Source organism: Enterobacter sp. 01-M-03-SI-ECC (assembly GCF_047530215.1).
Classification (GTDB): domain Bacteria; phylum Pseudomonadota; class Gammaproteobacteria; order Enterobacterales; family Enterobacteriaceae; genus Enterobacter; species Enterobacter chengduensis.
The window spans coordinates 1-56,629 of record NZ_JBLKDA010000020.1 but is presented as its reverse complement, the minus strand read 5'-3'; the positions used below and the strand labels follow the sequence as shown (position 1 = coordinate 56,629).

Genomic DNA, 56,629 nt, shown 5'->3' with positions numbered 1-56,629 from the left:
GTGTTCGTCCAGACAACGGCATGCTGAGCGTAGGTGTTTCCTACCGCTTCGGCCAGCAGGAAGATGCAGCACCAGTTGTTGCTCCAGCGCCGGCTCCAGCTCCAGAAGTACAGACCAAGCACTTCACTCTGAAGTCTGACGTTCTGTTCAACTTCAACAAAGCGACTCTGAAACCAGAAGGCCAGCAGGCACTGGATCAGCTGTACACCCAGCTGAGCAACCTGGATCCTAAAGACGGTTCCGTAGTGGTTCTGGGCTTCACCGACCGTATCGGTTCTGACGCTTACAACCAGAAACTGTCTGAGAAACGTGCTCAGTCTGTTGTTGATTACCTGATCTCTAAAGGTATCCCAGCTAACAAGATCTCCCCACGTGGTATGGGCGAATCTAACCCAGTTACTGGCAACACCTGTGACAACGTGAAAGCTCGCGCTGCACTGATCGACTGCCTGGCTCCAGATCGTCGCGTAGAGATCGAAGTTAAAGGCATCAAAGACGTTGTAACTCAGCCAGCGGCATAAGTTATCGTCTTAAAAAAAACCCCGCCATGCGGGGTTTTTTATTGTCTGAAGAAAAGCAAAAATCTACTTTTTACCCAACAGCGCCTGAAGGTCGTTCTTCAGCGTCGACATCTGGCTGGCGTACTTCTCTTTATGCTCGGCGTCTTCAATCAACTGCACGATGGTTTCCGACAGCGTTTTACCTCGTCGTTGGGCAAGCCCGGCCAGACGCTGCCAGACTACGAACTCCAGGTCGATTGATTTTTTGCGCGTGTGCTGATGCTCCGCATTAAAATGCCGTTTGCGTCGCGCGCGGATAGTTTGCTTCATCCGGTTTAGCAGCGCAGGATTGATGTGTTTCTCAATCCAGCCGTTAACCTGTACCGGTTCATTTTCGAGGGTCAGCAAAATATCCACGGCTTCTTGCGCAGCGCTGGCTTCGACGTAGCAGGTGATCAGCTCCCCTTCACGGTGCTTTTTGACCAGGTACTTCCATTTCCAGCCGCTTTCGAGATTTTCCAGTTGTTGATATTTCATTGCGATCTCAGTGTTACCACGTAACTCTGTTCAGAATATCAGTTTTTTAGCAATCTGCTGAAAAGAAATCATATCCTGTGAGTGAATGCAGCCAATCGGCCAGCCGAAATACCCAATCCCGCTTGGGTACACCCCCTCGCTTACGGTATACTCCACGCTTTTACATCTGACTAAAAAACATCAACTTTGACCATTACGAAACTTGCATGGCGTGACCTTGTTCCGGATACCGAAAGTTATCAGGAACTGTTTGCACAGCCAGATCTCGCAAAAGAACACGAATTCATCCTTAGCGATACGCAGCCACGTTTGCATTATGCGCTGGAGCAGGTGTTAAGCCCTTGGGCAACTGCGCCATTCATGCTGCTCAAGGCTCCGGAAGAAGCGGAATACCTTACGCTGCTTGGAGATGCCGTACGCCAGCTGAAGCCGGAAGCGAATGCCGTTTTTGGCGGCCAGTATCGTATCGCGGGACATGATGTCACATTCGAACCGGCGGCGCAGGCCGATGGCGGCTTTGCCGCTAAGGGTGAAGTGATTACCGCTAACTGGGTCGAGGCTGAACAGCTTTTTGGTTGTCTGCGCCAGTTTAACGGTGAACTTTCGCTGCAGCCGGGGCTGGTACACCGCGCAAATGGCGGTGTTCTCATCATATCTCTCCGCACCCTGCTCTCGCAGCCGCTGTTGTGGATGCGTCTGAAAACTATCGTTACTCAACAGCGTTTCGACTGGGTCGGCTACGACGAATCTCGTCCTCTGCCTGTCTCCGTTCCGTCTATGCCGCTGTCGCTGACCGTCGTGCTGACGGGCGACCGCGAATCGCTGGCAGACTTCCAGGAAATGGAACCTGAACTGGCTGAGCAGGCGGTATATAGCGAATACGAAGATAACATCCAGATCGCCGATGCCGACGATATGACGCAGTGGTGCCAGTGGGTGATGGCCGTTGCAGAACGTTTTGCCCTGCCAACGCCTGCGGCTGACGCGTGGCCAGGCTTAATCCGTGAAGCGGTACGCTACACCGGTGATCAGGAAACGCTGCCGCTTTGCCCGCTCTGGATCGGCAAACAGCTGCGTGAAGTGGGTGTGATTAGCGGTAACGGTGCGTTCACCGGAGAGCAGCTCACCCAGATGCTGGCGCAGCGCGAATGGCGAGAAGGCTATCTTGCCGACCGTATGCAGGATGAAATTCTGCTGGAACAAATTCTGGTGGAAACCGAAGGCGAACGCGTCGGGCAGATCAACGCCCTGTCGGTCATTGAATTTCCTGGCCATCCGCGCGCATTCGGGGAACCGTCCCGAATCAGCTGCGTGGTGCATATTGGCGACGGCGAGTTCACCGATATCGAACGAAAAGCCGAGCTGGGCGGCAACATTCACGCGAAGGGCATGATGATCATGCAGGCGTTTTTAATGTCAGAGCTACAGCTCGAGCAGCAGATCCCCTTCTCCGCCTCGCTGACGTTTGAGCAGTCCTACAGCGAAGTGGATGGCGATAGCGCCTCTATGGCGGAGCTGTGCGCCTTGATCAGCGCCCTGGCGGAAGTGCCCATCAACCAGAATATTGCGATCACCGGTTCGGTGGACCAGTTTGGTCGTGCGCAGCCAGTGGGTGGCCTCAACGAAAAAATTGAAGGCTTCTTCGCTATCTGCCAGCAGCGCGGTTTAAACGGCAAACAGGGTGTGATTATTCCCGCGCCCAACGCACGCCATTTGAGCCTCAGCCAGGATATTCTGGATGCCGTTGAGCAAGAGCAGTTCGCTATCTGGGCCATCGAGGGGATTGAGGATGCACTACCCTTACTGACAAACCTGGTATGGGATGGCGAAGGGCAAACCACCCTGATGCAGACTATCCAGGAGCGCATTGCTCAGGCGACGCAGCAGGACGCTCGCCACCGTTATCCATGGCCGTTACGCTGGCTGGGCTGGTTTGGTTCGAACTGATCGGACTTGTTCAGCGTACACGTGTTAGCTATCCTGCGTCCTTCACTAAAATAAGGCTTACTGAGAACATGGTAGATAAACGCGAATCCTATACAAAAGAAGATCTTCTTGCCTCTGGTCGCGGTGAACTGTTTGGCGCGAAAGGCCCACAGTTACCGGCCCCGAACATGCTGATGATGGACCGTGTCGTGAAAATGACCGAAACCGGCGGCAACTTCGATAAGGGTTACGTAGAAGCAGAGCTCGATATCAATCCGGACCTGTGGTTCTTCGGTTGCCACTTTATCGGCGATCCGGTCATGCCTGGCTGTCTGGGCCTGGATGCCATGTGGCAGCTGGTTGGCTTCTATCTGGGCTGGCTGGGCGGCGAAGGTAAAGGCCGCGCGCTGGGCGTGGGCGAAGTAAAATTCACCGGTCAGGTTCTGCCTACAGCGAAGAAAGTGACCTACCGTATTCACTTCAAGCGCATCGTTAACCGCCGCCTGATTATGGGTCTGGCAGATGGCGAAGTGCTGGTCGACGGTCGTCTGATCTACAGCGCAAGCGACCTGAAAGTGGGTCTGTTCCAGGACACGTCCGCGTTCTGATTGTGCTTTAGGCACCCCCATAAAGGCGAAACCTCCGCATTGCGGAGGTTTCTTTTTTGAAAGAGACGTTATCAGGCTATGAGTGCCCTGTCGCCGATGGCTTCTCGCCAGCCTCCAAGCCATTGTGACCTTTGATTTATCGTCTGATAAGGACACATTTCTTTAGAACGTCCAGCGATGCCGGCCTGATAACCACGTTGATGAGCCCGTTCCAGGCGATCTCGTTTCTGTCTCTTCATGCCTCGTTTCCCTCATTCTTTTGTCTGGTGGAAAGAAAACAGTGTCTGCACTCGATGCACAGGCACAGATAACGAATACCCCGAATTAGTCGCAGCGTCAATGTTCAAAATTCATACGGGTGTCATATTTGTGAGCTAGCTGGAAGTTCATTTGTACAAAAATTGTGACGTGGCACAAGTAACGATCTGAAGTGAAAACGAAAAAAAAACCGCAATCAGCGACAGGCCAACTGCGGTTTTTGATGATGAATTTTACTTATGGCATCCGGGAAATTTCTCTCGCGATGCTGGCCGACTCCTGGGCCCAGCCCTGAGCCAGCACTTTCACCATTTCGTCATAGCCATCTTTTTGCTGCTTCAGCTCCAGATGGAAAGGACGCTTAATCAGCTGCCCCTGATGGTTCAGCAACCACTCCCCACCGATCACCACCGCACCGTCATAGCGGCCATGGAAGGCCGAGACCGTGACGTTCAGCGTATCCTGGTCGTTACCCAACGGCTGTGACGCGACAACCCAGCCCGGAAGCTGGCTGCCCAGGTTGGCCACCAGCGTGTTGCGCAGCTGCTGATCCAGCGGGCTGGCCCACAGGTTGTTGGTCGCAATCACGTATTTAACGTCGCTGGTCTGATAAACCACACCGTTTCCTGCCAGATAATCCGGCACTGCAACCTGCTCAACCCACAGCTGACGGTTTCCCTGCGAAGCGGTACTCTGGGTACCAGCCTGTGCCATCAGCGGTAGCTGATAGTAGCTTTTTGTTTCACTCCCTGAGCTACAGGCCGTGAGTACCATTGCTCCTACAATCGCTAGCCATTTTTTCATTGTTTCGCCCTCTTCGGCTCAGGATCCTTTTTATCTTTCGCTTCGAACACCAGCGCATTGCTCTTCTCGTTGAGCGTTTTCAGCACCGGCTGCAGTTCACGTAAGACCTGATCAAGACGCTGCATGTCTGCCACCATCTTGTTATAGGCCGCTGAGCCCGGCTGGAAGCCCTGCATACTGCGGTTCAGCTCGCGCAGCGTTTTCTGCATGTCCTGCGGCAGCTGCTGCATACTCTGGCTCGCGGTGATCTTATTGATGTTATCCAGCGTGGTTTGCAGACGACGCATCGTTGCCTGGCTTTCGCTCAGCGAGTTCGTCGCCGCTTCGATCATCGGATTCAGTGGCAGATTGTTAATCTTATCCAGGGTCTCCATCAGACGCTGCTGGATCTGCGCCAGACCGCTGCTCACCGTTGGGATGATCTTGTAACCACCGAATTCACGAATACCGGTAATCGGCGGCGCTTTCGGGTAGAAGTCCATATCCACATACAGGGCACCGGTTACCAGGTTGCCGGTTTTCAGCGACCCGCGCAGGCCGCGCTCCATCAGTTGACTGATATGGGTGGCAATATCCTGGCTCTCACCAATCTGATTAAGCAGACGTTCCGGCTCGATGCGAATCAGCACCGGAATGCGGTAATCATCATCCAGCATCTGGCTCAGGCCCGGGACAAAGAAGGGAACTTGTCCAACCGTACCCAGACGAATACCGCGAAACTCCACCGGTGCGCCCGGCTGCAGGCCGCGAACGGAGTCCTTAAAGAACATCAGGAAGTCAACGTGATCGGTATAGAGCGCGTCCTGAATGCTTCGCTGATCGTCAAAGAGACGGAAAGCGGTATTCTCTGCGACCGGCTGCCCCAAATCCAGGCCTTCCGGCACGTCAAAACTCACGCCGCCGCCAAACAGCGTGGTCAGCGAGCCCATCTCAACGCGCATGCCTGCCGACGTCAGATCCACCGCGATCCCGCTGTCTTTCCAGAAACGGACGTTGCTGGTGACCAGCCGATCGTTAGGCGCATTGATGAAGAGCTGATAGCTGATCGCGCGCTTCTGCGGATCGAACGTGCTTTTCTCAACGGACCCGACGCGATAGCCGCGGAACAGGACCGGGTCGCCCGCCGTAAGCTGGCCCGCTTTTTTACTGTCGAGGATGACGCGGATGCCCTTGGCATCCGGCGGCGCAAGCGGCGGTGAATCCAGAAGCTGGTATTTGGCAGGCTGGTTACCCTTGGCGCCCGGCTGCAGCTCAATGTAGGCACCCGAAAGCAGCGTCCCTAAGCCGCTGATGCCCTCACGCCCCACCTGCGGCTTAACAACCCAGAAAACGGAATCGCCGTGCAGCAGTTTTTCCATGCCGGCATTAAGGCGCGCCTTAATCTCCACATGGGTTAAATCGTCGGTCAGGGTTGCGCTTTCCACCACGCCCACATCCACGCTACGGCTTTTGATGGTCGTTTTACCGCCCTCAATTCCCTCGGCATTGGTGGTGATCAGCGTGACTTCCGGTCCCTGATGGCTGTAATGATAAAACAGGATCCAGGCACCGATCAGCGCAGTCACGATGGGAAAAATCCACACCGGCGACCAGTTTTTGACCTTCTGCACTTTCGCCTCTCCACTCTTATTTTCCATGCTCTTACTCTTCCTCATGGCTTGATTCAGGCTCACGATCCCACGATAAACGAGGGTCGAAGGTCATGGCCGCAAACATGGTCATAATTACCACCAGTGCAAACATTAAAGCCCCCATCGCGGGATAAATACTCATCAAACCGCCCATCCGCACCAGCGCAGAGAGAACGGCGATGACAAACACGTCAATCATCGACCAGCGTCCGACAAATTCGACCACTTCATAAATCAGGTGCATACGTTCGCTGTCGCGTTTCCCATGCCCCTTCGCATCCCAGCAGAGCCAGGCGATGGCGATCATTTTTAAGGTGGGCACCATAATACTGGCGATAAAAATGACCCCGGCGACCGGATAAGAACCTTCGCCCCACAGCAGAATGACCCCGGCCAGGATCGTCGAGGGCATTTTGTCCCCGAGCAAATCGGTAATCATGATCGGCAGAATATTGGCAGGCAGATAGAGCATGATGGACGTGACCAGCAGCGCCATCGTCCACTGCAGGCTATTTTTACGGCGTACGTGACCTTTGGTTTCACAGCGCGGACACACGTCGAGATCGGCGGGCAGCACGGCGGTGCAGCATGGGCAAGAACGCAGCCCCTGACGAATGCCGGGCACGCCGACCTTCACCGTCTGCGCAAGCGTCGGTGCCGGGGCGATATCATCCCATGCCCAGCGCCTGTCCACGCACTGAAATGCGCGCAGCTGCAGAACGCAGTACAGGCACCACGGAATAAAGCTGCTGCCGATGCCCACATCGCCGTAGGCCATCAGCTTCACGAAGCTGACCAGAATGCCCGCCAGAAAAATCTCGGCCATGCCCCAGCTTTTGAGCTGGAACAGGATACGCGCGAGCCAGATTTTCAGTGATGTCGACATCCTGACGCGGTTCACCAGCAAAAGGATGACGATCAGGCACAAGGCCGGGACTATCTGGACAAACAGGAGAAAAAAGGTGCCGAGGCTGGCGTAATCTTCCGAGAACATCACGCCCGGGATCTCCAGCAGATCCACCTGGCTGGTCATTCCCCCCACCTTCATATAGATGAAGGGGAAGAGATTGGAGAGCAGCAGCATGAACAGTGCCGCCAGAGCGTAGGCAGTGGGACGCTGCCTTGGCGCGTCCCACTCGGTTGTCAACGTCGTCCCGCAACGTGGACACAGGGCTTTATGTCCGTGACCAAGCTCTGGCAACGCCACGAGCATATCGCATTGCGAGCATAAAATATGCCGGTCGGCATGGTGCTGGTCACACATATGTTATCCCTGTTTATGCGCCGTTTTTCAGAGACTCAAGGTACTCCCAGCGCTCAAAGGCCTCTTCCAGGGCTTTTTCAGCCGCGGAGAGTTCAGCCAGTACTTTCTGAGTATAGTCATGCGATTGGGTAAAGAATGACGCATCAGCAACCTGCGATTGCAGATCCTCAAGCGCAGCCTCCAGCTCTTCAAGACGCTGGGGTAGCCCCTCCAGTTCGCGCTGCAGGTTATAACTTAGTTTAGCCGAGGTTTTCTTGACAGTTTCTGCTTTTGCGACAGCAGGTTCCGGTCCATTTTTGGATTTCGCCTGTTTTATCGCCAGCGACTGGGCCTGCTGCCCTTTTGCATCATGATAACCGCCAACGTACTGGCCGATTCGCCCTTCACCCTCGAAGATCCAGCATTCGGTCACGGTGTTGTCCACGAACTGACGATCGTGGCTGACCAGCATCACGGTACCCTGATAACCGTCAATCAGCTCTTCGAGCAGTTCCAGCGTTTCGACATCCAGGTCGTTCGTTGGTTCATCGAGGATCAGCAGGTTGCTTGGCTTCAGGAACAGGCGCGCCAGCAGAAGACGGTTTCGCTCCCCCCCCGACAGCGCACGCACCGGCGTCATGGCGCGTTTCGGATGGAACAGGAAGTCCTGCAGGTAGCCCAGCACGTGACGCGGCTTGCCGTTCACCATCACTTCCTGCTTGCCTTCGGCGAGGTTATCCATCACCGTCCGGTCGGGATCCAGCTCCGCGCGGTGCTGGTCGAAGTAGGCCACTTCCAGCTTGGTCCCGCAGTGAATGCGGCCGCTGTCTGCCTGCAGCTGGCCGAGCATCAGCTTCAGCAACGTGGTTTTACCGCAGCCGTTCGGGCCAATCAGGGCTATTTTGTCGCCGCGCTGAACCTGCGCGGAGAAGTCCTTCACCAGCACTTTACCGTCAACCTGATAGTTAACGTTCTCCATTTCGAAGACAATCTTGCCGGAGCGGGACGCCTCTTCCACCTGCATTTTGGCGCTGCCCATCACTTCACGGCGTTCGCTGCGCTCGCGGCGCATCGCCTTCAGGGCACGCACGCGGCCTTCGTTACGGGTACGGCGGGCTTTAATGCCCTGGCGGATCCAGACCTCTTCCTGCGCCAGCTTGCGGTCAAACTCGGCATTTTGCAGCTCTTCCACGCGCAGGTTTTCTTCTTTTTCGAGCAGATAGGTATCGTAATCGCCGGGATAGGTCACCAGCTTGCCGCGATCGAGGTCGACAATGCGCGTCGCCATATTGCGAATAAACGAACGGTCGTGCGAGATAAAGATGATGGTGCCGCTGAAGGTTTTCAGGAACCCTTCCAGCCAGTCGATCGCTTCAATATCCAGGTGGTTAGTCGGTTCGTCCAGCAGCAGCACCTTCGGCCCGCTGACCAGCGCGCGGCCCAAGGCTGCTTTACGCAGCCAGCCGCCGGAGAGTGCCGACAGCTCCATATCGGGTTCCAGACCGAGCTGCGCCAGCACTTCATTAATGCGGTTTTCAAGCTGCCACAGGCCGTGATGATCGAGCATCTCCTGCACTTTCGCCAGCTCGTTGAGGTTTTTGTCGCTCGGATCGGTCATCACCAGATGCGAAATCTCGTGATAACGCTTCAGGTATTCGGCCTGCTCGGAGATCCCCTCCGCCACGAAATCGTACACGCTGCCGGTCACGTGACGCGGTGGATCCTGCTGCAGGCGGGAGACAATCAGATCCTGCTCGTAAACAATACGCCCGTCATCCAGGCCCTGCTCGCGGTTGAGGATTTTCATCAGCGTGGATTTACCCGCGCCGTTACGGCCCACCAGGCAGACGCGCTCGTTATCTTCGATATGCAGCTCTGCATTGTCGAGAAGCGGTGAGTCGCTGAAGGAGAGCCACGCGCCGTGCATACTAATTAAAGACATTTATTTTTCCTTTCAGACCGCGGTAATCAACCAGCAGTTATGGATTTGACGGTTACGCGCAAAGTCCTGAGACAGCGTTTTTTGGCTGATTTCTTGTGCTTTCAGTCCCAGGGCCGCTAAGCCGTTGTGATCCATACGGAAGCCGCGTTTGTTGTTCGAGAACATAATAATGCCGCCCTTGCGCAGCAGGCGCTTCAGGTCGGTCATCAGGCGCAGGTGATCGCGTTGAACGTCAAAGCTATCTTCCATACGCTTGGAGTTGGAGAAGGTCGGCGGATCGATAAAGATCAGGTCAAACTGCTCGTCGGTGTCGCGCAGCCAGCCCAGCACGTCGGCCTGCATCAGGCGGTGCTGACGCCCGGTTAACCCGTTCAGGCGCAGGTTGCGTTCCGCCCACTCCAGATAGGTACGCGACATATCCACCGTAGTGGTGCTGCGCGCCCCGCCCAGACCTGCATGCACGCTGGCGCTGCCGGTATAGGAGAAGAGGTTCAGGAAGTCTTTGCCCTTGCTCATCTGGCCCAGCATGCGGCGGGCGATACGGTGGTCGAGGAACAGGCCGGTATCGAGATAGTCGGTCAGGTTGACCCACAGGCGGGCGTTGTATTCGCCCACCTCGATAAAGTCGCCCTTCTCACCCATCTTCTGATACTGGTTTTTGCCTTTCTGACGCTCGCGGGTTTTCAGCACCAGCCTGTTTGGTGCAATACCCAGTACGGCGATGGTGGCGGCAATGACGTCCAGCATGCGCTGACGCGCTTTTTGCGCATCAATGGTTTTCGGCGGCGCATATTCCTGAATCACCACCCAGTCCGCGTAGCGGTCAACCGCCACGTTGTATTCCGGTAGATCGGCATCGTACAGGCGATAGCATTCAATGCCCTCCTGCTTCGCCCACTTCTCAAATTTCTTCAGATTTTTGCGCAGGCGGTTGGCGTAATCTTCCGCCACGCCGGACGGCTTGCTGTCGGCCGCCTTCTCCGCCAGATGGTAGTTTTTCTGCACGCAGTCCAGCGGGCCGTTTTTCGCCTTAAACTGGCGATCGGCGCGCAGCTGCAGGCAGCTCAGCAGTTCCGGCGAGGCGCTGAACAGAGACAGGTTCCAGCCGCCGAAGTGGTCCTTCATGTTGCGGCCCAGCAGGCTGTGCAGGGCGATCAGCGCCGGTTCGCTGTCGAGACGCTCGCCGTATGGCGGGTTGCTGATCACGGTACCGTACGGGCCTTTCGGCAGCGGGTTGGTCAGGTTCGCCACGTCCTTCACCTCGAAGGTGACCAGTTCGCCGATACCGGCGCGGCGGGCGTTGCTGCGCGCGCGCTCAATGACGCGCGGGTCGCTGTCCGAACCGTAGAAATGCGAGGTGTACTCCGCCAGGCCCTTACGCGCGCGGGTCTGCGCCTCGTCTTTGACCTCTTTCCAGAGGGCTTCATCGTGCTGCGCCCAGCCCTTAAAGCCCCAGTGGCCACGGTGCAGTCCTGGCGCACGGTCGGTGGCCAGCATCGCGGCTTCAATCAGCAGCGTACCGGAACCACACATCGGATCGAGCAGCGGCGTGCCCGGCTGCCAGCCGGAACGCATGACGATCGCGGCCGCCAGGGTCTCTTTGATTGGCGCCATCCCGGTGCGATCGCGGTAGCCGCGCAGGTGCAGGCCGGCGCCGCTCAGATCGAGAGAGATGCTTGCCGTGTCGCCGTTCAGCCAGACGTTGATACGCAGATCCGGGTTCTCACGATCGACGTTCGGACGTTCCTTATTTTTGCGCGTGAAGCAGTCCACGATGGCGTCTTTTACGCGCAGGGCACCGTACTGGCTGTTGCGGATCTCGTCGTTCACGCCGTTAAAGTGCACCGCAAAGGTAGCATTCGGGGTAAAGATCTCTGTCCAGTCGATCATCTGAACGCCGGTATAGAGATCCAGGTCACTGTAGACCCTGCACTCCTTCATCGGCAGCATGATGCGCGACGCCAGACGGCTCCACATCAGGCTCTGGTAAATAAGCCGCGTGTCGCCCTCAAAATGGACACCACCCTGAACCACCTGGCACTCTTGCGCGCCCAGGCTTTCCAGTTCAGTTTTTAACAGCTCTTCCAGCCCACGGGCCGTACTGGCAAACAGAGAATTCATATCGTCACTTTTACTCTTAGAAAATTGTCGCGCATTATAGCTAATATGGCGTGTATGTCATAAAGTTGAAGGCTTATTTTCATTTGTGGGAGTGTGCAGTGGCGACGTTATCCAGGCTTTTTATTCATCCGGTGAAATCCATGCGCGGCATCGGCGTCTCTCACGCGCTGGCCGACATGAGCGGATTCGCCTTCGATCGCATTTTTATGGTCACCGAGCCGGACGGCACGTTCATTACCGCACGCCAGTTCCCGCAGATGGTTCGCTTTACCCCTTCCCCGCTTCACGACGGTTTGCATTTGACCGCGCCGGACGGTTCCAGCGCGGTGATTCGCTTTGCTGATTTTGCGCCCGTCGACGCGCCAACGGAAGTGTGGGGTAACCATTTTACCGCACGCATCGCCCCGGATGAGATCAATCGCTGGCTGAGCGGCTTCTTCTCCCGCGACGTGCAGCTGCGCTGGGTGGGGCCTGAACTGACGCGGCGCGTGAAGCGTCATGACGCCGTTCCCCTCTCCTTCGCCGATGGCTTTCCGTTCCTGCTGACCAATGAAGCCTCGCTGCGTGATTTACAAGGCCGGTGCAAAGCCAGCGTTCAGATGGAACAGTTCCGTCCGAACCTGGTGGTGACGGGTGCCGACGCCTGGGAAGAAGACACCTGGAAAGTGATCCGCATTGGCAGCGTCATTTTTGACGTGGTGAAGCCCTGCAGTCGCTGCATTTTCACGACGGTGAGCCCTGAGAAAGGCCAGAAGCACCCTTCCGGCGAACCGCTGAAGACGCTGCAGTCGTTCCGCACCGCGCAGGATAACGGCGACGTCGATTTCGGCCAGAACCTCATCCCGCGCACCAGCGGCGCAATCCGCGTCGGTGATGAGGTCGAGATCCTTGCCCGTGGGCCTGCAAGAGCGTACGGCCCGGGCCAGGAGGAGGAGTTTGTTGACGTTGAGACAAACGTTGCCGCTGCGGTAGAGATTCACTGGCAGGGCACGGCAATCCGTGGCAACAATCAGCAGGTATTACTGGAGCAGCTGGAGCAGGCCGGTATTCGCGTACCCTATTCCTGTCGCGCGGGAATTTGCGGATGCTGCCGCATCAAGCTGGTAGAAGGTGAAGTGACTGCGCTGAAGAAATCTGCAGTGGGTGATGACGGGACCATTCTGTGCTGTAGCTGCGTCCCAAAAACGTCCGTACAGCTGGAAGCTTAAACCGCCTGTTCGAGGCTGAAGGAATCGACGCGCAGCTGTGGCTTCAGCCTGTCGTTCATGACTTTGATGGCATCACCAAGCTGCATCGTCCGCCCGGCAATCGTGACGCCGGGCTGCGCCAGCAGACAAAGCGCGGCATTTTCGCCCGGCTCAACCACTAACAGGCTCACCTCTTCGGCGGTATCGCTCAGATTGACGCTGGCCGCATCGCCCGTTGCCGGGGTCCAGCTCATACCATGCGCAAGAAAATGCCAGCTTTTTGGCATCTGCGGTTTCAGGAAACGAATGGCCACCAGCGCATTTAATACCAGCTCTGCGCGCTGCTCTTTTGAGAGCACCAGATCGCGGCATTTTTCTTCAAAGGAGAAATAAAGCGCAGCGTCATCAACGCAAAAGCCCGACGGGGAAAACGCGTCCGGGGTTAACATGCGGCGGGCAAAACGAGAACGAAACAACATGCCATTGGCTAAATCGAGCATCATTCGGTCATGCTCGTCGCAAAAATACCAGCGCCAGTTATCGTCAGGTTTAATTCGCATGTCTCTCTCCCGTCCCCGAAACGTCCTGTACTAAAAATGTCCTGTTTGCCGCCTCGTTTATAACACCATTAATAAAAGACTATAATGTTTAAATAAGCAACAGTGACGGAATATAAAACAACCAGGGCTGGAAATAAAGCCCTGGTTGTCTGATAAGGAGAAAAGATTAGATATGCGTAACGATTTCTTTAATCAGCGGCGGCCCTTTGAAAATAAAGCCGGAATAAATTTGCACCAGCGACGCTCCCGCCGCCATCTTCTCGCGCGCAGCAATCACGGAGTCGATACCGCCGACGCCAATAATCGGCAGGCGTCCTTTTAATTCCGCAGACAGGGCGCGAATAATTTCGGTGCTTTTTAACTGAACCGGACGTCCGCTTAACCCACCCGCTTCGTCACAGTTTTTCATTCCCTGCACGAGGGAACGATCGAGCGTGGTATTGGTCGCAATCACACCATCAATATTATGACGAACTAAACTGTCGGCAACCTGGATCAATTCTTCGGCAGAAAGATCCGGCGCGATCTTAACCGCCACCGGAACATATTTATGGTGGATCGCCTGGAGTTCGTTTTGCTTATTTTTAATGGCGCTCAGAAGATCGTCCAGCGCTTCGCCATATTGTAAGGAACGCAGCCCCGGGGTATTGGGAGAAGAAATATTCACCGCAATATAACCGGCATAGGCGTAGACTTTTTCCATACAAATCAGGTAGTCATCTTTACCCTGCTCGACAGGCGTGTCTTTATTTTTGCCGATATTGATGCCTAATATTCCGTCAAAATGGGCTTTTTTAACGTTCTCTACCAGGTGATCAACACCGAGGTTATTAAAGCCCATGCGGTTGATCAGCCCTTCGGCTTCAACCAGGCGGAAAAGGCGCGGCTTGTCATTTCCCGGCTGCGGGCGCGGGGTGACGGTGCCGATTTCAATAGAGCCGAAGCCCATCGCGCCCAGGGCGTCAATGCACTCGCCGTTTTTGTCCAGACCGGCCGCCAGACCCAGCGGATTTTTAAAGGTGAGCCCCATGCACTGCACGGGTTTTACCGGCACATGCTGGCGCACCAGCGCGGCCAGAGGCGTTCCGGTAATGCGACGTAACTGCTGGAATGTCAATTCATGAGCGCGCTCAGGGTCGAGCTGGAAAAGGGCTTTACGAACGAAGGGGTAGTACATGAACTCTCCTGGATTCCCGGTGTGCAAACCGGGAGGGGATTATGGGCGATCCGCGCGCGAAAGGGAATTGACCTGCGGCAAAAAAGCAGCGTAAAACGCAATCGTTTTCCTGCCCGTTTCATTCTTATGCACTTTTTCGCATTTAAATTGCAGATAAATCATTTAGTGGAATAACCGCGCGATGTCACACTCCTTCAAATTGTTATGAATGTTAGATAAAAGCAAACAATTGGTTATAAGGAGGAAGTATGCGCGTCATTACCCTGGCCGGAAGTCCACGATTCCCATCGCGCTCCAGCGCCCTGCTGGAATATGCCCGCGAAAAACTCAATGCCCTGGATGTGGAAGTGTGCCACTGGAACCTGCATAACTTCGAACCTGAAGATCTGCTCTATGCCCGTTTCGACAGCCCGGCGCTGAAAACGCTCATCGAGCAGCTTAACGGCGCTGACGGCTTGATTGTGGCGACGCCTATTTATAAAGCCTCTTTTTCCGGGGCGCTAAAAACGCTGCTCGATCTGCTTCCGGAACGCGCCCTGGACGGTAAAGTGGTGCTGCCGCTGGCAACGGGCGGTACGGTTGCCCATTTGCTGGCCGTAGATTACGCCCTCAAGCCGGTGCTGAACGCGCTGAAGGCGCAGGAGATCCTCCACGGCGTTTTCGCGGATGACTCCCAGGTCATCGACTATCAGCACAAACCCCACTTTACGCCCAACCTGCAAACCCGCCTCGATAACGCTCTGGAAACCTTCTGGCATGCCCTGCACCGTCGGGATATCCAGGCCCCGGCGTTTGGTCAGCCTCAAGGAGTCGCTCATGTTTAAAACGTTAACCCGCATCGGACTGGCTGGTCTGATGGCGCTGACCTCGCTGGCCCATGCCGCAGAAACGGCGCCGGAAAGTTTACGTATCGGCTATCAGAAAGGCAGCGTCAGCATGGTGCTGGCGAAAAGCCACCAGCTGCTGGAAAAACGCTACCCGAACACCAAATTCTCCTGGGTGGAGTTCCCGGCTGGCCCGCAGATGCTGGAGGCCCTGAACGTCGGCAGTATCGATATCGGCAGCACGGGCGATATTCCGCCGATATTCGCCCAGGCGGCGGGGGCGGACCTCGTCTATGTTGGCGTTGAGCCGCCCAAGCCGAAGGCCGAGGTGATTTTGGTGCCTGAAAACAGCGACATTAAAAGCGTCGCCGATCTTAAAGGTCATAAGGTGGCGTTTCAGAAGGGTTCCAGCTCGCACAACCTGCTCCTGCGCGCCCTGCAGGAGGCCGGGCTTAAGTTCACCGACATTCAGCCCGTTTACCTGACGCCTGCCGACGCGCGCGCTGCGTTCCAGCAGAAGAACGTGGATGCCTGGGCCATCTGGGATCCGTACTATTCCGCCGCGTTGCTGCAGGGCGGCGTTCGCGTGCTGAAAGACGGCACCACGCTGAAACAGACCGGCTCGTTCTATCTCGCCGCGCGTCCTTATGCGGAAAAGAACGGCGCATTTATTCAGGGCGTGCTGGATACCTTTACCCAGGCCGATGCGCTGACCCAGACCCAGCGTCAGGAGAGCATTGCCCTGCTGGCGAAAACCATGGGCTTACCTGAGCCGGTGATCGCGAGCTATCTCAACCACCGTCCGCCGACCACCATTACGCCCGTTGACGCACACGTCGCCGCGCTTCAGCAGCAAACGGCTGACCTTTTCTATCAAAACCACCTGGTGCCAAAACAGGTCACTATTCGCGAACGCATCTGGCAGCCCGCAGGCAAAGAAGGAGCTAAATCATGAGTCTGAATCTTTTCTGGTTTTTACCCACCCACGGTGATGGACACTATCTTGGTACAGAAGAGGGCTCGCGCCCGGTTGACCACGGCTACCTGCAGCAGATTGCGCAGGCGGCGGACCGCATCGGCTTCACCGGGGTACTGATCCCAACCGGACGTTCATGTGAAGATGCCTGGCTGGTGGCTGCATCGATGATCCCGGTCACCCAGCGCCTGAAGTTCCTGGTGGCGTTACGCCCGAGCGTTGTCTCGCCCACCGTGGCGGCGCGTCAGGCGGCGACGCTTGACAGACTGTCCAACGGCCGCGCCCTGTTTAACCTGGTGACGGGCAGCGATCCGCAGGAGCTGGCGGGCGATGGGGTGTTCCTCGATCATACCGAGCGCTACGAGGCCTCTGCCGAGTTCACGCGCGTCTGGAGACGCCTGCTGGAAGGCGAAACGGTTACCTTTGAAGGCAAGCATATCCACGTCCGCGACGCGAAGCTCTACTTCCCGCCGGTGCAGCAGCCGCGCCCGCCGCTCTATTTTGGCGGATCGTCGGACGTTGCCCAGGATCTGGCGGCCGAGCAGGTCGATCTCTATCTGACCTGGGGTGAACCGCCCGAGCTGGTGAAAGAAAAAATTGCCCAGGTACGCGCTAAAGCGGCCGCCCATGGCCGCAAGGTGCGCTTCGGTATTCGCCTGCACGTGATTGTGCGCGAAACCAATGAAGAAGCCTGGCAGGCCGCCGACCGTCTGATTTCCCATCTGGATGATGAGACCATCGCAAAGGCGCAGGCCGCGTTTGCCAAAACCGACTCCGTCGGACAGCACAGGATGGCGTCCCTGCACAACGGCAAGCGCGAGAACCTGGAGATTAGCCCGAACCTGTGGGCGGGCGTTGGCCTGGTGCGCGGCGGTGCAGGTACCGCGCTGGTCGGCGACGGCCCGACCGTGGCCGCGCGCATCAATGAATACGCCGAGCTGGGTATCGACAGCTTTATTCTCTCCGGCTATCCGCACCTGGAAGAGGCCTACAAGGTGGGCGAGCTGTTGTTCCCGCATCTGGATGTCGCCATTCCGGAGGTTCCGCAGCCGCAGCGGCTCCAGCTTCAGGGCGAAGCCGTGGCGAACGAGTTTATTCCACGCAAAGCCGCGCAGAGCTAAGGAGTGACCATGTCTGCCACCTCACAAAAATGGCTGCTGCGCGCCGCGCCGTGGTTTTTACCCGTCGGCATTGTGGCTCTCTGGCAGCTCGCGTCGTCCACCGGCTGGCTGTCGAGCCGCATTCTGCCCTCACCTGAGGGCGTTGTAGAAGCGTTCTGGTCGCTGAGCGTGAGCGGTGAGCTGTGGCAACATCTGGCGATCAGCTCCTGGCGCGCGGTAATCGGGTTTTCCATCGGCGGCAGCATCGGCCTGGCTCTGGGCCTGATCAGCGGCCTGTCCCGCTGGGGGGAGCGTCTGCTGGATACGTCGATACAGATGCTGCGTAACGTGCCGCATCTGGCGCTGATCCCGCTGGTTATCCTGTGGTTTGGAATCGATGAGAGCGCCAAGATCTTCCTCGTGGCGCTGGGCACATTGTTCCCGATTTACATCAACACCTGGCACGGCATCCGCAATATCGATCGCGGTCTGGTGGAGATGGCGCGCAGCTACGGCTTGTCGGGTTTTTCCCTCTTTGTTCACGTGATTCTGCCGGGCGCCCTGCCCTCCATTATGGTTGGGGTGCGTTTTGCGCTCGGCCTGATGTGGCTGACGCTGATTGTGGCAGAGACCATTTCGGCCAACTCCGGCATTGGCTACCTGGCGATGAACGCCCGCGAATTTCTGCAAACGGACGTGGTGGTGGTTGCCATCATTCTGTACGCCCTGCTCGGCAAACTTGCCGACGTCAGCGCCCAGTGGCTGGAACGCAGCTGGCTGCGCTGGAACCCGGCCTATACCCTTCAGGAGGCGAAAGCATGAATACTGCACGACTGAACCAGGGAACGCCGCTACTGCTGAACGGCGTGACCAAACGCTACGGTGAAAACACCATTCTGAACGGGCTGGATCTGCATATTCCCGCCGGCCAGTTTGTGGCCGTTGTCGGTCGCAGCGGCGGCGGCAAGAGTACCCTGCTACGGCTGCTGGCCGGACTGGAAGCCCCTAACGGCGGCGACATTCTGGCAGGGACAACGCCGCTTGCGAATATTCAGGACGATACCCGCATGATGTTCCAGGACGCGCGCCTGCTTCCGTGGAAGACGGTTATCGACAATGTCGGGCTCGGTCTTAAGGGCAGCTGGCGGGACGAAGCCCGTCAGGCGCTGGCCGCCGTTGGGCTGGAAAATCGAGCGGGTGAATGGCCTGCAGCCCTCTCGGGCGGGCAGAAGCAGCGCGTGGCGCTGGCGCGAGCGTTGATTCACCGTCCGGGCCTGCTGTTGCTTGATGAGCCCCTTGGCGCGCTCGACGCCCTGACGCGCATCGAAATGCAGGATTTGATTGTATCCCTGTGGCAGGCGCACGGCTTTACGGTACTGCTGGTGACGCATGACGTGAGCGAAGCCGTCGCGATGGCGGATCGGGTGCTGTTGATAGAGGATGGGAAAATTGGTCTGGATCTGACGGTGGATCTTCCTCGACCTCGTCGCGTGGGCTCGGCAAGACTGGCGGAGCTCGAAGCTGAGGTATTAGATCGAGTGATGAAGCGCGGGAGCACGGAGTTACAGCGAGCTAAGGCTAATGCCTGATGCCCGGCCCTCTCCCACAGGGCTGAGGAATCCCCACAAAATAATGCCAGCACAGTCGGCCCCCTCTTCATTGAGGGAGAGGGTTGGGGTGAGGGGGGGAACATACGGCTGTAGTGGTCATTCCGTTCACTTTATGTTCCTTGCTACTCTGTGACGACATGACCGGTGAACGTGCCAGGGTGGCTCAATCGCCACCCCCCTGGCGACCCGGGCTCCCGGCGGTAAATCGCCGCTTCGCGGTGCCCTCAGCTTATTCCTTCAGGCTATCGGGTCGGGCATGAGCCTGCATCCCTGCAGGCCACGCCCTCTCGGCGCATCCCTGCGCCTCGCCCCGGCCTTCCGGAAACGCTTCGGCGATTTACAGCCGAACCAGGGCGTCGCTGTAAGCCATTAATTTTGCATAATAAACGTTCATCGCTTCAGGTAAAAAAATTACTGGGGATTCCTCAGCGCCGAAGGTGTGCAAATACGAGGCGCTATCGTTGGTAATGGCCGTGGAATAGACAAACATCCAGATCACCAGCATTACAAAATAGAGCGCGCCTAATAAAATCCCCCAGTGTTTGCCCAAATAGCCGCTGATTAGGCTCGGGTAGTCTTTGCACTCCGGCGATTCCGCCAGCGTATTAATAAACAGACGCTGGAATAAATACATGGCCGGATAGCCGATTATTGATGAGAGCAAAAATACCCATAGCCCCATTAATCCTACCTGCACGGGGAGAAAAACTATCCCCGCGCCGATAGCCATCCCAATACTCATGATGACCCAGCCCGTGTCGGTGCTGTCGAATTTAATGGCCTCTTGCCACTCGCTTTCACTCATTCCCGCCCGTCCTGCCGCGGGGGAATCATTCACCATCACGCTGCTATTTGTTGCCGTATCCATTGGACACTCGCTTATTTTGTAGGGTAAACAGTTGTTTTTATAGGGTTCCGATCGCCAGCGATTGCGAATCAGAGAGCAGCAGGTGCTTATAGTTGATGTGTGAAAATCATATCCGGAGCGAGGGAGAAAAAGTCACAATTTTTATGTGTATTTACTGCGTTGCGAGTAAAATTTTCTATGAAATCCTAAAATACAGATAAAGATTTCTAAGTGTGATGCAGATTAAAAAATCCTATCATCCTTAAAACGAGAATATTTCGGAATTTATAAAGATGGATATCCTACTCTCAGCCCTTTCTTTTTTATAGGATGACATCTCAACAAACCCTCTGATGATTACGGTTATTCTATGGACACCGTTGAAGAACTCAATGGAACATACTTTTATAAGGGAGTGTGTAACATCTCGGCATCTGAGCTTTTTTTTTGGATTTTTCTGGATGCCACCGATGAACAGTTCGGCGGATTAAAGGATGCAGTAATGATGGCTACTATGATTCTTGGTTTACCAATTCTTGAAACCAGAACAAAACCAGAAACGGCTACAATAGGCACATCTGTGGCCTCTAAATACCTGCGAGATTTATTGAATGTACAGCTACCACACCGACTTCCTACCATTACACTCGCAAGTTTCAAATACAGAAAACCGATGTATACCAAAAATTTAGGTGCGTTCATTGGCCGATGGATACCTGCCCTCGGGATAACCATACTTGCAGCAGATGTTGCAATGATAAGTTACAAAACGCTTTCGAGATATAATACGATTGCTCACCCAAAAGACCGGATTTGGTGAAGATGAACAGTGAAGCTGATGTTTTAAAATTCTTCAGGGACAACTTACCGGAACAAGGAACATTTACAGGCAAGAGAATTCCGCTCGAGATAGATGATGTTTTACAGGATTACACCGATCTGGATGATATCGTATATGCCATTGAGAAATTTGAAAAAGAGTATCTTATCGAAGTTAACACTGAAAATTATTTCCCATGGGCTCAAACCTGGTTTTTCAGGAAATGGTTTACTAAAAAGCCGGTTAAACAAATATCAAAACCATTGACGGTAAGAATGTTTGCCGAAGCGGTCAAAGCAGGTAAATGGATACACGATTAATTTTCAGAAGGAGTTTGTATAATGGCCGTACCTGTTCACATTTGGTTCTATGACGACGGTGGCTCACTCATTAAAGGTTCATGTGATGTTCAGGATCGTGAAGGGAGTGTTGAAATTAGAGGTTTAACCCATAATTTGACTATTCCAACCGATCCACTCTCCGGAAGATTAACCGCAACGAGGAAACATGCCCCTTTCCTGTTCGAGAAGGAAATTGATAGCTCATCTCCCTATCTTTATAAGGCAGTAGCGACAGGACAAAACCTTAAGAAGGTTGAGATTAAATATTACCGAATTAATGATGCAGGTTGGGAGGTTGAATATTTTAGAACTGAACTGGAAGGTGTGAAAGTAGTCTCTATTTCCCCTCTTGTTAACGATACTCGTAACTGTCCAGGAACTGGCCACCTTGAGTCTATTCAATTGCGCTATGAAAAAGCGACCTGGACCTATTGCGACGGGAATATTCAATTCTCTGATGCATGGAACGAACGGGCATCGGCATGATGATCAGGCTCATGCCTCACAGAATCTACTTAAAGCGATTCTGTGAGGCTTCATTTGATATGAATGATTTCCGGATCACTCAGCCAGCGCGTTAGCCATATCGGTTCTAATCTGCTTACGCTGTTCCGGCGTCAATACCTGACTGACGTCGAAGTAATATTTCACGCGGTAATAACGGGCCTGCTCCTCAATTTTGCTGAACGCGCTAAGCTGTTTTTTCACCGTACTTTCGTCCCATTTTCCCGCCTGGAACATGTCGATCAGTGCGCCGTCCTTCACGCCCGTCATCGGGATCTTGCTGACATTTTGTTCCAGCTGCTTATGCAGATCGTCAATCTTCTTTACCTGCTCATTGCTGAGCTTCAGGTGCTGAACCAGCGGGTCTTGCGATGGAGACGGAGCAGCCTCAACGTTCGCGGCCTGCGCCGTAAAACTGCACAGGGCCAGCGCTGCGGCGGCCAACGCAATACGGGTCATTTTCATCATCTTACTGTCCTTACATGCTGTTATAGGGAAAAGCAGGCGTATTGTTTTTCAAGAGCGGATGAATATGTGTGAGTAATTATATAAACACTTTTGTCTGTTCAGCGGACCAAAAAAAATGCCCCCTGCGCTGAGGGGGCATGAGAACTCACATTTAGATAGATTGGGTAAACGTCCTCGATATCACATCCTGCTGCTGCTCGCGCGTCAGGGCATTAAACCGCACCGCATAGCCCGAAACGCGAATCGTCAGGTTCGGGTAGTTCTCAGGGTGCTCAATGGCATCCAGCAGCATCTCCCGGTTCATGACGTTAACGTTCAGGTGCTGCCCGCCCTCAATGGACGCTTCGTGGTGGAAGTACCCGTCCAGCAGCCCTACCAGGTTGGTTTTGCGTACCTGCTCGTCCTTGCCCAGCGCCTGCGGCACGATAGAGAAGGTGTAGGAGATCCCGTCTTTGGCATAGGTAAACGGCAGCTTGGCAACCGAGGTGAGCGAGGCCACCGCCCCTTTTCTGTCGCGCCCGTGCATCGGGTTCGCGCCCGGGGCAAACGGCGTGCCGCCGCGGCGTCCGTCCGGCGTGTTCCCGGTCTTCTGGCCGTACACCACGTTCGAGGTGATCGTCAGTATCGATTGGGTCGGTACCGCGTTGCGGTAGGTTGGCAGCGCCTGAATTTTCTTCATAAAGCGCTCCACCAGGTCACAGGCGATGCTGTCCACGCGATCGTCGTTGTTGCCGTACTGCGGATAGTCGCCTTCTATCACGAAATCGACCGCCAGACCGGTATGGTCGCGCACCGGCTTCACCGTGGCGTATTTAATGGCCGACAGAGAATCCGCCGCCACCGACAGCCCCGCGATGCCGCAGGCCATGGTGCGATAGACGTCGCGGTCATGCAGCGCCATCAGCGAGGCCTCGTAGCTGTACTTATCGTGCATGTAGTGAATGAGATTCAGGGCGCTGATGTACTGCACCGCCAGCCAGTCCATAAAGTGATCTAGGCTCGCCATCACGGTGTCGTAATCCAGCACGTCGTCCAGCAGCGGCGCGGTTTTCGGGCCGACCTGAATCTTCAGCTTCTCGTCTACCCCGCCGTTGATCGCGTACAGCAGCGTTTTGGCGAGGTTGGCGCGCGCGCCAAAGAACTGCATCTGCTTGCCGATCACCATCGGGCTGACGCAGCAGGCAATGGCGTAGTCGTCGCTGTTGAAGTCCGCCCGCATCAGGTCGTCGTTCTCATACTGCAGCGAAGAGGTGACGATCGATACCTGCGCGGCGTATTTCTTGAACGCGATCGGCAGCTGTTCAGACCAGAGGATCGTCAGGTTCGGCTCCGGCGCGGGCCCCATGGTGTGCAGGGTGTGCAGATAGCGGAAGCTGTTTTTGGTCACCAGCGTGCGCCCGTCCAGCCCCATGCCGCCGATCACTTCCGTCGCCCAGATCGGATCGCCGGAGAAGAGGGTGTCGAACTCCGGCGTGCGCAGGAAGCGCACCATGCGGATCTTCATGATGAAGTGGTCGATCAGCTCCTGCGCCTGGAGTTCATTCAGGCGTCCAGCCTGCATGTCGCGTTCAATGTAGATATCAAGGAACGAGGCCGTGCGCCCCAGCGACATCGCCCCGCCGTTCTGGGATTTTACCGCCGCCAGGTAGGCAAAGTAGACCCACTGCACCGCTTCCTGCGCGTTCATCGCCGGACGCGAGATATCAAAGCCGTAGCTCGCCGCCATCTGCTGGATCTGCAGCAGCGCGCGCTTGTGCTCCGCCAGCTCTTCACGCAGGCGGATCGTCGCCTCCAGATCTTCACCGCGCTCCAGCCTGCCCTGCAGATCCGCAAACTGCAGCTCACGCTCGCGCACCAGATAGGCGATGCCGTACAGCGCCACGCGGCGATAGTCGCCGATGATGCGCCCGCGTCCGTAGCCGTCCGGCAGACCGGTCAACACGCCGGATTTACGGCAGCGCATCATCTCCGGCGAATAGACGTCAAACACGCCCTGGTTGTGGGTTTTACGCAGGTCGGTAAACAGGTATTCGAACTGAGGATCCATCTCGCGACCGTAGGCTTCGAACGAGCTGCGGATCATGTTGATCCCGCCGTACGGATGGAGCGCGCGCTTGAGCGGCTTATCGGTTTGCAGGCCGACGATCGTCTCCAGATCCTGGTCGATATAGCCCGGCCCGTGAGCCGTGATCGTGGTGGCAATGTTGGTGTCAAAATCCACCGGCGCGTGGGTGGCATTCTCCTGACGAATGCCAACCATTACCTTCTGCCACAGCGCCGTCGTTGCTGGCGTCGCCTGCGCGAGGAAAGCTTCGTCGCCGTCATAAGGGGTGTAGTTATGCTGAATAAAATCGCGCACGTTGACGGCGCTTTTCCATTCTTCACCGCGAAACCCGGCCCATGCGTCGCTGTAGGGCGCGACGCCCGTATCGATTGTTACTTTCATGTGGATTCTCGCTTTATCAGGCGTAAGCCGCAGCCGGTGTCACCTTCCCAAGACGGAGGGCGTCCAGCGCGATCATTTTTTCTTCGTTGGTAGGGACAACCGCGCAGACCACGCGGGACGAATCGGTCGAGATGACGCGCTCGCCCGCGCTGCCCGGGAGGGCATTTTTGGCGTCGTCGAGGCGGATGCCGAACACGTTCAGATGCTCAGCCACCAGCGCGCGGATCAGTTTCGAGTTTTCGCCAATGCCGCCGGTAAAGATCACGCCGTCCAGACGGTGCAGCGACGCCGCGTGCCCCGCAATATGCCGCGCAATGCGGTGAACGAAGGTGCGGATCGCAAGCACTGCCCGCTCGTTGCCTTCGTGCCACGCTTTCTCCAGCGCGCGTAAATCGGAGGAGATGCCGGAGATCCCCAACAGCCCGGACTCTTTGTTGACCACGCGCTCCAGATCCTCGAACGACTGGCCGGTCTGCTGGGCAATCCACGCCATCGCGCCAAAATCTACGTCGCCGCAGCGCGTGCCCATCATCAGCCCTTCCAGCGGCGTCATGCCCATGGAGGTATCGACGCTTTCGCCGTTGCGCACCGCACAGATGGACGCCCCGTTGCCGAGATGGGCAATCACCAGCCCGCTGTCGTCGTGGGACAGCCCGAGAAGCGTATGCGCCTGCGCGGCCACGTAGCGGTGAGAGGTGCCGTGGAAGCCGTAGCGACGCACGCCCAGCGCTTCAAAATAGCGGTACGGCAAGCCGTACAGGTAGGCCTGCGGCGGCAGCGTCTGGTGGAAGCTGGTATCAAAGACCGCAACCTGCTGTACGCCAGGGAACAGGCGCTCTGCGGCTTCGACACCGCTTAAGTTGGCGTAGTTATGCAGCGGTGCCAGCGGGGAGACCTGGCGGATCTGCGCGATCACCGCTTCCGTAATCAGGGTCGACTCGCTGAAGAGATCGCCGCCGTGCGCAATGCGGTGGCCAATTAAGGCCACGCTGCTCATCAGGTTACGCTTCTCCAGCTCCAGGGCGATGGCAGCCAGCGCCCCTTCGTAGTCGCGGTGAGCCAGCTTGACCGGCTCACCCCCGTTCACGGAGATAAAGGCCTTTTCAGTGTTGATACCGTCCGCAATGCCCGTCATCAGGGCCTCGCAGCTGCTGGCGTCGAGCACCGAAAACTTAACAGAGGACGAACCGCAGTTAATAACCAGTACTACCGGAAACTCAATCATCATGTGACTCCGCTCTTCCTGAGCAATGGGTTAGAACAGTTTGTAAACGATATTCAGAATGGTCAGCAGGCCCACAACCGTGACGAAAATGTTCTCGGGTTTGCCCTTATATTTCGCCATGGCTGGCGCTTTGCGGATGGCGTACATCGGCAGCAGGCACAGCAGAGAGGCGATGATTGGCGCACCCATGGCTTCAATAAGGTCGAGAATGTTCGGGTTGGCGTAGGCCACAATCCAGGTGGAGCCCATGATGAACACCATGCTGATGGTGTTCAGCTTGCCGACAGAGACTTTCTTCTTGTCGCCCTTGTAGCCGAACTTGAGGATCAGGCCGTTCAGCCCTTCCAGCGTGCCCAGATAGTGGCCGAAGAAGGATTTGAAGATAGCGACCAGGGCAATAATGGATGCGCCGTATTCCAGCACCGTCGCAAAAGTCGATTTGGAGCCGGACATGGAGGCAAAGTGGTTTGCCAGGTAAGAAAGCACCGGAATGTTCTGCGCTTTGGCCTCCGCCATGTTCTGCGGGGAGAGCGTGAACAGGCAGCTAAAGGCGAAAAACATCACCACGGCCACCATCAGCATGCTGGCGCGGCTGATAATTTTGGAACATTTCTGCTCGGTGAACGCTTTACCAAACTCTGGCTCATACTCTTCGCGCTTCGAGACCACAAACGAGGAGACGATAGGCGAGAAGTTGAAGGAGAAGACCATGATGGAGATCCCCAGCCACACCGTGACCAGAATGCCGTCATGGCCGGTGAAGGCGATATCGCTCAGGTTGACCTGGTCGATCACCGCCGAGTTCCAGTAAGGGATCAGCGACAGGGAAATCAGCACCAGGCTGGCGATGAACGGGAACACCAGGAAGCTCATCACCTTCACCATCAGGTCTTTACCGAACCAGATAACAAAGGCCATCAGCAGCAGCAGGAACAGCGCCACCACGCCGCGGTTCAGCGCGGGCAGCTGGAGCTGGTTTTCCCAGAAGGTCATAAAGGTGTTGGTAATGGTAACGCCGTAAATCCACAGCAGCGGACAAATGGCGAAGAAGTAGAGGAACGTGATCACCACCCCGCCGGTTTTACCAAAGTGCTCTTCCACCGTTTCGGTGATGTTGCCGGAGACGTTGCTGCCGGAGAGGCACAGACGCGCCAGCGCGCGGTGGCAGTAAAAGGCGATCGGGAACGCGAGAACCAGCATCAGCAGGATAGGAATCAGCCCGCCAAAGCCGGCGCGAATGGGGAAGAACAGCACGCCTGCGCCAATGGCGGTACCAAACAGGCCAAGCGTCCAGGTGGTATCAGACTTGCGCCAGGAGGACGTTTTTGTCTGGCCAACGATAATGCTTTCTGTGTTGCTCATAGGTCACCTTTATGCGTCAACGAAGCCGGTAATTTGGGAAACACGGGAGAGATCGATATTGCCGCCGGAAATAATGCAGACGGTTTTGCGGCCCTGAATATAGTGATCGAGCTTGCCGCTTAATAACGCGGCACAGGCCAGCGCACCTGCGCCTTCCGTCACCACTTTATTGCGCTGAATAAGCGCGATCATGCTGTTGCGAATATCGTCTTCGCTGACCAGCACAATGTCATCGACCAGTTCGCGAACGATTTCGAAGGTTAATTTCCCCGGGCGGGAAACATCGCAGCCGTCGGCTAACGTGCCGGTAACGCGATGGTTGGTTATTTCTCCTGCCTGCCAGGAGGCAGCCATTCCGTGCACGTTTTCAGACTGTACGCCGATAATATTGATGGTCGGGTTGATGGATTTAATCGCCGTGGCAATGCCGGCAATTAATCCGCCGCCGCCGATAGGCACAATCACGTTATCCACGTCATACAAATCTTCGAGAATTTCCAGACCGATGGTGCCCTGCCCGGCGATCACTTTGGCATCGTCGTAAGGCGGAATAAAAATACGCCCTTCCATCTCGACGATTTCGCTGACTTTGGCGATGGTGTCGTTGAAGTTCTCGCCGTGCAGCACCACTTCCGCCGAGTAGTCGCGGGTCGCGGCCACCTTGGATTTTGGCGCGCCCATTGGCATCACCACCTTACCGTCGATGCCGAGCATGGCGCAGGAGAGCGAGACCCCCTGCGCGTGGTTTCCCGCGGAGCAGGCGACCACGCCCTTGCGTTTTTCAGCGTCGGTCAGCGAGCTTAATTTATTAAACGCGCCGCGAATTTTGAACGAACCGGTACGCTGCATGTTCTCAAACTTCAGGAATATTTCGCCCTTACAGCGCTCGCTGAGATAATTCGAACGCGGCATGCCGGTTTTATATATCTTGCCTGCCAGTCGTTTTCTGGCGTCCTGAATATCTTCAATGGTTACCGGGAGATCGTAAGTAATGTGCATAATATCCTCGTTATAATAATTCATTCTTTTCAGGCAAAGTCAGGGTATCAGAGCGTTAGAAAACTAAGCTCCGGGTATTTTTAAAATGTGTTCTATCAATTCATCGTCGTCTTTCGATATTCATCGACGAATATTGTTTTGCCAGCTCAACTAATACTGACGCCGATTTTTTAATCCTGTAATTTTTAGACCACACGGCGGCATAGCGCGCCACGGGTAATTCATCTTCTACGGGCAGCACGATAAACTGGTCTGAACCGAACGGGGCAATCATGTCGCGGGGAATGACCGTCAGATAATCGGCATTCAGCACAAGGTTATAAATGGTGACGACGGAATCGGTCTGGACGATGTTTTCGATGCTGATGTGGTTGTCTTGCAGAGTGGTCAGAAGTTCTTTGTAGTAGCCCATATCGGTTTGCGGCATCACCCACTGCTCGTGCGTGAGCGATGCCAGTGTCGTCGGGCCGGTGCACGTTCGCGTTTTGCTGGCGACCAGCACAAACTCGGACTCAAACAGCGGCTCGACGTGCAGATCCTGCAGCAGCATTTCATCACTCAGCGTGCCGATGGCGAAATCCAGACGACCGTCACGAATGGCTGGCAGGAAAGAGGAGAGCTGGGCTTCATACATGGATACGCGCGCTTTCGGGAACACTTCCTTGAATTTTTTGATCATTTCGGACAGGAAGGTAAAGCCGATCAGCGACGGGTAGCCAAAGGAGACGTCCATCACGGTGCTGAAACTCAGGCTGTTGATTTCGCTCACCATGTTTTTCATTTCGCGGGTAATCGACTCTGAGTAGGAGAGCAGCACCTGGCCTGCGGCAGTGAGTTTTACGCCGGTGTTTTTACGCACCATCACTTCCACGCCGAAGTAGGATTCAATATCGCTGATGATTTTGCTCACGGCGGGCTGCGTCAGGCCCAGTTGTCTTGCAGCAGAACCTATGGAGCCACTTTTAATGACTTCCTGAAATACCACGAGGTGCTGTGTTTTCGGTAGAATAATAGTGTTCATAATATTCTGCGCTTATTTCCCTATGACGGAGTGGATTCTACTCAATAATGTTAAGAGGGGTATGTGCTGTTACTCACAATTTGCCTTTCAGCCCTTTTAACCCACACCGTCAAAAGCAATAAAAAACACTATAAATCAGTTACATAGGCGCATTCAAATACGCTATAACGCTGATATTGATCAACAAAATCAGCGGTAATAAATTTATTTTATGGCGATAACCCGGATAAATTAATCTGCGCTTTTAAAAATCAATAGAGACGATATTTCAGGCAATTAAAGGACAATAAATAACCGTTATTTGGTTGAAACAATCTTTCAATTTATCAATTTTTTACGAGGTGAATTTTCAAACACGCGTAAAAGAGTGGAATATGTCACATATTCACCGGGGGAATGTATTTGATTTCAATATATGCATATCAAACGGGAAAAGTTTTGCGATCATTAGGATAACAACATTAACAAATTATCAATACTAAAAATCATCCGTTTTTTAGCGTGAAATTTTGTGATGGCGATCGTCTACAGATTCAGTAGCGAGGATGAAAGGATAAAAGCAGTGGAATGTGCTTAATGTCGCAAATATGAGAATTGATGTCGCTTGTGTGGTTGCCGGGTGGCGCTGCGCTTACCCTGCCTACAACCACCAGGAAAGCAAAAACCCCGCCGAAGCGGGGTTTTCTAAGAAGTTGAAGCTGACCGATAAGCCGGGTTCTGTCGTGGACAGTCATTCATCTAGGCCAGCAATCGCTCACTGGCTCAAGCAGCCTACCCGGGTTCAGTACGGGCCGTACCATGTGAACCCCTATTTGGCCTTGCTCCGGGTGGAGTTTACCGTGCCACGGACTGTTACCAGCCGCGCGGTGCGCTCTTACCGCACCCTTTCACCCTTACCTGATCCCGCTTGCGCGGGCCATCGGCGGTTTGCTCTCTGTTGCACTGGTCGTGGGTTTCCCCCCCAGGCGTTACCTGGCACCCTGCCCTATGGAGCCCGGACTTTCCTCCCCTCCGCCCGTCTCCCCCGAAGGGGACGACGACGAAGCGGCGACTGTCTGGTCAGCTTCGGCGCGCAGTATAGAGGGTTTGCGCGCCGCTGTCACCCTCAGGTGTAGGCAAGGCGTGATTAACGCGCCACTTCCACCTTCGCCAGTTTTTCGTAGTAGCAGGCAATTGCGCTGTGATCGGCCGTGCCCAGGCCATCGGCACGCAGCGCCTGCATCATCTCCATGACCGCCGCGGTCAGCGGCAGCTGCGCGCCCACGCCGTGGGAGGTATCCAGCGCGTTCGCCAGATCTTTAATATGCAGGTCGATGCGGAAACCGGGTTTGAAATTACGATCCATCACCATCGGCGCTTTGGCATCGAGCACGGTACTGCCCGCCAGGCCGCCGCGAATGGCCTGATAGACCAGCTCCGGGTTGACGCCCGCTTTGGTTGCCAGCGTCAGCGCTTCGGACATAGCGGCAATGTTCAGCGCCACAATGACCTGGTTCGCCAGCTTGGTCACGTTGCCCGCGCCAATTTCACCCGTGTGCACCACGGAGCCTGCCATCGCTTTCATCAGGTCATAGTATTTATCGAAAATAGCTTTATCACCGCCGACCATCACCGATAGCGTGCCGTCGATCGCTTTCGGCTCGCCGCCGCTGACCGGCGCGTCCAGCATATCGACGCCCTTAGCTTTTAGCGCCTCGCTGATTTCACGGCTTGCGAGCGGGGCAATAGAGCTCATATCAATCAGCACCAGGCCCGGCTTCGCGCCGTCGATAATGCCGTTTTCTCCCAGCGCAACCTCTTTTACCTGCGGTGAGTTTGGCAGCATGGTGATGATGACGTCGCACTGCTCGGCAATGGCTTTCGCGGTGGTGGCCGTTTCAGCGCCCGCCGCCATCACCTCAGCCACGGCATGTGAATTGTGATCGGAGACCACCAGAGAGTAACCCGCTTTGATGAGGTTCTTACTCATTGGTTTACCCATGATCCCCAGGCCAATAAAACCCACTTTCAGCGTCATAACTGTTTCCTCAACGATGGTTATTTTTTAAAAGCGTCCGCTAATTTCTGCGTGGCCGAGCGGAAAACGCCGAGGTCGCTGCCGACGGCAACAAAGGTGGCTCCCCACTCCAGATAGCGACGGGCGTCAGCCTCAACCGGTGCCAGAATGCCGCACGGCTTGCCGTGTGCTTTAGCGCGGGCAAAGATGTGCTGGATGGCGCGCTGCACCTCGGGATGACCAGCATTGCCCAGATGGCCTAACGCCGCGGCCAGGTCGCTCGGGCCGACGAAGATGCCGTCCACGCCGTTTGTGGCGGCAATCGCATCGACGTTATCCACGCCCTGCTGGCTCTCAATCTGCACCAGAATGGTGATGTTGCGGTTGGACTGCGCAAAGTAGTCCGACACGGTGCCAAACATATTGGCGCGATGCGAAACGGAGACGCCGCGGATCCCTTCTGGCGGATAGCGCGTTGACGCCACGGCCAGCGCCGCCTGTTCTTCCGTCTCCACAAACGGAATCAGAAAGTTGTAGAAACCTATGTCCAGCAGGCGCTTAATAATCACCGGCTCGTTAGTCGGCACGCGCACAACCGGGGCGCTGGGGCTGCCCTTTAGCGCCATGAGCTGTGGAATAAAGGTGGTGATATCGTTGGGCGCATGTTCGCCGTCCAGCACCAGCCAGTCGAATCCGGCCAGGCCGAGCACTTCGGTGCTGATGGGGTTCGCCAGCGCGGACCAGCAGCCAATCTGGATCTGGTTTGCCGCCAGGGCAGCCTTAAACCTGTTCGGGAAGATATCGTTATTCATCGCGTTTACCTTTTTAATTCCGCAGCCGTATTCGGTATTTATATTTGCCCGCTTTTTTATTCTCTGACTTAATTTCAGCGTAATAAATTCGTCATTCAGTATAATGCGCACTTCCCGGCGGCACATTGTTTTAATGCTCAAGCATTACGGCGAATTTTTATAAGATTTTGAGCATATGCACGAACCACTGGGCGCTGATGCACAGAATCAGACATCGCGGGTTCGGCAGCGATCGCGATCGCATTTTCTCGTCTATTCTCCTGACATGCTTTATTTCTGAAAGCCGCGTTTTTATTTCTGCCATAAGAAAATTGGCTGCAATGATTATCAGACTCTTTGCTGGAGAATAGTGAGCAATGGCCGACATTAAAATTCGACACTCGCCGTTGACGGCGTTTTATATAAAAGTCCACGACACCGATAACGTGGCGATTATTGTCAACGACAATGGCTTAAAAGCGGGCACCCGCTTTCCGGACGGGCTGGAACTGATCGAGCATATTCCGCAGGGACATAAAGTCGCCCTGGTGGATATCCCTGCTCACGGCGAAATCGTACGTTACGGTGAAGTCATCGGCTATGCCGTTCGCGCTATACCGCAGGGCAGTTGGGTTGAGGAGTCGCTGGTTGCGCTGCCGGAAGCGCCGCCGCTGAACACGCTTCCGCTTGCGACCCGCGTGCCGGAACCGCTTCCTCCGCTGGAAGGCTATACCTTCGAAGGCTACCGCAACGCGGACGGCAGCGTCGGCACCAAAAACCTGCTCGGTATTACCACCAGCGTGCACTGCGTGGCGGGCGTCGTGGATTACGTGGTGAAAATCATCGAGCGCGATCTGCTGCCGAAATACCCGAACGTCGACGGCGTGGTTGGCCTGAACCACCTTTACGGCTGCGGCGTGGCGATTAATGCCCCCGCCGCCGTGGTGCCTATCCGGACCATTCACAATATCGCCCTGAACCCAAACTTTGGCGGCGAGGTGATGGTCATCGGTCTGGGATGTGAAAAACTGCAGCCCGAGCGTCTGCTGCAGGGCACGGAAGATGTCAAAGCCATCCCGGCTGACGAGGCCAGCATCGTGCGCCTGCAGGATGAACGCCACGTGGGCTTCCGCTCAATGGTCGACGACATCCTGCAGGTGGCGGAGCGTCATCTGGACAAGCTTAACCGCCGCCAGCGTGAAGCGTGCCCGGCCTCGGAGCTGGTAGTCGGCACCCAGTGTGGCGGCAGCGATGCGTTCTCCGGCGTGACGGCCAACCCGGCGGTGGGCTATGCGTCCGATCTGCTTGTGCGCTGCGGCGCCACGGTGATGTTCTCCGAGGTAACCGAAGTGCGTGACGCCATCCATCTGCTGACGCCGCGCGCCGTCAATGAAGAGGTCGGCAAACGCCTGCTTGAGGAGATGGCCTGGTACGATAACTATCTCAATATGGGCAAAACCGACCGCAGCGCCAACCCCTCCCCCGGGAACAAAAAAGGCGGACTGGCAAACGTGGTGGAAAAAGCCCTCGGATCGATTGCCAAATCCGGTCAGAGCGCCATTGCCGAAGTGCTCTCTCCGGGCCAGCGCCCGACGAAACGCGGCCTGATCTACGCAGCAACGCCGGCCAGCGATTTTGTATGCGGCACGCAGCAGGTGGCATCCGGCATTACGGTGCAGGTCTTTACCACCGGACGCGGCACGCCGTACGGCCTGATGGCGGTGCCGGTGATTAAAATGGCGACCCGCACCGAGCTGGCAAACCGCTGGTATGACTTAATGGACATCAACGCGGGCACCATCGCCACCGGGGAAGAGAGCATTGAGGACGTGGGCTGGAAGCTGTTCCACTTCATTCTGGATGTCGCAAGCGGGCGTAAAAAAACGTTTTCCGACCAGTGGGGATTGCATAACCAGCTGGCGGTGTTTAACCCGGCGCCGGTGACGTGATTTCCCCTCATCCTGCCCTCTCCCGATAGGGGAGAGGGTAAAAAAACTTACACCAGCACCACTTCAATTCCGCTCTTGCGCAGCCCTTCCAGGCTTTCAACCGGTATACCTTCATCAACGATAATCATATCAATCCGTTGCGTGTCGATAATCTTGTGCAGGCTTGAGCGGTTAAACTTGCTGGAGTCAGTCACCACGATAATGCGATCCGCCACCTCGCACATCTTGCGGTTCAGACGGGCTTCGTCTTCGTTATGCGTGCTCACGCCGCGGTCGAGATCGATGGCATCGACGCCAAGGAACAGCAGGTCAAAATGGTAATTCTGTAGCGACTGCTCGGCCTGGTCACCGTAAAAAGATTGCGACTGACGGCGTAAATGCCCGCCGGTCATCAGCAACTCTACCCCTTCCGCTTCCAGCAGCGCATTGGCCACGTTCATGCCGTTGGTCATCGCAATGACGTCCGTGTGCTGGCGCAGCATGCGGGCGATTTCAAACGTCGTGGTACCGGAATCCAGAATAATGCGGTGGCCGGGTTTAACCAGGGCGGCAGCGGCCTGCGCGATGCTGCGCTTCACCGCGGTATTCAGCGAGCTTTTGTCTTCCACGGAAGGTTCGACGCCCGACACGCTGCCTTCGCAAATCAGCGCGCCGCCGTAAGCGCGAACGGCAATGCCCTGCTTCTCAAGAAAGGCGAGGTCGTTGCGGATCGTCACCGTCGATACGCCGTACAGATGAGACAGATCGTTAACCTGCACGCTTCCCTGCGCCCGCAACCGCTGAATGATCTGCTCTCGCCTTTCACTGGTGCCGGTGATGCGCTTTTCCGCGGATGAATCGGTGCTGCTCATGCGAGTTCCTTAATTAATATTCTTTCGTTTCATTTCGTTTTACCTATTAAGGCCTTTCCTTTACGGGAATGCAAGCCCTGCTTAGCGGCCCAACGCACACCAGCACCGCGCTGAAACCTTTCATTACGTTTCTTTTGTGAAACAGATCGGAAATCCATTATCTTTCGTTTTATTTTTATGTCGCCATAATGCAGGATTACATGAAACAAAACGAAAGACAAAAATCATTACCATCCGAAATGGAGAGGAAAGTGAAACATCTGACAGAAATGGTGGAACACCATAAGCGGGGGAATTCAAACGGGATTTACGCCGTCTGCTCCGCGCATCCGCTGGTACTGGAAGCTGCAATTCGTTACGCGCATTCGCATCGGTCCCCGCTGTTGATCGAGGCCACCTCCAACCAGGTGGATCAGTTTGGCGGCTACACCGGCATGACCCCCGCCGATTTTCACGGGTTTGTCTGCCAGCTGGCCGAGTCGCTCGGTTTCCCGACATCCCAGCTGATCCTCGGCGGCGATCATTTAGGCCCTAACCGCTGGCAAAACCTGCCCGCGGAACAGGCCATGGCAAATGCCGAGGATCTGATCAAAAGCTATGTTTCTGCCGGATTCAAAAAGATCCACCTTGACTGCAGCATGTCCTGCGAGGGCGACCCGGTTCCCCTGAACGACGCGATCGTCGCCGCACGCGCCGCACGCCTGGCAAAGATTGCAGAAGCGACCTGCCGCGAGCAGCTTGGTGAATCCGATCTGGTCTACGTTATCGGTACGGAAGTGCCGGTTCCCGGCGGCGCGCACGAGACGCTCACCGAACTTGCCGTCACCACGCCAGATGCGGCCCGCGCCACGCTTGAGGCGCATCGTCACGCCTTCGAAAAGGAAGGGCTAAGCGACATCTGGCCGCGCATTATCGGCCTGGTGGTTCAGCCTGGGGTGGAGTTTGACCACGCGAACGTCTGCGACTATCAGCCGCAGAAAGCCGTCGCGCTTAGCAAGATGGTGGAAGCCTACGACACGCTGGTGTTTGAAGCACACTCCACCGACTACCAGACGCCGCTGGCCCTGCGCCAGCTGGTGAAAGATCACTTCGCGATCCTCAAGGTTGGCCCGGCCCTCACCTTCGCCCTGCGCGAAGCGCTGTTCTCGCTGGCCGCCATCGAAGAGGAGCTGCTGCCCGCCAAAGCCAGCTCCGGCCTGCGTCACGTGCTGGAAAACGTCATGCTCGACCGCCCGGAATACTGGCAAAGCCATTACCACGGTGACGGCAATGCGCGTCGCCTGGCGCGCGGCTACAGCTACTCTGACCGCGTGCGCTACTACTGGCCGGACGGCCAGATTGACGAGGCCTTTGAACGGCTGGTGCGCAACCTGGCAGACGATCCGATCCCGCTGCCGCTGATCAGCCAGTACCTGCCGCTGCAGTACGGCAAAGTTCGCGAGGGCGCTCTCAAGTCCACGCCGCGGGAACTCATCATCGACCACATTCAGGACATACTTCAGCAGTACCACGCCGCCTGCGAAGGCGTAACGACGCAAAACGCATAATAAAAAGAGGAAAGCGCTATGCCAAACATTGTCTTATGCCGCATTGATGAGCGCCTGATCCACGGCCAGGTCGGCGTGCAGTGGGTGGGGTTTGCGGGGGCAAACCTGGTGCTGGTCGCCAATGACGAGGTTGCAGAGGATCCGGTTCAACAGAACCTGATGGAGATGGTGCTCGCGGAAGGGATCGCCGTGCGCTTCTGGCCGCTGCAAAAAACGATCGACAACATTCACCGCGCCGCTGACCGCCAGAAAATCCTGCTGGTCTGCAAATCACCGGCCGATTTTCTGAAGCTGGTTGAGGGCGGCGTGCCCATCACCCGTATCAACGTCGGAAACATGCACTACGCCAGTGGCAAACAACAAATTGCCAAAACGGTCTCTGTCGACGCGGACGATATCGCCGCCTTCAACGGCCTGAAAGCGGCCGGGGTGGAATGCTTCGTTCAGGGCGTGCCAACAGAAACTGCTTTGGATCTCTTTAAACTGCTCTGAGGGATTCACCATGGAAATCAGCCTGTTGCAGGCGCTGGGATTGGGCATACTCGCCTTTATCGCCGGTCTGGATATGTTTAATGGGTTAACGCACATGCACCGCCCGGTGGTGCTCGGGCCGCTGGTCGGCCTGATTCTGGGCGACCTGCACACCGGCATTTTGACCGGCGGTACGCTGGAGCTGGTCTGGATGGGGCTGGCCCCGCTCGCCGGTGCCCAGCCGCCGAACGTGATTATCGGCACCATCGTGGGGACCGCATTTGCCATCAGCACCGGGGTGAAGCCGGACGTTGCCGTTGGCGTCGCCGTGCCGTTTGCGGTCGCGGTACAGATGGGGATCACGTTCCTCTTCTCCGTGATGTCCGGCGTGATGTCGCGCTGCGATCGCATGGCGGCCAATGCCGATACCCGCGGCATTGAACGGGTGAACTATCTGGCGCTGCTGGCGCTCGGCATTTTCTATTTCCTGTGCGCGTTTCTGCCGATCTACTTCGGCGCGGAACATGCGAAAACCGCCATTGATGTTCTGCCGGCACGGTTGATTGACGGTCTCGGCGTCGCGGGCGGCATCATGCCCGCCATCGGCTTCGCCGTGCTGCTGAAGATCATGATGAAAAACGTCTACATCCCTTACTTCATTATCGGTTTTGTCGCCGCCGCCTGGCTCAAGCTTCCGGTGCTGGCGATTGCGGCCGCCGCGCTGGCGATGGCGCTGATCGACCTGATGCGTAAATCACCTGAACCGACGGCTCCCGCGGCCCAGAAAGAGGAATTCGAAGATGGCATCTAACCAAACCACTCTGCCGGGCGTGTCTGAACGCGAAGAGACGCTGCTGACCGGCGTGAATGAAAACGTCTACGAAGACCAGAGCATCGGCGCCGGGCTGACGAAAAAGGATATTAACCGCGTCGCCTGGCGCTCCATGTTGCTGCAGGCCTCGTTTAACTACGAACGTATGCAGGCCTCCGGCTGGCTTTACGGATTGCTGCCCGCGCTGAAAAAGATCCATACCAACAAGCGGGACCTTGCGCGCGCCATGAAAGGACATATGGGCTTCTTCAATACCCATCCGTTCCTGGTGACCTTTGTTATCGGCATCATTCTGGCGATGGAGCGCTCCAAGCAGGATGTAAACAGCATCCAGAGCACCAAAATTGCCGTGGGCGCGCCGCTCGGCGGCATTGGCGATGCCATGTTCTGGCTCACGCTGCTGCCCATCTGCGGCGGTATCGGCGCGAGCCTGGCGCTGCAGGGTTCGATTCTTGGTGCCGTGGTCTTTATCGTGCTGTTTAACGTGGTGCACCTCGGCCTGCGTTTTGGTCTGGCGCACTACGCTTACCGGATGGGCGTGGCGGCCATTCCGCTGATCAAAGCCAACACCAAAAAGGTCGGCCACGCGGCGTCTATCGTCGGAATGACGGTTATCGGCGCGCTGGTGGCCACCTACGTCCGCCTCAATACCACGCTCGAAATTAAGGCGGGCGATGCCGTAGTCAAACTGCAGGCCGACGTGATCGACAAGCTGATGCCCGCGTTCCTGCCGCTGATCTACACCCTGATTATGTTCTGGCTGGTACGCCGCGGCTGGAGCCCGCTGCGCCTGATTGGCATCACCGTGCTGCTGGGCGTTATCGGTAAATTTTGTCACTTCCTGTAAAAGCAAAGAGGTTGCGATGTTAGGCATTATTTTGACGGGTCACGGCGGTTTTGCCAGCGGGCTTGAGCAGGCGATGAAGCAGATCCTGGGCGAACAGCCGCAGTTTATCGCCATCGATTTTCCTGAAACGTCCACCACCGCGCGGCTGACCGCGCAGCTTGAGCAGGCGGTGAACGAACTCGATGCAGAGCACGATATTGTGTTTCTTACCGATCTGCTCGGCGGCACGCCGTTTCGCGTGGCGTCAACGATCGCGATGCAAAAACCGGGGCGCGAAGTCATTACCGGCACCAACCTGCAGCTGCTGCTGGAGATGGTGCTGGAGCGCGACGGATTAAGCAGCGAGGCGTTTCGCCTGCAGGCGCTGGCGTGCGGCCATCGCGGCCTGACGAGCCTCGTAGACGAGCTGGGGCGCTGTCGCGAGGAAGCACCGGCAGAGGAAGGGATATAACCCCCTGACTTTCGAAATCTGACTTTTTAAGCCCTACCTCTTATGTTCTTTCGGCCTTATCGGGTGACATCGTAAGGCCTTTCTTTTCCTTTCCTTAAATTTCCCCTTCCCTTTCACGATCACACTTTTCGTTTTATTTCTTTTCTTTCATTGAAGTTTCGATGTCTTTTCTATAGATTTTATTTCACTGCTTATGTGAACAAGTGAAACGAAACGAAAGATAGCGACACGTTTGCCAGCGTCTGATGTGGAATTCACACGACTAAGGACTGAGTTATGCCACAAATACCCACCGCCGCCGCAACCGGCACCTGGACAGAGGAAGAGATCCGCCAGCAGCCTGCCAGCTGGATCCGCTCGCTCAACAACATCGATAGCCTGCGCGCGTCTATCGACAGCTTCCTGACGCCGCTGCTGCGCAAGCCCGATCTCCGGATCGTCCTGACCGGCGCGGGCACGTCCGCATTTATCGGCGATATCATTGCGCCATGGCTTGCGAGCCACACCGGGAAAAATATCTCCGCCGTACCGACCACTGACCTGGTCACTAACCCGATGGATTACTTCAGCCCTGCATATCCGCTCCTGCTGGTTTCGTTTGCCCGTTCTGGCAACAGTCCGGAAAGCGTCGCGGCCGTAAAGCTGGCCAACCAGTTCGTACCGGAGTGCTACCACCTGTCGATCACCTGCAACGAGGCAGGAAGCCTGTACCAGACCGCCGTCGACAGCGATAACGCTTATGCCCTGCTGATGCCAGCCGAAACGCACGATCGCGGGTTCGCAATGACCAGCAGTATCACCACCATGATGGCGAGCTGTCTGGCCGTATTCGCCCTGGAGACGATCAACAGTCAAACCTTCCGCGACGTGGCCGATCGCTGTCAGGCGATCCTCACCTCGCTCGGCGATTTCAGCCACGGCGTCTTTGGCAGCGAACCGTGGAAGCGGATCGTGTATCTGGGAAGCGGCGGCCTGCAGGGCGCGGCGCGCGAATCGGCGCTAAAGGTGCTGGAGCTGACGGCGGGCAAGCTGGCGGCCTTCTACGATTCCCCCACCGGTTTCCGTCATGGGCCGAAGTCGCTGGTGGATAACGAAACGCTGGTGGTGGTGTTTATCTCCAGCCATCCGTATACGCGCCGGTACGATCTGGATCTGCTGGCCGAACTGCGCCGCGATCGTCAGGCCCTGCGCGTCGTCGCCATCGCCGCTGAAAACGATCCGGCCATTGAAGCGGGTCCGCACATCCTGCTGCCACCTTCCCGCCCGTTTAGCGACATGGAACAGGCGTTCTGCTTCCTGATCTATGCCCAGGTCTTTGCTCTTACCCAGTCGCTCAGCGTAGGCAATACGCCCGATACGCCATCCGCCAGCGGGACGGTCAATCGCGTGGTGCAGGGCGTTGTTATTCATCCGTGGCAGGCTTAAGAGGATCCGATCATGACTATTATTTCGACGAAATATCTTCTGCAGGACGCACAGGCAAAAGGTTATGCCGTTCCGGCGTTTAACATCCACAACGCGGAGACGATCCAGGCGATCCTCGAAGCGTGCAGCGAAATGCGATCGCCGGTGATCCTGGCGGGCACGCCGGGCACCTTTAAGCATATTGCGCTGGAAGAGATCTACGCTCTGTGCAGCGCGTACTCCCACACTTACGACATGCCGTTAGCGCTGCACCTCGATCACCACGAGTCGCTGGACGATATTCGCCGCAAGGTCAACGCGGGCGTGCGCAGCGCGATGATCGACGGCAGCCACTATCCGTTCGAGCAAAACGTGAAGCTGGTGAAGTCGGTGGTCGATTTCTGCCACCTACACGACTGCAGCGTCGAGGCCGAGCTGGGCCGCCTGGGCGGCGTGGAAGATGACATGAACGTGGACGCCGAAAGCGCGTTCCTCACCGATCCGCAGGAGGCGAAACGCTTCGTTGAACTGACCGGCGTCGACAGCCTCGCCGTCGCCATCGGCACCGCCCACGGCCTTTATACCAAACGCCCAAAAATCGACTTCCAGCGGCTGGCGGACATCCGCGAAGTGGTCACCGTGCCGCTGGTATTGCACGGCGCAAGCGACGTGCCGGATGAGGATGTGCGCCGCACCATCGAGCTGGGCGTTTGCAAAGTCAACGTGGCAACCGAGCTGAAAATCGCCTTCTCTGACGCGGTGAAAGCCTGGTTTGCCGAAAATCCGCAGGGCAACGATCCGCGCTTCTATATGCGGGTTGGCATGGACGCCATGAAATCGGTGGTCAGAAGCAAAATCGCCGTTTGCGGTTCCGCAAACCGCCTCCTGCTTCCGGCCGAAGCCTGACCCCATCGCGCATTACATCAATACCTAAAAAATAACTATAAGCCTCGCAAATATGAAGGCGCGTTCTGATTCACGACCGCGCCTTCCATTACCATAAAAAATTCCGAGGAGTACCCTACATGACACAGGAAAAGTCATTCAAATCGAAAGCGTGGGAGTTTTTTCAGAGCCTGGGAAAGACCTTTATGTTTCCGGTCTCCCTTCTGGCGTTTATGGGCCTGCTGCTGGGTATCGGCAGCTCGGTGACCAGCCCTTCCACGATTAAAAGTTTTCCTTTTCTCGGCGGCGAACTCACGCAGCTGACCTTTGGCTTTATCGCCATGGTGGGCGGCTTCGCCTTTACCTACCTGCCGCTGATGTTCGCCATGGCGATCCCCATGGGCCTTGCCAAACGCAATAAGGCCGTGGGCGCGTTTGCCGGGTTCGTCGGCTACATGCTGATGAACATGAGCATCAACTACTACCTGACCGCCACCCACCAGCTTGCCGATGCCGCCACCATGAGACAGGTGGGGCAGTCGATCGTGCTGGGGATCCAAACCCTGGAGATGGGCGTGCTGGGCGGCATCGTCGTGGGAGTAATCACTTACTTCCTGCACGAGCGTTTTCAGGACACGGTGCTGCACGACGCCTTCGCCTTCTTTAGCGGCATCCGTTTTGTACCGATTATCACCGCCCTTACCCTTTCACTGGTCGGTCTGTGTATTCCGCTGCTGTGGGAATACGTTGCGATGGGCATTGCCGGTATCGGCCATATCATCCAGAGCACCAGCGTCTTTGGCCCGTTCCTCTACGGCGTGGGCGTGCTGCTGCTTAAACCCTTCGGCCTGCACCACATTCTGCTGGCGATGGTGCGCTTCACCCCGGCGGGCGGCATTGAAATGGTTAACGGACACGAAGTCGCCGGGGCGCTGAATATCTTCTACGCCGAGCTGAAAGCCGGTCTGCCGTTTAGCCCGCACGTTACCGCGTTTCTGTCACAAGGGTTTATGCCGACCTTTATCTTCGGCTTACCTGCCGTAGCGTACGCCATCTACCGCACCGCCCGCCCCGAAAACCGCCCGGTGATTAAGGGCCTGCTGCTCTCGGGCGTGCTGGTGTCCGTCGTCACCGGTATTTCAGAGCCGATTGAGTTCCTGTTCCTGTTTATCGCCCCCGCGCTTTACGCCTTCCATATCGTGATGTCGGGCCTGGCGCTGATGGTGATGGCCCTGCTCGGCGTCACCATCGGCAACACCGACGGCGGGATTTTGGATCTGCTGATCTTCGGCGTGATGCAGGGGATGTCGACCAAATGGTATCTGCTGTTCCCGGTCGGTATTGCCTGGTTTGCTATCTACTTCTTCGTCTTCCGCTGGTACATCCTGAAACACGATATCAAGACGCCGGGACGCGAGGTGGACGCGCAGGGCGCGCAGCAGGCCGTCGAAACCAACACCCGCGCGCGTGGAAAATCGAAATACGATCACGGGCTTATTCTGCAGGCGCTCGGAGGCAAAGAGAACATTGAGTCGCTCGACAACTGCATCACCCGCCTGCGTCTGGTGGTGAAGGATATGGGGCTTATCGATCAGCAGGCGCTGAAAGCGGCGGGCGCCCTGTCGGTCGTGGTGCTGGATGCCCACAGCGTACAGGTGATCATCGGCCCGCAGGTGCAGAGCGTCAAAACCGGCATTGAAGCCTTAATTTAACAAGGGGGTCGTTGTGTTTGATTTCGATAAAATCATCGAGCGTAAAAGCGACAGGTGCCGTAAATGGGACCATGCGTTTGTCTGCTCGCGCTTTGGTGATGTTCCGGAAGGGTTTATCCCGCTGTGGATCGCAGATATGGATTTCACCTCGCCGCCCGCCGTGATTGAAGGCTTTCGGCGCATCGTGGAGCACGGCACCTTTGGCTATACGTGGTGCTTCGACGAGTTTTACGAGGCGGTGATTCGCTTCCAGCGAACGCGCCACCAGGTCGAGATGGAGAAATCGTGGATTACCCTCACCTACGGCACCGTGTCCACGCTGCACTACACGGTGCAGGCATTCTGCACGCCTGGCGACTGCGTGATGATGAACACGCCGGTCTACGACCCGTTTGCCATGGCGGCACAGCGTCAGGGCGTGCGGGTCCTTGCTAACCCGCTTCGCGTGGAGGAAAACCGCTATCAGCTGGATTTTAATCTGATTGAAGATCAGCTTAAAACCCACCATCCAAAACTGTGGTTCTTCTGCTCGCCGCATAACCCCTCGGGCCGAATCTGGCGCGCGGACGAGATACGCCAGGTGTCCGATCTCTGTAAGCGCTACGGCACGATTCTGGTCGTCGATGAGGTTCACGCCGAGCACATTCTGGACGGCACATTCGTCAGCTGTCTGACCCCGGGCTGTGCCGCACTGGACAACCTGATCGTGCTGACGTCGCCCAATAAAGCCTTCAACCTGGGCGGGCTGAAAACCTCTTATTCGATGATCCCGGACGATACGCTGCGCCTGCGCTTCCGCCAGCAGCTTGAGAAGAACTCGATTACCTCGCCCAATATGTTCGGCGTCTGGGGGATTATCCTCGCCTACCAGCACGGTCTGCCCTGGCTCGACGCGCTTAACGGGTATCTGCAGGGCAATGCCCGCTATCTTGCGGACGCTATTCAGACCCACTTCCCGGCGTGGAAGATGATGAACCCGGAATCGTCATATCTGGCCTGGATAGACGTGAGCGCCGACGAGCGCAGCGCGACGCAGTTAACCCAACATTTCGCCCGTCAGGCTGGTGTGGTGATTGAGGACGGCAGCCACTACGTGCAAAACGGCGAAAACTACCTGCGAATCAACTTCGGCACGCAGCGCGACTGGCTGGAGCAGTCCATCAACCGCATGCTGAAGCATTACTGATAAGGATCTTAACGTAACGGTGAAGCTGAATCTGGTGAAGGATAAAAAACGCGGTGGTGATTACGCTGCAGCCGCTGGAAACGCTGGTGTTTGAGGCGATACCGGGGAACTAAATCGCGTTCAACTGGCAGGTTAAGCCATGACCTGCCAGCTCCCGCCTTTCCTTGCCCCAATGCGTTTTAATTTACCTTTTGCTTGCAAAGAATGGAGATAACGTTCCGCAGTGCGGGAAATCACTCCCAGGGCAGATGCCAACATTACCGCAGTCAATTGTGGTTGAACGGTGAGAAGCTCAAGGATAGCTTTTTCCTTTTCCGACATTTTTTCCGACATGACGGACGACATGGTGATGCCTTCCCGCAAGGCTTCCGCCATATTTTGCAGCATAAATTCCACGAATACCGTGCAATCACTGGCCCGATCGCATTGCCCTAAAATCTGGTAATAGCGCGCTTGCTGGAAGTGAATCAGTGTTTCCACGGGCAGCCAAGCCAGTTCTGCACGCCACTGACTTAAGATCAACGTTTGCCACAGCCGCCCCATGCCCTAATAGCTCACCAATCCACCTGATTGAGGATATAGGACGTGATGGTAAATGGAGGCTGATAGCGGCTCATTTGGCTTACTCCCCCTGCTGCTCCAGCGCGTACTTATACAGTGCATTTTTCTTCACGCCGTGGATCTCCGCCGCTAATGCCGCCGCTTTCTTCAGCGGCAATTCCGCCTGCAGCAGCGCCAGGGTACGCAGCGCGTCGGCTGGCAGCGCGTCTTCTTCAGCCTTATGCCCTTCGACGATCAGCACCATTTCGCCCTTGCGGCGGTTTTCGTCTTCCTTCACCCATGCCAGTAGTTCCCCCACCGGCGCACCATGAATCGTTTCCCAGGTTTTGGTCAGCTCGCGCGCCAGAACCACGTAGCGGCCTTCCCCCCAGACGGTCACCATATCTTCCAGGCTCTCCAGCAGGCGGTGCGTGGATTCGTAGAAAATCAGGGTGCGCGGTTCCGCTTCCAGGTCTTTTAAAACGTCACGGCGGCCTTTGGATTTGGCAGGCAGGAAGCCTTCATAGCAGAAACGATCGGACGGCAGGCCTGCGGCGCTTAATGCGGCAATCGCGGCGCACGGCCCCGGCAGTGGCACCACGCGAATACCGGCTTCGCGACAGGTACGCACCAGGTGATAGCCAGGATCGTTGATCAGCGGCGTACCGGCGTCGGACACCAGCGCAATGTTCTGCCCCTGCTTCAGCTTCGCCACCAGCGTTTCGGCTTTTTGTTGCTCATTGTGATCGTGCAGAGCAAACAAACGGGCGTTAATCGCAAAATGTTGCAGCAGTAAGCCGGTGTGACGGGTATCTTCAGCAGCAATTAAATCAACAGCTTGCAGTACGGTGAGCGCACGTTGGGTAATATCAGACAAATTCCCGATAGGAGTAGGTACAATATATAGCTGGCCTTGAGAATTATCTGCCGTTTCGTGTTGTTTCATTGTTTCGTCCGTATTGCCGATTTAATATTGAGCATTGCGTAAAAAAAATCACTGGATACAGTATGGTACCGTTAACGTTTCTTCGAAAAAAAGCCACGCGCAGCGTGCCGCTTCTGCTGGCAGCCCTGATCTTTGCAGGCTGTGGCACCCAGGCACCTGACCAGAGCACCGCCCATCTTCAGGGTTCTGCTCAGGCTGATTCTGGCTTTTATCTGCAACAAATGTCGCAGAGTTCAAATGATACCAAGACCAACTGGCAATTACTCGCCATTCGTGCACTGCTGAAAGAGGGTAAAACCCAGCGGGCAGCCGAACTGTTTAACCAGTTGCCGAAAGATCTTAACGACGCCCAGCGCCGTGAGCAGAGCCTGCTCTCCGCTGAGCTGAAGGTCGCGCTGAAAGATTACGCCGCCGCGAAGAAGATCCTTGGGGACATCGACGTGAGCGCGCTGGATAAAAATCAGCAGGCGCGCTTCTGGCAGGCGGGCATTACCGCGGAGCAGGGACGCCCTTCGCTGACGCTGCTCCGCGCGCTCATCGCGCAAGAGCCGCTGCTCGGCGGTGCTGATAAGCAGAAAAATATTGATGCCACCTGGCAGGCGCTTGCCTCTATGACGCAGGAGCAGGCGCAGGCGCTGGTCATCAACGCCGATGAAAACGTCCTGCAGGGCTGGCTGGATCTGCAGCAGATGTGGTTTACCAACCGCAGCGATCCAAAGATGCTGAAAGCCGGGATTGCCGACTGGCAGACGCGCTACCCGCAAAACCCGGGCGCGAAAATGCTGCCAACCCAGCTGGTGAACGTGCAGAACTTTAAGCCAGCGTCCACCAGCAAAATCGCCCTGCTTCTGCCGCTCAACGGCCAGGCGGCGGTGTTTGGACGCACCATTCAGCAGGGTTTTGAAGCGGCGAAAAACGGCACGACGCCGGTAACCGGCAGCGCCGTTCCCGCGCAGGCAGCTCAGGCGGCCAACGTGAACGATGTTGTCAGTCCGTCCGCCGCCGAGACCAGCGACCTGACCACGGCGCAAGCGCCGGCGCAGGGCACCATGCAAAACCCGGTGACGGCTCCGACGACGCCTCCAGCGCCAACCCGGGCGCTGATCTGAAAATCTACGACACCAGTTCGCAGCCGCTGGACCAGGTTCTGGCGCAGGTGCAACAGGACGGGGCGAGCATCGTTGTCGGTCCGCTGCTGAAAAACAACGTGGAAGAGCTGATGAAGAGCAATACCACGCTGAACGTGCTGGCGCTCAACCAGCCTGAGCAGGTTCAGAACCGGGCCAATATTTGCTACTTCGCGCTTTCCCCTGAAGATGAAGCCCGCGATGCGGCGCGTCATATTCACGAGCAGGGCAAGCAGGCTCCGCTGCTGCTCATCCCACGCAGCGCGCTGGGTGACCGCGTGGCCACAGCCTTTGCCGATGAGTGGCAGAAGCTGGGCGGCGGCGTGGTGCTGCAGCAGAAATTCGGTTCCGTTTCTGAACTGCGCGCGGGCGTCAACGGCGGGGCAGGTATCGCGCTCAACGGCAGCCCTGTTACGACGAGCCTGCCACAGCAGCAGGGCGTGACGATTGGTGGCCTGACGATCCCAGCCCCACCTACCGACGCGCAGATTAGCGGGGGCGGTAAAGTGGATGCGGCCTATATCGTTGCCACGCCGCAGGAGATCGCCTTTATCAAACCGATGATTGCGATGCGTAACGGCAGCCAGAGCGGCGCAACGCTCTACGCCAGCTCGCGCAGCGCGCAGGGCACCGCAGGCCCGGATTTCCGTCTGGAAATGGACGGTCTGCAGTACAGCGAAATCCCGATGCTGGCAGGCAGCAACCCGGCGCTGATGCAGCAGGCGCTGAGTACCGTTCGTAACGATTACTCGCTGGCGCGTCTGTATGCCATGGGTGTTGACGCGTGGGCGCTGGCGAACCACTTTACCCAGATGCGCCAGGTGCCCGGCTTTGAGCTTAACGGCAACACCGGCGATCTGACCGCCACTCAGGATTGTGTGATTAACAGGAAGTTATCATGGCTCAAATACCAGCAGGGGCAGATCGTCCCGGCCAGTTAAGCCGCAAACAGACCGGCGATGCGTGGGAGCTAAAGGCGCGTCGCTGGCTTGAAGGCAAAGGACTGCGCTTTATCGCCGCCAACGTCCGCGGGCGCGGCGGCGAAATCGACCTGATCATGAAAGACGGTCAGGTCATCGTGTTTGTAGAAGTGCGCTTTCGACAGTCCTCCCGTTTTGGCGGTGCTGCCGCCAGCGTGACGCTCGCCAAACAACATAAATTATTACAGACTGCCCACTTGTGGCTTGCCCGCCATAATGGGAGTTTTGATACTGTGGATTGCCGGTTCGATGTGATAGCCTTCACCGGAAATGAGATCGAATGGCTTAAAAACGCTTTTGGCGAAGACGCATAATTAAGATTTAAAAGGGATAACGTGCTCGAAAGAATTAAAGTGTGCTTCACAGAAAGCATCCAGACTCAGATTGCCGCGGCGGAAGCCCTTCCGGATGCTATCTCGCGTGCCGCAATGACGCTGGTGCAATCCCTGCTTAATGGCAACAAAATCCTCTGTTGTGGCAACGGCACGTCGGCCGCCAACGCACAGCATTTTGCTGCCAGCATGATCAACCGTTTTGAAACAGAGCGCCCGAGTTTACCTGCCATTGCACTTAATACCGATAATGTGGTCTTAACGGCGATTGCTAACGATCGTCTGCATGACGAAATTTACGCAAAGCAGGTGCGAGCCCTGGGTCATGCCGGAGATGTGCTGCTGGCCATCTCCACGCGCGGCAACAGCCGGGATATTGTCAAAGCCGTTGAAGCCGCCGTCACCCGCGACATGACCATTGTGGCCTTAACCGGCTATGACGGGGGGGAGCTGGCGGGTCTGCTTGGGCCGCAGGATGTGGAAATCCGCATACCTTCTCACCGGAGCGCACGTATTCAGGAAATGCATATGCTCACGGTGAACTGCTTATGTGACCTGATCGATAACACGCTTTTCCCTCACCAGGATGATTAAGGAGTTCTTATGAAGGCTTTATCGACCCTTGCAGTCCTTATGTCTGCATTACTGCTTCAGGGATGTATCGCTGCGGCCGTTGTGGGTACCGCCGCGGTAGGCACCAAAGCGGCGACCGATCCGCGCACCGTGGGAACACAGGTGGATGACGGTACGCTGGAGCTGCGCGTCAACAGTGCGCTGTCGAAAGACGAACAAATCAAGAAAGAGGCGCGTATCAACGTAACGGCTTACCAGGGCAAAGTGCTGCTGGCAGGCCAGGCGCCGAATATGGAGCTCGCCTCGCGTGCGAAACAGATTGCGATGGGCGTAGAAGGGACCACAGAAGTGTTTAACGAAGTGCGTCAGGGCAAGCCAATTGGCCTGGGTGACGCCTCTTCCGATACCTGGATCACCACCAAAGTGCGCTCCCAGCTGCTTGGCTCGGACCAGGTGAAATCTTCCAACGTGAAAGTGACGACGGAAAACGGCGAAGTGTTCCTGCTCGGTCTGGTGACCGACCGTGAAGGGAAAGCGGCGGCAGATATCGCCAGCCGGGTGAGCGGCGTGAAGCACGTCACCACCGCGTTTACTTACATTAAATAAAAAAATCCCCTCAAGTGAGGGGATTTTTTTGTAGGCCCGGTAAGCGTAGCGCCACCGGGCGTTTTTCACAGAAGCGCAATACTCCCCACCAGCACGCCACTTAACGCCACCAGCCCAGCGGTCAGCCACAGCGCTTTCGCCGGAAATGATTTGCGCAGCATAATAAGCGACGGCAGGCTAATGGCCGGCAATGTAATCAGCAGCGCCAGCGCCGGCGCGGTGCCCATGCCAGCCAGCATCATGGTCTGAACAATCGGGATCTCCGCCGCCGTTGGGATCACAAACAGGCAGCCTGCAACGGCCATCGCAATCACCCACATCAGCGTGTTGTCGATAGCGCCATCCGTATGCGGGAAGAGCCAGACGCGCGCCGCCCCGAGAACCAGCACCGCCAGGATATAGACCGGAATGGTGCTCCAGAAAAGCTGCCATAGCGCCCGGCCCCAGCGCGCAAAGAACCCGCCCTGAGGCTCGCTGACGTCCAGCTCAACAGACGCGGGCTCTGGCGCCGTATCCTTAACCAGATGCTGCACCAGCGTCGCCACCACCAGCACGGTCAGCAGCCCGGCCACCAGACGAATAAACGCGAAATGCCAGCCAAGCACAAAGCCCATAAACACCAGCGTTGCAGGGTTGAGCAGCGGGTTGCCCATCCAGAACGCCAGCGCGCCGCCCATCGATACGCGCTGACGGCGCATTCCTGCCGTCACGGGCGCGGCACAGCAGGAGCACATCATGCCCGGCAGGGAGAAGATCGTCCCCAGCAGCGTGCCCTGAAAGCGCGGCTGGCCGAGGGTTTTCACCAGCCAGTTGCGCGGGATCAGCACCTGAATCAGCGAGCCCAGGATCACGCCGAGTACGGCGGCCTTCCAGACGGCAAGGAAGTAGACCATGGCGTAATCCCACGCCGCCTGAAGCGGGCTGGCATCAGCCTGCGCGAGAATAGATTTACCGATGCTGTGCGTTTCTGCGGCGGTGAAGGCTTTACCGTAGTACGGCTGCCATTTCACGTACCAGAGGCCAACAATGACCACGAGAAAGAAGAGTGCGGGCTTCCACCATTGAACAGGTGTTGCCGCCTGAGATGAAGACTGACCAGTCATAGCATTCCCCGGAGAGTATTAGGTAATTAGCCGGGGGAGTTTACGCCTCGCCCTGCGCGATTTCACGCAGTTTTGCCGAAGGGATGATGTTTACGCCCGCTTTCGACGGGGCGAGTCCCTCTTTTAACATCGCGCGCGCGACGTCCCGCGCCTCGATGGCCTTCCAGTTGCCGGGAAGGATCCGAAACAGCGGGGCCAGGATCGACTCGTTAAAGCGGCGCTCGTCCCGGTGGCCAATGAGCATCGAAGGGCGCACAATCGTCAGCTGCTCCCATTTCTGCGCGATCAGCGCCGCCTCCATTTTGCCCTTCACCTTGTTGTAGAAGAATGGCGATCCGGCGCTGGCGCCCAGCGCGCTGACCACCAGAAAATGTCTGGCTCCCAGCTTTTTCGCCCTGAGCGCGGAATCCACCACCAGCGTATAGTCGGCGTGGATAAAGGCCTCTTTGCTACCCGCCTCCCGCCGCGTGGTGCCCAGACAGCAAAAGGCGATATCAATCGGGTCCTGCACCTGAGCCAGCGCATCCGTCAGCTGCGGATCGTGCGGATTAAAAACGCCGGAAATGTCCGCCAGCGGCCGACGCGTCGGGGCGGCGATGTAGTTCACGCGGCGATCCTGAAGCAGCAGCCGCAGCAAATGATCGCCCACCAGCCCGGTAGCACCGGTAATCAATACCTGACTCATCGTATCCCCTTTACAGAATTGTCCGTTTGCGAACTCAGCATCGTCGACCACACTTAGAAGTCTGTTACAGGTAAGTATTTACCACAAGCGGAGAAAAATCAGTCTGAAGCGAAAACAACGGAGGAAGCATGGGTAAGAAAATCGCAGTCTTGATTACCGACGAGTTTGAAGATTCAGAATTCACCTCTCCTGCAGAGGCGTTCCGCAAGGCGGGACATGAGGTCATCACCATTGAGAAAGAGGCGGGCAAAACGGTCACAGGCCATAAGGGCGAGGCCAGCGTCACCATCGATGAGACCATCGATAACGTTAGCCCCTCCGATTTTGACGCCCTGCTGTTACCCGGCGGCCATTCACCGGACTCCCTGCGCGGCGACGATCGTTTCGTCACCTTCACCCGGGATTTTGTCGCGACCGGCAAACCGGTCTTTGCCATCTGTCACGGCCCGCAGCTGCTCATCAGCGCAGAGGTGGTCCGGGGACGTAAGCTTACGGCGGTGAAGCCGATCGTTATCGATTTGAAAAACGCGGGGGCAGAGTTTTACGATCAGGAGGTGGTTAACGACAAAGACCAGCTGATCACCAGCCGGACTCCGGACGATCTCCCGGCGTTTAACCGCGAAGCGCTACGCCTGCTCGGCGCGTAGCCAGTGCAGCTTCTTGCCAAAGCCCAGGGTGTTGTCGGTAAATTTCAGCTCGTCGAGGCGGATTTCCCACACCGGGGCTTTTAGCGCAGCGGCTACCGGAAAGCGGCGCGTGTAGAGCTTACGGCGCGCGTCGCTTTCTTCTCCGTCCAGGCGACGAATTTCCCCTTTGAACTGCACGCCGCGGATCAGCGCGACCGTTTTCGGCTGGCCGTTTACCGTGCCTGCGACCTTCGCCTGCTGGCCGGTCATTTTCGCATGACGCGTTTTGTCTTCGCTCATGACATAAAATGCGACACGCTCGGGATCGTAGTAGTAAAACGCGTTGGCGCACCACATCTCCCCCTCGTCATAGACGCACCAGGTGACAACATGCTGCTTCGCCAGCCAGCGGTTAATGGCGGCCAGTGTTTCCATTTTCGTTCTCTCTCATGCTATGGTGCGTTCACCTTAACATACTGAATCTGTTTACCGTGTGCTGGTTTCTCTATCTTGTCCGAACCGCTGATAACGCCCTCTACACCGGGATCACCACCGATGTGGCGCGGCGTTTTTTACAACATCAAACGGGGAAAGGGGCAAAAGCGCTGCGGGGGAAAGGGGAACTACAGCTCGCCTTTTCGGCCCCCGTCGGCGACCGATCGCTGGCGCTCAGGCTGGAATACCGGATTAAACAGCTGACGAAGCGCCAGAAAGAGCGCCTCGTGAACGGAGACGGCTCCTTTGAGGCGCTACGCGAGAGCCTGATTAAAAGCGATTAAAATGGTCGTGGTACTCGACCAGGCCATGCACACCGTTGAGCGCGTCGTCCGCCAGGCGATGCACCTGGAAGGCGGATTCCGTACCCGGCCAGCGGCAGCGCAGATCGTAATGCGCGGCCTGCTCAAAGCCTAAACGACCATAGAACGCCGGGTCGCCCAGCGTGACAACGGCGGCGTAACCGAACTCATTGAGCGAATCCAGTCCTTCGTAGACGAGCTGACGCGCCAGCCCCTGCCCGCGATAGCTTTCATCCACCGCCAGCGGCGCCATGCCTACCCACTGAAGATCTTCGCCCTGAACGATGACCGGGCTGAAGGCAACATAGCCCACCACCTGACCTTCGTCGTCGGTGGCAACCAGCCCCAGCGTAATCAGGCCGTCTTCACGAAGATCGTGGACCAGTTGAGCTTCGGCATCGCTCTCAAACGCGCGTCGCAGCAGCGCATCGATCCCAGGCGCATCAATCCCAATTTCGACTCGAATCAGCATGGCTCACCTACTGAAGTGTGTTTAGCGTCCGGCGGGCTTTTCAGCCCGGCCTCAACGAAATCTGCCATTTGCATTAGCATCACGCGCAGCGCTTTTGGCATCTGCTCTAGCTCAATGGCATCCATTAAATTCTTCACGTACAGACCCAGCTCCGTATCGCCTTCAATCACCAGACGGCGCTGGAAGAAGAGCGTATCCGGATCTTGCTTACGCGCGGCGATCATCAGCAGATCGCTGGCGTTGGCGCTAAAGCTCACATCCGGCTCGGCGGATTCGCGGACGATCAGCTGGTCATTCTCAACGGAGGTAAACCAGCGCAGCCCGATGTCGCGCACTTCAATGCTTAACCAGCGGCCTTCCAGGAATTCCAGCTCGCCATCCTGCAGCGCCTGGCGGAACTGCCAGCTCAGAACCTGCTCCAGCACCTGACGTTTAAGCGCGAACGGCGCCAGTTTTACCGGCACGCTCAGCATTGATGGACCAAATTGTACGAGACGTGAACGCAGTTTATCCAGCACGAGCTTTACTCCCTGATATCTATAGTCCGGCTATTTTGCCATATCCGCCGCGTAACATAGCGGCATAAATCAACAAACCGTCGTCCGCCGTACCTCATTATTGGTGCCATCAATACGCCATTAGCTGCCTTAAATCAAAAATTGTCGCGTATGGGTTAATTAAAATCCCAGCTCGTTAACAATTTTGCGATCGACTACATCAGGATAAATTATGGAGCTGCTCTGCCCTGCCGGAAACCTTCCGGCGCTTAAGGCGGCCATCGAAAATGGGGCCGATGCGGTCTATATCGGGCTGAAAGATGACACCAACGCCCGCCATTTTGCTGGCCTCAACTTTACGGAGAAAAAGCTTCAGGAAGCCGTTAACTTCGTTCACCAGCATCGCCGCAAACTGCATATCGCCATCAATACCTTTGCGCATCCTGACGGCTACGCGCGCTGGCAGCGTGCGGTGGATATGGCGGCACAGCTCGGGGCCGACGCGCTGATCCTGGCCGACCTCGCCATGCTTGAGTATGCGGCAGAACGCTATCCCCATATTGAGCGCCACGTCTCTGTTCAGGCATCTGCCACCAACGAAGAGGCGGTGCGTTTTTATCATCGACACTTTGACGTGGCCCGCGTGGTGCTGCCGCGCGTGCTCTCTATTCATCAGGTTAAGCAACTCGCGCGCGTCACGCCAGTGCCGCTGGAGGTTTTTGCCTTTGGCAGCCTGTGCATTATGGCCGAAGGGCGTTGCTATCTTTCTTCTTACTTAACCGGTGAATCGCCGAATACCGTCGGGGCCTGCTCCCCTGCCCGCTTTGTCCGCTGGCAGCAAACCCCGCAGGGGCTGGAGTCGCGCCTGAACGAGGTGCTGATCGACCGCTATCAGGACGGCGAAAACGCCGGTTATCCAACCCTGTGTAAAGGGCGCTATCTGGTCGACGGCGAACGCTACCACGCGCTAGAGGAGCCCACTAGCCTCAACACGCTGGAGCTCCTGCCGGAACTGCTGGCGGCCAATATTGCCTCGGTGAAAATCGAAGGTCGTCAGCGCAGCCCGGCCTACGTAAGCCAGGTGGCGAAAGTGTGGCGTCAGGCCATCGACCGCTGCATGGCGGACCCGCAAAACTACGCTCCGCAGCAGGCCTGGATGGAGACGCTGGGCTCCATGTCCGAGGGCACGCAAACCACGCTTGGCGCCTATCACCGTAAATGGCAGTGAGATAACCATGAAATATTCATTAGGACCGGTGCTCTACTACTGGCCAAAAGAGACGCTGGAAGATTTTTACCAACAGGCCGCCACCAGCAGCGCCGATGTGATTTACCTGGGCGAAGCGGTGTGCAGCAAGCGCCGCGCCACCAAAGTGGGCGACTGGCTGGAGATGGCGAAAAGCCTGGCCGGGAGCGGCAAGCAGGTGGTGCTCTCCACGCTCGCGCTGGTGCAGGCCTCGTCCGAGCTGGGCGAACTGAAGCGCTACGTCGAAAACGGCGAGTTCCTGCTGGAAGCAAGCGATCTCGGCGTAGTGAACATGTGCGCCGAACGCAGGCTGCCGTTTGTCGCGGGTCATGCCCTGAACTGCTACAACGCCGTGACCCTGCGCCTGCTGCTCAAACAGGGGATGACGCGCTGGTGCATGCCGGTAGAGCTCTCGCGCGACTGGCTGGCAAATCTGCTGAAACAGTGCGAAGAGCTGGGCATTCGCAGCAAGTTTGAGGTGGAAGTGCTGAGCTACGGCCACCTGCCGCTGGCCTACTCCGCCCGCTGCTTTACCGCGCGCTCGGAAGACCGCCCAAAAGACGAATGCGAAACCTGCTGCATTAAGTACCCGAACGGCCGCAGCATGCTGTCGCAGGAGAATCAGCAGGTGTTTGTCCTCAACGGCATTCAAACCATGAGCGGCTATGTCTATAACCTCGGCAACGAGCTGGCGTCGATGGACGGGCTGGTGGATATGGTGCGCCTGTCGCCGCTGGATACCGGCGTGTTCGCGATGCTGGACGCCTTCCGCGCTAACGAAAACGGTGCCGCTCCGCTGCCGTTGACCGCAAACAGCGACTGCAACGGTTACTGGAGACGGTTAGCCGGGCTGGAATTGCAGGCGTAAAAAAGGCTCACTTTGTTAACAACGGTTATCATTTTTTAATGCAGTATTAAAGATTGACCGTCGACAAAGTGAGCTGTTATGACTGACAAAACCCTTCCGTTTTCGGTGCTGGATCTGGCGCCGATCCCACAAGGCTCCTCGGCGAGAGAAGCCTTTTCGTACTCTCTGGATCTGGCTCAGCTGGCTGAAAAGCGTGGCTATCAGCGCTACTGGCTGGCCGAACACCACAACATGGTAGGCATCGCCAGCGCCGCCACCTCGGTACTGATTGGCTATCTGGCGGCCAACACCACCACCCTGCACCTGGGCTCCGGCGGCGTGATGCTGCCGAACCACGCCCCGCTGGTGATCGCCGAGCAGTTCGGCACGCTGAATACCCTCTATCCGGGCCGTATCGATTTAGGGCTTGGCCGTGCGCCGGGTAGCGATCAGTCGACCATGCGCGCTCTGCGCCGCCATATGAGCGGCGATATCGATAACTTCCCGCGCGACGTGGCCGAGCTGGTGGACTGGTTCGACGCCCGCGATCCGAACCCGCACGTGCGGCCGGTACCGGGCTACGGCGAGAAGATCCCGGTCTGGCTCTTAGGCTCAAGCCTCTACAGCGCGCAGCTCGCCGCGCAGCTGGGTCTGCCGTTTGCGTTTGCCTCGCACTTCGCGCCGGATATGCTGCATCAGGCGCTGCATCTTTACCGCACGCACTTCAAGCCGTCCGAGCGTCTGGAGAAGCCGTACGCGATGGTGTGTATCAACATCATTGCCGCCGACAGCAATCGCGACGCGGAATTCCTGTTTACCTCCATGCAGCAGGCGTTTGTGAAGCTGCGTCGCGGCGAAACGGGCCAGCTTCCGCCGCCGGTGGAGAATATGCATCAGCGGTGGTCAGCGTCAGAGCAGTATGGCGTTCAGCAGGCGCTGAGCATGTCGCTGGTCGGCGATAAGGCGAAAGTGCGCCACGGGCTGGAGGCGGTGCTGCGCGAAACGCAGGCGGATGAGATTATGGTTAACGGCCAGATTTTCGATCACCAGGCGCGTTTGCATTCGTTTGATTTGGCGATGCAGGTGAAAGAGGAGTTGGTGGGGTAGCCTTTTTGCCGGATGGCGGCTTCGCCTTATCCGGCCTACGCGATCCCTGTAGGCCCGGTAAGCGGAGGGTATGAACCGGAAACATGGGTAACACTTTAGACCGGATACATGGGTAACAGTTATAACTGGCATAGAAGAGGAGACTCGCTATGCCCTGGACTGAGACCCGACCTATGCAACGCCTTG

At 56.7% G+C, this 56,629-nt stretch carries 54 protein-coding genes, 1 other RNA gene and 3 pseudogenes (1 of these 58 cut by a window edge); 31 read left to right on the top strand and 27 right to left on the bottom strand.

The window, feature by feature from the left end:
* Positions 1-521, top strand: the 3' end of a protein-coding gene (gene ompA, locus ACMWKK_RS17605) for a porin OmpA (protein ID WP_112781269.1). 535 nt of this gene lie to the left of the window's left edge; only the last 521 of its 1,056 coding nucleotides appear in the window; its start codon lies off the left edge, out of view; its stop codon occupies positions 519-521.
* 63 nt (positions 522-584) lie between these two features.
* On the opposite strand, the gene matP is transcribed toward ompA, so the two are convergent.
* Complete coding sequence (gene matP / locus ACMWKK_RS17600) at positions 585-1,037, bottom strand: macrodomain Ter protein MatP (RefSeq protein WP_045330775.1); 453 nt, start codon at positions 1,035-1,037, stop codon at positions 585-587.
* 186 nt (positions 1,038-1,223) lie between these two features.
* On the opposite strand from matP, the gene ACMWKK_RS17595 reads away from it, so the two are divergent.
* Positions 1,224-2,984 carry an AAA family ATPase gene (locus tag ACMWKK_RS17595; protein WP_045330777.1) on the top strand — a complete coding sequence of 587 codons (1,761 nt, stop codon included), beginning with the start codon at positions 1,224-1,226 and terminating at the stop codon, positions 2,982-2,984.
* Between the two features lie 68 nt (positions 2,985-3,052).
* Positions 3,053-3,571, top strand: coding sequence for a 3-hydroxyacyl-[acyl-carrier-protein] dehydratase FabA (gene fabA / locus ACMWKK_RS17590; protein ID WP_008499931.1), 519 nt, complete (start codon positions 3,053-3,055; stop codon positions 3,569-3,571).
* Positions 3,572-3,642: 71 nt separating this feature from the next.
* Here fabA and rmf read toward each other — a convergent pair whose 3' ends face one another.
* The 6 genes from rmf to rlmKL all read right to left on the bottom strand — a co-directional run bounded on the left by rmf (position 3,643) and on the right by rlmKL (position 11,570).
* Positions 3,643-3,810 carry a ribosome modulation factor gene (rmf, locus tag ACMWKK_RS17585; RefSeq protein ID WP_013097261.1) on the bottom strand — a complete coding sequence of 56 codons (168 nt, stop codon included), beginning with the start codon at positions 3,808-3,810 and terminating at the stop codon, positions 3,643-3,645.
* Between the two features lie 256 nt (positions 3,811-4,066).
* Positions 4,067-4,633: a membrane integrity-associated transporter subunit PqiC gene (pqiC, locus tag ACMWKK_RS17580; RefSeq protein ID WP_112781197.1), complete on the bottom strand. Its 567-nt coding sequence runs from the start codon at positions 4,631-4,633 to the stop codon at positions 4,067-4,069.
* Entirely contained in the window at positions 4,630-6,270 is a 1,641-nt protein-coding gene (pqiB, locus tag ACMWKK_RS17575) for an intermembrane transport protein PqiB (RefSeq protein ID WP_045330781.1), read from the bottom strand. The genes pqiC and pqiB overlap by 4 nt, the downstream gene beginning before the upstream one ends.
* A gap of 4 nt (positions 6,271-6,274) precedes the next feature.
* Entirely contained in the window at positions 6,275-7,528 is a 1,254-nt protein-coding gene (gene pqiA / locus ACMWKK_RS17570) for a membrane integrity-associated transporter subunit PqiA (protein ID WP_112781198.1), read from the bottom strand.
* A 13-nt stretch (positions 7,529-7,541) separates the two neighbouring features.
* Positions 7,542-9,449 carry an ABC transporter ATP-binding protein gene (locus ACMWKK_RS17565; RefSeq protein WP_045330783.1) on the bottom strand — a complete coding sequence of 636 codons (1,908 nt, stop codon included), beginning with the start codon at positions 9,447-9,449 and terminating at the stop codon, positions 7,542-7,544.
* 12 nt (positions 9,450-9,461) lie between these two features.
* A complete protein-coding gene (gene rlmKL / locus ACMWKK_RS17560) occupies positions 9,462-11,570 on the bottom strand; it encodes a bifunctional 23S rRNA (guanine(2069)-N(7))-methyltransferase RlmK/23S rRNA (guanine(2445)-N(2))-methyltransferase RlmL (RefSeq protein WP_112781199.1) in 2,109 nt (702 codons plus the stop codon).
* A gap of 98 nt (positions 11,571-11,668) precedes the next feature.
* On the opposite strand from rlmKL, the gene ACMWKK_RS17555 reads away from it, so the two are divergent.
* Entirely contained in the window at positions 11,669-12,778 is a 1,110-nt protein-coding gene (locus ACMWKK_RS17555; protein WP_112781200.1) for a YcbX family protein, read from the top strand.
* Here ACMWKK_RS17555 and zapC read toward each other — a convergent pair.
* Together zapC and pyrD are read right to left on the bottom strand one after the other, a co-directional pair.
* A complete protein-coding gene (gene zapC / locus ACMWKK_RS17550) occupies positions 12,775-13,317 on the bottom strand; it encodes a cell division protein ZapC (RefSeq protein WP_023311020.1) in 543 nt (180 codons plus the stop codon). The two genes, ACMWKK_RS17555 and zapC, sit on opposite strands and share 4 nt — an antisense overlap.
* A gap of 166 nt (positions 13,318-13,483) precedes the next feature.
* Entirely contained in the window at positions 13,484-14,494 is a 1,011-nt protein-coding gene (pyrD, locus tag ACMWKK_RS17545; protein WP_045330790.1) for a quinone-dependent dihydroorotate dehydrogenase, read from the bottom strand.
* Positions 14,495-14,742: 248 nt separating this feature from the next.
* Here pyrD and ssuE point away from each other — a divergent pair, with 248 nt between their 5' ends.
* From ssuE to ssuB, 5 genes are read left to right on the top strand one after another with little or no spacing between them, the layout of a single operon-like run.
* Positions 14,743-15,318 (top strand): NADPH-dependent FMN reductase, encoded by a 576-nt coding sequence (gene ssuE / locus ACMWKK_RS17540; protein ID WP_008499940.1) that lies wholly within the window; start codon positions 14,743-14,745, stop codon positions 15,316-15,318.
* Complete coding sequence (locus ACMWKK_RS17535) at positions 15,311-16,273, top strand: sulfonate ABC transporter substrate-binding protein (protein WP_112781201.1); 963 nt, start codon at positions 15,311-15,313, stop codon at positions 16,271-16,273. Before ssuE ends, ACMWKK_RS17535 begins: the two co-directional genes overlap by 8 nt.
* Positions 16,270-17,415 carry an FMNH2-dependent alkanesulfonate monooxygenase gene (ssuD, locus tag ACMWKK_RS17530; RefSeq protein WP_045330795.1) on the top strand — a complete coding sequence of 382 codons (1,146 nt, stop codon included), beginning with the start codon at positions 16,270-16,272 and terminating at the stop codon, positions 17,413-17,415. Before ACMWKK_RS17535 ends, ssuD begins: the two co-directional genes overlap by 4 nt.
* A gap of 9 nt (positions 17,416-17,424) precedes the next feature.
* Positions 17,425-18,216 carry an aliphatic sulfonate ABC transporter permease SsuC gene (gene ssuC / locus ACMWKK_RS17525; RefSeq protein ID WP_045330797.1) on the top strand — a complete coding sequence of 264 codons (792 nt, stop codon included), beginning with the start codon at positions 17,425-17,427 and terminating at the stop codon, positions 18,214-18,216.
* Positions 18,213-18,983, top strand: a complete 771-nt coding sequence (ssuB, locus tag ACMWKK_RS17520; RefSeq protein WP_045330799.1) for an aliphatic sulfonates ABC transporter ATP-binding protein — start codon at positions 18,213-18,215, stop codon at positions 18,981-18,983. The genes ssuC and ssuB overlap by 4 nt, the downstream gene beginning before the upstream one ends.
* Positions 18,984-19,425: 442 nt before the next feature.
* Here the strand turns inward: ssuB and ACMWKK_RS17515 are convergent.
* Positions 19,426-19,872 (bottom strand): annotated as a pseudogene (locus ACMWKK_RS17515) (hypothetical protein); the annotation flags it as partial.
* Positions 19,873-20,221: 349 nt separating this feature from the next.
* Between ACMWKK_RS17515 and ACMWKK_RS17510 the strand changes: the two are divergent.
* Genes ACMWKK_RS17510 through ACMWKK_RS17500 form a run of 3 tightly spaced genes read left to right on the top strand, consistent with a single transcriptional unit; the run spans position 20,222 to position 21,498 of the window.
* A complete protein-coding gene (locus ACMWKK_RS17510; protein ID WP_010435901.1) occupies positions 20,222-20,671 on the top strand; it encodes an STM2901 family protein in 450 nt (149 codons plus the stop codon).
* Between the two features lie 2 nt (positions 20,672-20,673).
* Positions 20,674-20,991, top strand: a complete 318-nt coding sequence (locus ACMWKK_RS17505; RefSeq protein WP_112781020.1) for a DUF1493 family protein — start codon at positions 20,674-20,676, stop codon at positions 20,989-20,991.
* A gap of 21 nt (positions 20,992-21,012) precedes the next feature.
* Positions 21,013-21,498: an Hcp family type VI secretion system effector gene (locus ACMWKK_RS17500; RefSeq protein ID WP_112781021.1), complete on the top strand. Its 486-nt coding sequence runs from the start codon at positions 21,013-21,015 to the stop codon at positions 21,496-21,498.
* A 75-nt stretch (positions 21,499-21,573) separates the two neighbouring features.
* On the opposite strand, the gene ACMWKK_RS17495 is transcribed toward ACMWKK_RS17500, so the two are convergent.
* The 9 genes from ACMWKK_RS17495 to garL form a co-directional block, all read right to left on the bottom strand.
* Positions 21,574-21,984, bottom strand: coding sequence for a Spy/CpxP family protein refolding chaperone (locus ACMWKK_RS17495; RefSeq protein WP_112781022.1), 411 nt, complete (start codon positions 21,982-21,984; stop codon positions 21,574-21,576).
* Positions 21,985-22,135: 151 nt separating this feature from the next.
* Positions 22,136-24,430 (bottom strand): formate C-acetyltransferase, encoded by a 2,295-nt coding sequence (pflB, locus tag ACMWKK_RS17490; RefSeq protein WP_045330818.1) that lies wholly within the window; start codon positions 24,428-24,430, stop codon positions 22,136-22,138.
* Between the two features lie 16 nt (positions 24,431-24,446).
* Positions 24,447-25,655 (bottom strand): propionate kinase, encoded by a 1,209-nt coding sequence (gene tdcD / locus ACMWKK_RS17485; RefSeq protein WP_112781040.1) that lies wholly within the window; start codon positions 25,653-25,655, stop codon positions 24,447-24,449.
* Between the two features lie 30 nt (positions 25,656-25,685).
* The gene (gene tdcC / locus ACMWKK_RS17480; RefSeq protein ID WP_112781023.1) at positions 25,686-27,017 is read right to left on the bottom strand and encodes a threonine/serine transporter TdcC; all 1,332 of its coding nucleotides are present in this window, start codon (positions 27,015-27,017) and stop codon (positions 25,686-25,688) included.
* A gap of 9 nt (positions 27,018-27,026) precedes the next feature.
* Positions 27,027-28,016 (bottom strand): bifunctional threonine ammonia-lyase/L-serine ammonia-lyase TdcB, encoded by a 990-nt coding sequence (gene tdcB / locus ACMWKK_RS17475; protein WP_023326154.1) that lies wholly within the window; start codon positions 28,014-28,016, stop codon positions 27,027-27,029.
* Between the two features lie 100 nt (positions 28,017-28,116).
* Positions 28,117-29,037 (bottom strand): transcriptional regulator TdcA, encoded by a 921-nt coding sequence (gene tdcA / locus ACMWKK_RS17470; RefSeq protein WP_008501504.1) that lies wholly within the window; start codon positions 29,035-29,037, stop codon positions 28,117-28,119.
* A gap of 690 nt (positions 29,038-29,727) precedes the next feature.
* Positions 29,728-30,104, bottom strand: an RNA gene (gene rnpB, locus ACMWKK_RS17465) — RNase P RNA component class A.
* Positions 30,105-30,163: 59 nt separating this feature from the next.
* Positions 30,164-31,054, bottom strand: coding sequence for a 2-hydroxy-3-oxopropionate reductase (gene garR, locus ACMWKK_RS17460; RefSeq protein WP_045330811.1), 891 nt, complete (start codon positions 31,052-31,054; stop codon positions 30,164-30,166).
* Positions 31,055-31,074: 20 nt separating this feature from the next.
* The gene (gene garL, locus ACMWKK_RS17455) at positions 31,075-31,845 is read right to left on the bottom strand and encodes a 2-dehydro-3-deoxyglucarate aldolase (protein WP_112781041.1); all 771 of its coding nucleotides are present in this window, start codon (positions 31,843-31,845) and stop codon (positions 31,075-31,077) included.
* A gap of 356 nt (positions 31,846-32,201) precedes the next feature.
* Here garL and garD point away from each other — a divergent pair, with 356 nt between their 5' ends.
* On the top strand, positions 32,202-33,773 hold the full coding sequence (garD, locus tag ACMWKK_RS17450; RefSeq protein WP_112781024.1) for a galactarate dehydratase: 1,572 nt from the start codon (positions 32,202-32,204) through the stop codon (positions 33,771-33,773).
* Positions 33,774-33,820: 47 nt separating this feature from the next.
* On the opposite strand, the gene ACMWKK_RS17445 is transcribed toward garD, so the two are convergent.
* Complete coding sequence (locus tag ACMWKK_RS17445; protein ID WP_112781025.1) at positions 33,821-34,624, bottom strand: DeoR family transcriptional regulator; 804 nt, start codon at positions 34,622-34,624, stop codon at positions 33,821-33,823.
* 251 nt (positions 34,625-34,875) lie between these two features.
* Here ACMWKK_RS17445 and kbaZ point away from each other — a divergent pair, with 251 nt between their 5' ends.
* The 9 genes from kbaZ (at position 34,876) to ACMWKK_RS17400 (ending at position 43,959) form a co-directional block, all read left to right on the top strand.
* Positions 34,876-36,171, top strand: a complete 1,296-nt coding sequence (gene kbaZ / locus ACMWKK_RS17440; protein ID WP_258526881.1) for a tagatose-bisphosphate aldolase subunit KbaZ — start codon at positions 34,876-34,878, stop codon at positions 36,169-36,171.
* Between the two features lie 18 nt (positions 36,172-36,189).
* On the top strand, positions 36,190-36,663 hold the full coding sequence (agaV, locus tag ACMWKK_RS17435) for a PTS N-acetylgalactosamine transporter subunit IIB (RefSeq protein WP_045331043.1): 474 nt from the start codon (positions 36,190-36,192) through the stop codon (positions 36,661-36,663).
* A gap of 10 nt (positions 36,664-36,673) precedes the next feature.
* Positions 36,674-37,453, top strand: coding sequence for a PTS N-acetylgalactosamine transporter subunit IIC (gene agaW, locus ACMWKK_RS17430; protein WP_045331040.1), 780 nt, complete (start codon positions 36,674-36,676; stop codon positions 37,451-37,453).
* Positions 37,443-38,321, top strand: coding sequence for a PTS N-acetylgalactosamine transporter subunit IID (gene agaE / locus ACMWKK_RS17425; protein ID WP_112781027.1), 879 nt, complete (start codon positions 37,443-37,445; stop codon positions 38,319-38,321). Before agaW ends, agaE begins: the two co-directional genes overlap by 11 nt.
* Before the next feature lie 16 nt (positions 38,322-38,337).
* On the top strand, positions 38,338-38,772 hold the full coding sequence (gene agaF, locus ACMWKK_RS17420) for a PTS galactosamine/N-acetylgalactosamine transporter subunit IIA (protein ID WP_045331036.1): 435 nt from the start codon (positions 38,338-38,340) through the stop codon (positions 38,770-38,772).
* Between the two features lie 276 nt (positions 38,773-39,048).
* Positions 39,049-40,197, top strand: coding sequence for an SIS domain-containing protein (locus tag ACMWKK_RS17415; RefSeq protein ID WP_112781028.1), 1,149 nt, complete (start codon positions 39,049-39,051; stop codon positions 40,195-40,197).
* Positions 40,198-40,209: 12 nt separating this feature from the next.
* Entirely contained in the window at positions 40,210-41,082 is an 873-nt protein-coding gene (kbaY, locus tag ACMWKK_RS17410) for a tagatose-bisphosphate aldolase subunit KbaY (protein ID WP_112781029.1), read from the top strand.
* A gap of 119 nt (positions 41,083-41,201) precedes the next feature.
* Positions 41,202-42,773: a maltose/glucose-specific PTS transporter subunit IIBC gene (malX, locus tag ACMWKK_RS17405; RefSeq protein WP_112781030.1), complete on the top strand. Its 1,572-nt coding sequence runs from the start codon at positions 41,202-41,204 to the stop codon at positions 42,771-42,773.
* Between the two features lie 13 nt (positions 42,774-42,786).
* Positions 42,787-43,959: a MalY/PatB family protein gene (locus tag ACMWKK_RS17400; RefSeq protein WP_112781031.1), complete on the top strand. Its 1,173-nt coding sequence runs from the start codon at positions 42,787-42,789 to the stop codon at positions 43,957-43,959.
* Positions 43,960-44,091: 132 nt separating this feature from the next.
* Here ACMWKK_RS17400 and ACMWKK_RS17395 read toward each other — a convergent pair.
* Positions 44,092-44,502, bottom strand: a pseudogene (locus ACMWKK_RS17395) (Fic family protein); the annotation flags it as partial.
* 79 nt (positions 44,503-44,581) lie between these two features.
* Entirely contained in the window at positions 44,582-45,445 is an 864-nt protein-coding gene (gene rsmI, locus ACMWKK_RS17390) for a 16S rRNA (cytidine(1402)-2'-O)-methyltransferase (RefSeq protein ID WP_112781032.1), read from the bottom strand.
* A gap of 62 nt (positions 45,446-45,507) precedes the next feature.
* Here rsmI and ACMWKK_RS17385 point away from each other — a divergent pair.
* The 4 genes and pseudogenes from ACMWKK_RS17385 (at position 45,508) to dolP (ending at position 49,063) form a co-directional block, all read left to right on the top strand.
* Positions 45,508-47,513, top strand: a pseudogene (locus tag ACMWKK_RS17385) (penicillin-binding protein activator).
* Positions 47,471-47,866, top strand: a complete 396-nt coding sequence (locus ACMWKK_RS17380; RefSeq protein ID WP_021242244.1) for a YraN family protein — start codon at positions 47,471-47,473, stop codon at positions 47,864-47,866. Before ACMWKK_RS17385 ends, ACMWKK_RS17380 begins: the two are co-directional and overlap by 43 nt.
* Before the next feature lie 21 nt (positions 47,867-47,887).
* Entirely contained in the window at positions 47,888-48,478 is a 591-nt protein-coding gene (diaA, locus tag ACMWKK_RS17375) for a DnaA initiator-associating protein DiaA (RefSeq protein WP_003861754.1), read from the top strand.
* A gap of 9 nt (positions 48,479-48,487) precedes the next feature.
* Complete coding sequence (gene dolP, locus ACMWKK_RS17370; RefSeq protein ID WP_023333574.1) at positions 48,488-49,063, top strand: division/outer membrane stress-associated lipid-binding lipoprotein; 576 nt, start codon at positions 48,488-48,490, stop codon at positions 49,061-49,063.
* A gap of 65 nt (positions 49,064-49,128) precedes the next feature.
* Here dolP and ACMWKK_RS17365 read toward each other — a convergent pair whose 3' ends face one another.
* Together ACMWKK_RS17365 and ACMWKK_RS17360 are read right to left on the bottom strand one after the other, a co-directional pair.
* A complete protein-coding gene (locus ACMWKK_RS17365) occupies positions 49,129-50,166 on the bottom strand; it encodes a permease (protein WP_406542877.1) in 1,038 nt (345 codons plus the stop codon).
* A gap of 40 nt (positions 50,167-50,206) precedes the next feature.
* Positions 50,207-50,851 carry an NAD(P)H-binding protein gene (locus tag ACMWKK_RS17360; RefSeq protein WP_112781035.1) on the bottom strand — a complete coding sequence of 215 codons (645 nt, stop codon included), beginning with the start codon at positions 50,849-50,851 and terminating at the stop codon, positions 50,207-50,209.
* 128 nt (positions 50,852-50,979) lie between these two features.
* Between ACMWKK_RS17360 and ACMWKK_RS17355 the strand changes: the two genes are divergently transcribed.
* Positions 50,980-51,498 carry a type 1 glutamine amidotransferase domain-containing protein gene (locus ACMWKK_RS17355; protein WP_045331014.1) on the top strand — a complete coding sequence of 173 codons (519 nt, stop codon included), beginning with the start codon at positions 50,980-50,982 and terminating at the stop codon, positions 51,496-51,498.
* On the opposite strand, the gene ACMWKK_RS17350 is transcribed toward ACMWKK_RS17355, so the two are convergent.
* Entirely contained in the window at positions 51,478-51,912 is a 435-nt protein-coding gene (locus ACMWKK_RS17350; RefSeq protein WP_112781036.1) for a YhbP family protein, read from the bottom strand. The genes ACMWKK_RS17355 and ACMWKK_RS17350 overlap by 21 nt on opposite strands.
* 14 nt (positions 51,913-51,926) lie before the next feature.
* Between ACMWKK_RS17350 and ACMWKK_RS17345 the strand changes: the two genes are divergently transcribed.
* The gene (locus ACMWKK_RS17345) at positions 51,927-52,256 is read left to right on the top strand and encodes a GIY-YIG nuclease family protein (protein WP_072265622.1); all 330 of its coding nucleotides are present in this window, start codon (positions 51,927-51,929) and stop codon (positions 52,254-52,256) included.
* On the opposite strand, the gene ACMWKK_RS17340 is transcribed toward ACMWKK_RS17345, so the two are convergent.
* A complete protein-coding gene (locus ACMWKK_RS17340) occupies positions 52,243-52,746 on the bottom strand; it encodes a GNAT family N-acetyltransferase (RefSeq protein ID WP_045331011.1) in 504 nt (167 codons plus the stop codon). The genes ACMWKK_RS17345 and ACMWKK_RS17340 overlap by 14 nt on opposite strands.
* On the bottom strand, positions 52,740-53,264 hold the full coding sequence (gene ubiT / locus ACMWKK_RS17335; RefSeq protein ID WP_112781037.1) for a ubiquinone anaerobic biosynthesis accessory factor UbiT: 525 nt from the start codon (positions 53,262-53,264) through the stop codon (positions 52,740-52,742). Before ubiT ends, ACMWKK_RS17340 begins: the two co-directional genes overlap by 7 nt.
* 211 nt (positions 53,265-53,475) lie before the next feature.
* Between ubiT and ubiU the strand changes: the two genes are divergently transcribed.
* The 3 genes from ubiU to ACMWKK_RS17320 all read left to right on the top strand — a co-directional run bounded on the left by ubiU (position 53,476) and on the right by ACMWKK_RS17320 (position 56,443).
* Positions 53,476-54,471 (top strand): ubiquinone anaerobic biosynthesis protein UbiU, encoded by a 996-nt coding sequence (gene ubiU / locus ACMWKK_RS17330; RefSeq protein ID WP_045331008.1) that lies wholly within the window; start codon positions 53,476-53,478, stop codon positions 54,469-54,471.
* Between the two features lie 7 nt (positions 54,472-54,478).
* Positions 54,479-55,357 (top strand): U32 family peptidase, encoded by an 879-nt coding sequence (locus ACMWKK_RS17325; RefSeq protein ID WP_112781038.1) that lies wholly within the window; start codon positions 54,479-54,481, stop codon positions 55,355-55,357.
* A gap of 78 nt (positions 55,358-55,435) precedes the next feature.
* Entirely contained in the window at positions 55,436-56,443 is a 1,008-nt protein-coding gene (locus tag ACMWKK_RS17320; RefSeq protein ID WP_406542876.1) for a luciferase-like monooxygenase, read from the top strand.
* Positions 56,444-56,629: the final 186 nt, after the last annotated feature.

Coding starts and splice junctions, on each gene's coding strand:
- ACMWKK_RS17380 (WP_021242244.1), top strand. CDS start 47,471: ATGGCTCAAATACCAGCAGGGGCAGATCGTCCCGGCCAGTTAAGCCGC.
- ACMWKK_RS17340 (WP_045331011.1), bottom strand. CDS start 52,746: ATGCTGATTCGAGTCGAAATTGGGATTGATGCGCCTGGGATCGATGCG.
- agaW (WP_045331040.1), top strand. CDS start 36,674: ATGGAAATCAGCCTGTTGCAGGCGCTGGGATTGGGCATACTCGCCTTT.
- ACMWKK_RS17510 (WP_010435901.1), top strand. CDS start 20,222: ATGGACACCGTTGAAGAACTCAATGGAACATACTTTTATAAGGGAGTG.
- agaV (WP_045331043.1), top strand. CDS start 36,190: ATGCCAAACATTGTCTTATGCCGCATTGATGAGCGCCTGATCCACGGC.
- dolP (WP_023333574.1), top strand. CDS start 48,488: ATGAAGGCTTTATCGACCCTTGCAGTCCTTATGTCTGCATTACTGCTT.
- zapC (WP_023311020.1), bottom strand. CDS start 13,317: ATGCGAATTAAACCTGACGATAACTGGCGCTGGTATTTTTGCGACGAG.
- rlmKL (WP_112781199.1), bottom strand. CDS start 11,570: ATGAATTCTCTGTTTGCCAGTACGGCCCGTGGGCTGGAAGAGCTGTTA.
- tdcB (WP_023326154.1), bottom strand. CDS start 28,016: ATGCACATTACTTACGATCTCCCGGTAACCATTGAAGATATTCAGGAC.
- garR (WP_045330811.1), bottom strand. CDS start 31,054: ATGACGCTGAAAGTGGGTTTTATTGGCCTGGGGATCATGGGTAAACCA.
- ACMWKK_RS17320 (WP_406542876.1), top strand. CDS start 55,436: ATGACTGACAAAACCCTTCCGTTTTCGGTGCTGGATCTGGCGCCGATC.
- ACMWKK_RS17360 (WP_112781035.1), bottom strand. CDS start 50,851: ATGAGTCAGGTATTGATTACCGGTGCTACCGGGCTGGTGGGCGATCAT.
- fabA (WP_008499931.1), top strand. CDS start 3,053: ATGGTAGATAAACGCGAATCCTATACAAAAGAAGATCTTCTTGCCTCT.
- garL (WP_112781041.1), bottom strand. CDS start 31,845: ATGAATAACGATATCTTCCCGAACAGGTTTAAGGCTGCCCTGGCGGCA.
- agaF (WP_045331036.1), top strand. CDS start 38,338: ATGTTAGGCATTATTTTGACGGGTCACGGCGGTTTTGCCAGCGGGCTT.
- tdcC (WP_112781023.1), bottom strand. CDS start 27,017: ATGAGCAACACAGAAAGCATTATCGTTGGCCAGACAAAAACGTCCTCC.
- ACMWKK_RS17495 (WP_112781022.1), bottom strand. CDS start 21,984: ATGATGAAAATGACCCGTATTGCGTTGGCCGCCGCAGCGCTGGCCCTG.
- ACMWKK_RS17505 (WP_112781020.1), top strand. CDS start 20,674: ATGAACAGTGAAGCTGATGTTTTAAAATTCTTCAGGGACAACTTACCG.
- pqiB (WP_045330781.1), bottom strand. CDS start 6,270: ATGGAAAATAAGAGTGGAGAGGCGAAAGTGCAGAAGGTCAAAAACTGG.
- rmf (WP_013097261.1), bottom strand. CDS start 3,810: ATGAAGAGACAGAAACGAGATCGCCTGGAACGGGCTCATCAACGTGGT.
- ACMWKK_RS17445 (WP_112781025.1), bottom strand. CDS start 34,624: ATGAGCAGCACCGATTCATCCGCGGAAAAGCGCATCACCGGCACCAGT.
- ACMWKK_RS17350 (WP_112781036.1), bottom strand. CDS start 51,912: ATGGAAACACTGGCCGCCATTAACCGCTGGCTGGCGAAGCAGCATGTT.
- pflB (WP_045330818.1), bottom strand. CDS start 24,430: ATGAAAGTAACAATCGATACGGGCGTCGCGCCCTACAGCGACGCATGG.
- ACMWKK_RS17325 (WP_112781038.1), top strand. CDS start 54,479: ATGAAATATTCATTAGGACCGGTGCTCTACTACTGGCCAAAAGAGACG.
- ACMWKK_RS17535 (WP_112781201.1), top strand. CDS start 15,311: ATGTTTAAAACGTTAACCCGCATCGGACTGGCTGGTCTGATGGCGCTG.
- rsmI (WP_112781032.1), bottom strand. CDS start 45,445: ATGAAACAACACGAAACGGCAGATAATTCTCAAGGCCAGCTATATATT.
- ubiU (WP_045331008.1), top strand. CDS start 53,476: ATGGAGCTGCTCTGCCCTGCCGGAAACCTTCCGGCGCTTAAGGCGGCC.
- matP (WP_045330775.1), bottom strand. CDS start 1,037: ATGAAATATCAACAACTGGAAAATCTCGAAAGCGGCTGGAAATGGAAG.
- ssuE (WP_008499940.1), top strand. CDS start 14,743: ATGCGCGTCATTACCCTGGCCGGAAGTCCACGATTCCCATCGCGCTCC.
- pqiA (WP_112781198.1), bottom strand. CDS start 7,528: ATGTGTGACCAGCACCATGCCGACCGGCATATTTTATGCTCGCAATGC.
- ACMWKK_RS17415 (WP_112781028.1), top strand. CDS start 39,049: ATGCCACAAATACCCACCGCCGCCGCAACCGGCACCTGGACAGAGGAA.
- ssuC (WP_045330797.1), top strand. CDS start 17,425: ATGTCTGCCACCTCACAAAAATGGCTGCTGCGCGCCGCGCCGTGGTTT.
- pyrD (WP_045330790.1), bottom strand. CDS start 14,494: ATGTACTACCCCTTCGTTCGTAAAGCCCTTTTCCAGCTCGACCCTGAG.
- ssuD (WP_045330795.1), top strand. CDS start 16,270: ATGAGTCTGAATCTTTTCTGGTTTTTACCCACCCACGGTGATGGACAC.
- tdcA (WP_008501504.1), bottom strand. CDS start 29,037: ATGAACACTATTATTCTACCGAAAACACAGCACCTCGTGGTATTTCAG.
- ssuB (WP_045330799.1), top strand. CDS start 18,213: ATGAATACTGCACGACTGAACCAGGGAACGCCGCTACTGCTGAACGGC.
- malX (WP_112781030.1), top strand. CDS start 41,202: ATGACACAGGAAAAGTCATTCAAATCGAAAGCGTGGGAGTTTTTTCAG.
- kbaY (WP_112781029.1), top strand. CDS start 40,210: ATGACTATTATTTCGACGAAATATCTTCTGCAGGACGCACAGGCAAAA.
- tdcD (WP_112781040.1), bottom strand. CDS start 25,655: ATGATTGAGTTTCCGGTAGTACTGGTTATTAACTGCGGTTCGTCCTCT.
- garD (WP_112781024.1), top strand. CDS start 32,202: ATGGCCGACATTAAAATTCGACACTCGCCGTTGACGGCGTTTTATATA.
- agaE (WP_112781027.1), top strand. CDS start 37,443: ATGGCATCTAACCAAACCACTCTGCCGGGCGTGTCTGAACGCGAAGAG.
- ACMWKK_RS17500 (WP_112781021.1), top strand. CDS start 21,013: ATGGCCGTACCTGTTCACATTTGGTTCTATGACGACGGTGGCTCACTC.
- ACMWKK_RS17565 (WP_045330783.1), bottom strand. CDS start 9,449: ATGTCTTTAATTAGTATGCACGGCGCGTGGCTCTCCTTCAGCGACTCA.
- ACMWKK_RS17365 (WP_406542877.1), bottom strand. CDS start 50,166: ATGACTGGTCAGTCTTCATCTCAGGCGGCAACACCTGTTCAATGGTGG.
- ACMWKK_RS17355 (WP_045331014.1), top strand. CDS start 50,980: ATGGGTAAGAAAATCGCAGTCTTGATTACCGACGAGTTTGAAGATTCA.
- pqiC (WP_112781197.1), bottom strand. CDS start 4,633: ATGAAAAAATGGCTAGCGATTGTAGGAGCAATGGTACTCACGGCCTGT.
- ACMWKK_RS17345 (WP_072265622.1), top strand. CDS start 51,927: ATGCTATGGTGCGTTCACCTTAACATACTGAATCTGTTTACCGTGTGC.